The sequence below is a fragment of the Acidimicrobiales bacterium genome (assembly GCA_035630295.1).
Lineage (GTDB): Bacteria > Actinomycetota > Acidimicrobiia > Acidimicrobiales > Iamiaceae > Iamia.
In genome coordinates, this window is the sequence record DASQKY010000003.1 from 1 (window position 1) to 56,909 (window position 56,909).

Sequence of the window (56,909 nt, forward strand, 5' to 3'; positions counted from 1 at the left end):
GCCGTGCGCGTCACCCTGGGCCCGAAGGGCCGCAACGTCGTCCTGTCGAAGTCGTGGGGGGCGCCGACGATCACCAACGACGGCGTGTCCATCGCCAAGGAGATCGACCTCGAGGACCCCTACGAGAAGATCGGCGCCGAGCTCGTCAAGGAGGTCGCCAAGAAGACCGACGACGTCGCCGGTGACGGCACCACCACCGCGACCGTCCTCGCCTGGTCGATGGTCCGCCACGGCCTGCGCAACGTGGCCGCCGGCGCCAACCCGATGTCGCTCAAGAAGGGCATCGAGGCCGCCGTCGAGGCCGCCGTCGAGAGCCTGAAGGACATCGCCAAGGACACCGACTCCAAGGAGCAGATCGCCCAGGTCGCCGCCATCTCGGCCAACGACCAGGAGATCGGCGAGAAGATCGCCGAGGCCATCGACAAGGTGGGCAAGGACGGCGTCATCACCGTCGAGGAGTCCAACACCTTCGGCCTGGAGATGGACCTGGTCGAGGGCATGCGCTTCGACAAGGGCTACATCTCCCCCTACTTCGTCACCGACACCGACCGCATGGAGGCCGTCCTCGACGACGCCGTGGTCCTCCTGGTGTCGTCCAAGATCACCGCCGTGCGCGACCTGGTCCCCGTCCTCGAGAAGATCATGCAGGGCGGTCGCCCGCTGGTCATCGTGGCCGAGGACATCGAGGGCGAGGCCCTGGCCACGCTGGTGGTCAACAAGATCCGGGGCACGTTCAAGTCGGTGGCGGTCAAGGCCCCCGGCTTCGGCGAGCGCCGCAAGGCCATGCTGGCCGACATCGCCATCCTCACCGGCGGCCAGGTCATCTCCGAGGAGGTCGGCCTCAAGCTGGAGAACACCACCCTCGACCTGCTGGGCACGGCCAAGAAGGTCATCGTCAGCAAGGACGAGACCACCATCGTCGAGGGCGGCGGCGACGAGGGCGACATCAAGGGCCGCATCGCCCAGATCAAGGCCGAGATCGACAGCACCGACTCCGACTACGACCGGGAGAAGCTCCAGGAGCGCCTGGCCAAGCTGTCCGGGGGCGTGGCCGTGCTCAAGGTCGGCGCCGCCACCGAGACCGAGCTCAAGGAGAAGAAGCACCGCATCGAGGACGCGGTGTCCACGGCCAAGGCCGCGGTGGAGGAGGGCGTGGTGCCCGGCGGCGGCGTGGCCCTCATCCGCACCCAGTCCGCCATCCTCGACGTGGCCGAGAAGCTCTCGGGCGACGAGGCCACCGGGGCCCGCATCGTGGCCAAGGCCGTCGAGGAGCCGCTCAAGCAGATCGCCCTCAACGCCGGCCTCGAGGGCGGCGTCGTGGTCGAGAAGGTGAAGGGCCTCGAAGGTGGTCACGGCTACAACGCCGGCACCGGCGAGTACGAGGACCTCACCTCCAAGGTCCCCGACGCGGCCAAGGTCACCCGGTCGGCGCTTCAGAACGCGGCGTCCATCGCCGCCCTGTTCCTCACCACCGAGGCCGTCATCGTCGACAAGCCGGCCGAGAGCGGCGCCGGTGGCGGGATGCCCGGCGGCGGTGGCATGGACGACTTCTGATCGTCCCCGCCCGCTGACCGACCGGCCTCGGGCCGGCACCAGCACGACGAAGGGCCGCCCTCTCGGGGGCGGCCCTTCCGCGTCGACCGACCCGGGGGTGGCTCAGGCCGCGTTGCCGCCGGCCTGCATGATGGCGGCGCGGATGCGGGCCACCTCGCCGGCCAGGCGGAGGAGCTCGTCACGGGCGGTCTCCAACTGGCGGGCGGTGGTGGGCCACCCGTCGCGGAAGGCCCGGGCCAGTTGGCCATCCCACACGTCGGGGCGGGACAGGGTCTCGCCGTGGCGGACGATGGTGGCGATGTCGGTGGCCAGCTGGCCGTCGACGGTGGCCCGGAGGCCGTCGACGGCCACCCGGGCCGTCTCGGTGGCGAGGACGCGGTCGCTGCTCATGGGGTCTCTCCTGGGGTGACGGCGGACGACTAAGGCGGACCACGGGTACCCTCGATGTACCTCGACAAACGTCGTGTTCAGTCGGGCTGGGCCACCTGGACGAGCTCCACCTCCCCCCCGGTGCACAGGTAGCCCCGGCCCGGCCCCAGAGCGGTGGTGGCCCGCCGGGGCAGTCGCACGTCCAGCAGGTCGCCGTCGAGGTCCACGTCGGGCTGGAGCAGCAGGCCGACGCGGCTGGCCCGGACCAGCCGGGCCCAGTGCGACCACAGCCCCCGCAGCGCGTCGGCCCGCCCGGCTGCCACCACCACGACATCGGGCCGGGCCAGGACGTCGGGCAGGACCCCGCCCTCCGGGTCGACCCCCTCCATGTCGTCGACCAGCAGCAGCAGGGGCGGCCCGACCGGCTCCCGGTCGAGGAGGGCGGGCAGCGCGTCGGCCACGGCGCCGGGCGACAGGCGCGGGCCCAGGGCGCCGTCGTCCCCCAGCGTCGAACGCGGCCCGGCCACCACCGCCGTACGCCACCCGGCGGCCCGGGCCACGGTGCCGGCCACGGCCAGCACCGTGGTGCGGCCGGAGCGGGCCGGCCCGGCCACCAGGGCGTGCTCGCCCTCGTACAGGGTCAGGCCGGCCGGCCCGAGGGTGCGCTCACCGATCCCGACGGTCAGGAGCCGGGGAACGGTGGCGAGGCGGGTGGCGCCGGCCACCTCGGCCACCGCCACGGCGCGGGGGAGCGCACCGACCGGGACCGGAGGGTGGCACCGGGGTCCACCGGCGTGGCGGGCGGCCACCGCCGCCACCTCGGCCTCGACCCCGCCGGCCGGACGGGCCACCTGGACCTCGACGGCCCGGCCGGCGGCCACGGCCCGGCCGGGTACGAAGGCGGGCAGGTCGGCGCGGCGGAACCCGGCCTGGGCGTGGTCGAGGTCGTCGGCCAGGCGGAACAGCAGCTGCTGGCGCACCACCCCCCGGAGCGGCGCCGGTAGGTCACCGGGCCGGTCACCGGCCACCGCCAGGTGCAGGCCCAGCTCCGGACCCTCGGCGAAGGCGCGGGCGAAGCCGTCCACGACGACGCCGGAGGACTCCTCCCACTCGGCCAGTAGGGGGCCGATGCCGTCGACCAGCACCAGCACGCGAGGGGCGTCGGGACCGGTGGGGCCCCGCCGGCGGCGGTCCAGCTCGGCCCGGAGCCAGGCCACCAGGCGGGCCTGGCGCTCGCCGTCGCCCGGGCCGACCACGGCGCCGGTGTGGGGCAGGCCGTCCAGCGCCCCGAGGACCCCGGTCCCCATGTCCAGCGCGTACAGGTGCAGGTCGTCGGGCCCCGTGCCCCGGGCCGCGGCCAGGGCCAGGGACAACAGCGCGGTGGTGGTGCCGCTGCCCGGGAGCCCGGCCAGCAGGAGGTGGCCGTCGGCCGGGCGCCACCCGAAGGGCACCTGGGCCTGGTCGTCGGGCCGGTCGGCCAGGGCGAAGGCGACCTCGGCCCCGGCGGAGCCGAAGGGGGCGGCGGGCCCGGCCGCGGCCGCCACCTCGGCCAGGTCGACCTGGGCCGGCAGCGGGCCCAGGCACGGCCGCCGGGGGAGGGGGCGGCCCGAGGCGGCGTGGGCCCGGCGGCACGCCTCGACCAGGCGGGCCAGGTCCGACGGGCCGTCCGGTCGATCCTGGTGCTCTTCGCCGCCCGGGGCCGGCTCCGCACCCCGGAAGGGGCGCACCTCCACCGGGCCCCGCCGGCCGACCGGTGCCGGGCCGGTGCCGAGGGCGGCCTGGAAGGCCACCACCTCCCCGGGCCCGAAGCGCACCAGGGCCCGGCCCGGCCGGCCCCGGGGGAGACGGGCCGCGCCGGGGCCGTCGATGACGTCGTGGGAGTCGGCGGCGTCCTGGACCCGGAGGGCGATGCGCAGGGCGGTGTTGGCCCGGATGCTCTCGCTGACCGCCCCACTGGGCCGCTGGGTGGCCAGCACCAGGTGCACCCCCAGCGACCGGCCCCGCTGGGCCACCCCGACCAGTGACTCCACGAAGTCCGGCAGCTCGGCCCGCAGGGTGGCGAACTCGTCGACCACCACCACCAGCCGGGGGAGGGGCGGCCCGGTGGTGCCGGCCAGGCGCCGGTGGGCGGCCAGGTCGGCGGCCCCGGCGGCCCGGAGGACCCGCTCGCGATGGCGCAGCTCGGCCTCCAGCGAGCGCAGCGCCCGCTGGGCCAGGTGGGTGTCGAGGTCGGTGACCAGGCCGACGACGTGGGGGAGGTGGGCGCATTGGTCGAAGGCGCTGCCGCCCTTGAAGTCGACCAGCAGGAACGTGCAGCGCTCCGGTGGGGCGCCGGCGGCCAGGCCGGCCACCAGCGAGCGCAGGAGCTCGGACTTGCCGGCGCCGGTGGTCCCGGCCACCAGCGCGTGGGGCCCGTCACCCACCAGGTCGAGGGCCAGGGCCCCGTCGGCGGCCACCCCCACCGGGGCGACCAGCGCCGGGTCGGAGCCACCTTCCTCCCACCGCCGGGCCACCGCCGCCGGCTCCGGCGGGTCGAGGCCGAGGAGGGGCAGGAGGGCGACGGCGGGCGGGAGGTCGGCGCCGGCCCCGGCCTGTTCCGGGTCGTCGAACCGGGCCAGGCCCCGGGCCGCCCGCCGGGCCGTGGCCTCGGAGATCCCACCGGCCAGCGCGCCGGGCACCACGGTCCCGTCCCGGAGGCGGTGGACCCGGGCCGTGCCGTCGCCGTCCTGCACCTCGATCACCACGGTGCAGGCGGCCGGCAACCGGTCCTCGGTGCTCGCCACCACCACGCCGGCCACCGGCCCGGCCCCACCTCGCAGGACGGCTCGCACCGGCGCCCGGCGCCCTTCGGTGAGGGCCTCGTCGTCCACCACCACCAGCGTGGCGGACCCCGCTCCGTCCCGGTCGGGCGGCAGCCGATGGGCCGGTCCGTCGTCGACGGCCTCGGCCCGGGCCCGGCACCAGGCCTCGGCGCCGGCCGGGTCGGCGGCCAGGAGGCGGCGCCCCGACCCGGCCGGGTCCCGGGTGTGGGGCAGCCACTTGGCCCAGTCCCAGTCGCCGGCCGTCCCGGGGCCGGCCAGCACCAGCACCGGCAGGTCGGCCGGGCCGTGGAGGACGGCGGCCTGCACCACCAGAGCCCGGGCCACGGCCAGGGCCGCCGGCCGGGGGCCGACCACGCCGACCACGCCGTTGCCGTCCAGGTCGACCACGACGGGCGCCTCGACCAGCCGGCTGGCGGCCTCCAGGACGGCGCGCACCTCCTCGGTCCGGCCCCGCGGGTCACCGGCCACCGGCAGGACCCACCGGTCGGCGCCGATCCCGACCCGCAGGCGGAGCCAGTCGTGGTGACCGGGCCGGCGCTCCCACAACCGGGTGGACGGGCCCTCGACCCGGCGCAGGAGCTCGGCCGGGTCGGGCACCTCGTCAGCCCGCCGGCACCGTTCGGCCTCGGCCCGGACGGCGAGGGTTCGGGCCAGCCCGTCGAGGTCGCGCCGGTAGCGGGCCGCCTCCCGCCGGCGCCCTCGCCGCCCCCGCCGCCGGCCGTCGAGGGCGGAGGCCACCGCCGTCACCGGCCCCAGGAGGGCCAGGGCGGCGTAGAGGACCTGACCGGTGATGGCCACCATCGCTCCGGCGGCCACCATCGAGGCGACGATGGACAGGGCCCCGACCCCCGTGGGCCCGGCCTCCTCCCGGGGCGGGACGGGGAGCGCCACCGGCTCGGCCGGCGGGGGCGGGGCCGGCCGGGGTGGCCGGTTGAACGGCACCGTGGGCCCGCCCCGCAACCCACCGCTCCCGCTCCCGCTCCCGAGACCGCTGGCCCGGTCGTCGGTGATCGGCGGCCGCACCACCACCTGGACCGCGCCCAGGCGGACGACGGCCCCGGGCCGGATCGGGGTGGGAGTGGTGGCCGCCCGCCCGTCGACCCACGTGCCGTTGTGGGACCCGGCGTCGGTGACGGTGGCGGTGCCGTCGGGACCCACGTCCAGCCGGGCGTGGTGGCCCGACACGGTGTCGTGGCTGACGACCACGTCCTGGGAGGACCGGCCCACGCTCCACCAGCCCGGCCCCACCGCGGTGCGAGATCCCGTGTCGAGCCCGCCCACCACCGCCACCTCGGCCTGCGTCCCGAGGCTGACGGGCTCGAGGGGAGGCCCCAGCGCCATCCCGTGGGCGGCCGTGCCGCCTTCCCCCGAGCCGGCAGCCCCACCGTTGGCGGCAGGGGTCGGGCCCGGCGACGGCGCGGGGACCAGGCGGACGACGGCGCCGGAGCGGAGGCCGGACCGGTCCAGGCGGCGGTGCCGGGCCACCACCTCGCCGTCGACCTCCAGGTCGAGGCCCGGGCCCGGTGGCACCCTGGCCGCCGCAGCCAGGGCCGCCACCAGGTGGCCCACCGTGGCGTCGGGGTCGTGGACGGCCACGTCCAGCTCGAGGTGGTGCCCGCCGTGGGCCAGGACGATCTGCATGACCGGCCCTCCTACCCCTCGCCCCCGGGCGCCGACCCCGCGCCGGGCCGCCCGACGACGGGGGCCGGGCCGGGGCCTGCCGGTAGGGTCGGACCGTGACCGAGCCGCTCGTCCCCCAGGTCGGCCAGGGCGTCCTGCACCTGTTCTGGAAGCGGCCCGGCCCGGCCGACCCCCCGGTCGACGCGGCCGCGGTGGCCGCCGCGGTGAAGGCGGCCGAGTCCGACGGGGTCCAGGTGGTGCCGGTGGCGCTGCTGGGCCACAAGGCCGACCTGGCCACCATGGCGCTGGGGCCGGACCTGTGGCGCCTCCGGGCGGTGCAGACCGACCTGGCCGCCGCCGGCCTGGTGCTGGCCGACTCCTACGTGTCGCTCACCGAGCTGTCGGAGTACGCCCAGGGCGTGCCCGAGGAGCTGCGCCAGGCCCGGCTGTGGCCCCAGCTCCCGCCGGAGGGCAAGCGGGCCTGGTGCTTCTACCCCATGTCGAAGCGCCGGTGGGTCGGGGCCAACTGGTTCACCCTGCCCTATGACGAGCGCAAGGAGCTCATGTACGAGCACGGCGGCTCGGGCCGGAAGTTCGCGGGCCGGGTGCTCCAGGTGGTCACCGGCTCCACCGGGGTCGACGACTTCGAGTGGGGGGTCACGTTGTTCGCCGTGCACCCCGACGACCTGAAGGAGGTCGTCTACACCATGCGCTACGACACCGCCTCGGCCCTCTACGGCGAGTTCGGCACCTTCTACACCGGCATGGTCGGCTCCCTCGACGAGGTCCTCTCCCAGGTCGGCCTGGCCTGAGGGGTTGCGGACGGCGATGGCATAGGTCAGAATCTTGACCAATGAGCACGGTGCCGTTCTCCGAGGCCAAGAGCCACCTGTCGGAGCTGGCCGATCGTGTCGAGGGTGAGCGGGATCGCGTCGTGGTGACGCGGCACGGGCGGCCTTCGTTCGTCCTGGTCCACCCCGACTACCTCGACTCGCTCGAGGAGACGCTGGCCATCCTCGAGGACGCCGAGGTGGCGGCCAGCCTGGACGCTTCCCGCCAGGAGGCTGCGGCCGGCCTGGCCGCCCCCCTCGCCCTCCCCTGAGCGACGGGATCAGGTCGTGGCCGAAGAGGAGGCGTACCGCGTCCTCGCCACCCCCGAGGCCCGGCGGCACCTCGACCGGCTGCCGGAGAAGATCCACCATGCGGCCCTGGCCCTGATCCACGGTCCCCTGGCTCACGACCCCCGACGGGTCGGCAAGCCCCTCGTCGGGGAACTGGCCGGGCTGCGGTCGGCGCGCCGGGCCGACTACCGGGTGATCTACGAGATCGACGATGCGGCGCGGACGGTCACCGTCCACCGGGTCCAGCACCGCCGTCACGCCTACCGGTCGCGCTGATCCTGGCGGAGTGGGTGGGCCAGTGAGACGCACGACACGCCGGCGCCGCCGGTCCTAGGCTGCGGCGCCTGTGACCAGCCCGGGTCCCGTCGCCACCCCCGTCACCGAGCTCGGCCCGCCGGCCGGTCCGGGGGCGCGGCTCGGCCGGGGCGCCGCCCTGGCCCTGGCCGGCCTGGTCGCGGTGCTGGCCGTGCTGACCTCCGGAGCCGGCCCGGCGGGCGCCGGCGCCGAGGCCGCAGGCGGCGCCCCGCCCCGGCAGGCGGAGGAGGAGCGGCTGGGGACGATGGGAGGGCGGGTGTTCGTGGAGGAGGGGGCCGAGGATCGGCCGGTGGCCGGGGTGACCCTGGTCGTCCGCCGGGGGTCCACCGTCGTCACCGAGGAGACCACCGACGCCGAGGGGCAGTGGGAGGCCGAGGTCCCGGTGGGCACCTACACCGTCACCCTGGACCAGGAGACGCTGCCCGACGGTGTGGACCTGCGGGACGAGGACCGGGGCACCCTGGGGCCCGAGCGGGTGGGCCCCAACCTGCGCCGCACCTTCGCCTTCCCCCTCGGTGAGCGGGTGATCGGGCCGTCCTTCGCCGACCGCTTCGGTGATCGCCTGGGGGCGGGGGTGCGGGTCGGGCTCATCGTGGGCATGGCCGCCATCGGCCTTTCCCTGGTGTTCGGCGTGACCGGCCTGGTGAACTTCGCCCACGGCGAGCTGGTGACCTTCGGGGCCCTGGTCGTCTACTTCCTCAGCTCGGCCCGGGGCGGTGTGCCTCAGCTCTCGCTGGTGGTGGCCAGCGTGCTCACCGTGGCCTGCGGGCTGCTCCTGGGCGCGGCCCTGGAGGGCGGCGTGTTCGGGCCGTTGCGCCGCCGGGGCACCGGCAACGTGGCCCTCATCGTGTTCACCATCGGCATGTCGCTGCTGCTGCGGTACACGTACCTGGTCGTCTTCGACAACAACCCGCGGCCGCTGCGCCAGTACGCCACCCAGCGGGCCGTCTTCCTGGGCCTGGCCCCCAAGGACCTGGTGGTGTGCGCGGTGGCCGTCGTGGCCATGGTCGGGGTGGGCCTGTTGCTCCAGGGCACCCGCCTGGGCACGGCCATGCGGGCCGTGGCCGACGACCGGGACCTGGCCGAGTCCTCCGGCATCGACGTGCGCCGCATCATCCTGGCGGTGTGGGCGGTGGGGACCGGCCTGGCCGCCCTGGGCGGGGTGCTGTTCGCGGTGGCCGAGCAGGTGGACTGGGACCTGGGCTATCAGCAGCTCCTGCTGATGTTCGCGGCGGTGGTGCTCGGCGGCCTGGGCAGCGCCTACGGGGCCATGGTGGGCGGCATGATCGTGGGCCTGGCCTCCGAGGTCAGCACCCTGTGGATCCCCAACGACTTCAAGACCGCGGTGTCCCTCGGCGTGCTCGTGGTGGTGCTCCTGCTGCGGCCCCAGGGCGTCCTCGGCGTGCGGGAGCGGTTGGGGTGAGCAGCACGGCCGCCCTCGTGGTCGCCGGGGTGGGCGACATGGATTGGCCCAAGGTCGGCACCGACGCCGTCCGCTCCGCCTTCGGGGTGCCGGCCGCGGTCTACGCCCTGGCCGCGGTGGGCCTCAACGTGCAGTACGGCTACACCGGCCTGCTGAACTTCGGCCACGTCGGCTTCCTGCTGGTGGGGGCGTACGGCACGGCCATCTCCGTCGACCAGGGCGCGCCCCTGTGGCTCGGGGTCCTGGTCGGGATCCTGGCCAGCGTGGTGCTGGCCCTGGTGCTGGGCGTCCCCACCCTCCGCCTGCGGGCCGACTACCTGGCCGTGGTCACCATCGCCGCGGCCGAGATCCTCCGCTACACCGTGTTGTCGCGCTCGTTCCAGCCCACCACCGGCGGGACCCAGGGGCTGAAGGGCTTCGCCGAGCCGTTCTATCGGGTCAACCCCATCCCCAGCGGGCGCTACGGCCCGGGGTCGATCACCTTCAACCACCGCCAGCTGTGGCTGATGGTGGTGGCCTGGGGCCTGGTCGCCCTGTTCACCGTGCTGCTGTGGCTGGCGGCCCGGGCGCCGTGGGGCCGGGTCATGCGGTCCATCCGGGAGGACGAGGACGCGGCCCGCAGCCTGGGCAAGAGCGTCTTCTCCTACAAGCTCCAGAGCCTGGTGCTGGGCGGGGTCATCGGCGCCCTGGCCGGCATGGTCACCGCCTTCGACGGCTCCTACGTCAACCCCTCGTACTTCCTGGCCGTCACCACCTTCTACTGCTACACGGTGATCATCCTCGGGGGCCGGGGCCACGCCCTGGCGCCCGTCGTGGGGGCCGTCCTGTTCTGGTTCCTGTTCCAGGGCCTCGACACCACGCTGCGGGAGGCCATCTCCAGCGACGTCATCTCCTCGTCGACCATCGCCCCCACCGACATCGGCGCCGTCCAGAACGCGGTGGTGGGCCTGGCCCTGATGCTCCTGGTGGTGCTGGTGCCCCAGGGCATCTTCGGCAACAAGAAGGAGCTGATGGTCGATGAGCGCTGAGGCCGCGGCCACCGCTCTGGCCGGCGTGGCGGCCACCCCCGGCGTGGCCAAGCCCGACCCGATCCTGGTGGCCGACGGCGTGCAGCGCCGCTTCGGTGGCCTGGTGGCCGTGGACGTCGAGCACCTGGAGGTGCAGCGGGGCACCATCACCGCCCTCATCGGGCCCAACGGTGCCGGCAAGACCACGTTCTTCAACCTGCTCACCGGCTTCGACCGGGGTGGCGAGGGGCGGTGCACCTTCGACGGCCGGGACGTGACCCGCACCCCTCCCCATCGCCGGGCCCAGCAGGGCATGGTCCGCACCTTCCAGTTGACCAAGGCCCTGGCCCGCCTGACCGTGCTGGACAACGTGCGCCTGGCCGCCCCGGCCCAGCCCGGCGAGCGGCTGTGGTCGGCGGTGCTGCCCTTCACCTGGTCGGGCCGTGAGGTCGAGGTGACGGCCAAGGCCGAGAGCCTGCTGGAGCGGTTCAAGCTGGCCGCCCTGCGCGACGAGTACGCCGGCAACCTCTCCGGTGGGCAGCGCAAGCTGCTGGACATGGCCCGGGCCCTGATGGTCGACCCCCGGCTGGTGATGCTGGACGAGCCCATGGCCGGCGTGAACCCGGCCCTCACCCAGTCGCTGCTCGGCCACGTCACCGCCCTGCGGGACGAGGGCACCACCGTGGTCTTCGTGGAGCACGACATGGACGTGGTCATGTCCATCTCCGACTGGGTGGTGTGCCTGGCCGAGGGCCGGGTCATCGCCGAGGGGCCGCCCCGGGCCATCGCCTCGAACCCGGCGGTGATCGACGCCTACCTGGGCGGCCACCACGGTGAGGAGGCCGTCCCCGACCCGGCGCTGGCCACCGAGGTGCAGCCGGGATGAGCGACGACGCCCTGCTCGACGCCCGGGACCTGGTGGCCGGCTACGTCCCCGGGGTCGACATCCTGCGGGGTTGCTCCCTGCGGGCCGCCGACGGCGAGGTGGTGGGCATCATCGGCCCCAACGGGGCCGGCAAGTCCACCCTGGTCAAGGTGCTGTTCGGGCTGGTGCCGGTGCGCTCCGGGGCGGTGGTGCTGCGAGGGGCCGACATCACCCGCCTGCCGGCTCACGCCCTGGTCCAGCAGGGGGTGGGCTACGTGCCCCAGGTCCGCAACGTGTTCACCTCCCTCACCGTGGAGGAGAATCTGCGCATGGGCCTGTACCTGGCCCCCCGGCGCTTCGCCGAGCGCTTCGACGCGGTGGCCGCTCTGTTCCCCCGGCTGGGGGAGCGGCGGCGGCAGCGGGCCGGGGCCCTGTCGGGGGGCGAGCGCCAGATGCTGGCCATGGGCCGGGCCCTGATGATGGAGCCGTCGGTGTTGCTGCTGGACGAGCCGTCGGCCGGGCTGTCGCCGTCCAACCAGGACGAGGTGTTCGTGCGGGTGCGCCAGATCAACCGGACCGGCGTGACGGTGGTGATGGTGGAACAGAACGCCCGCCGCTGCCTTCAGGTGTGCGACCGGGCCTACGTGCTGGACCAGGGCACCAACGCCCACACCGGCTCGGGCGACGAGCTGCTCCACGACCCCAAGGTCATCGAGCTCTACCTCGGCTCCCTGGCCCAGGCCTAGGCCCTCCGGCGCGGCGCGGCGGGCGGGGCGCGGCGAGGGCCGCCCCCCGGTGGGGAGCGGCCCTCGGTCGAGGATCAGGTCGGCCGGGTCAGGTCAGAGGTCTTCCTCGCTGATGGCGATCTGGGTCTCGGCGTCCTCGGTGGCCACCCCGCCTTCGGCGTCGAAGGCCCACACGTCGTAGACGCCGGCCGTCGGCTCCAGCAGGCCGTTGAAGTCCAGGGCCCCGGAGGCACCGTCGTAGTCGAAGTCCTCCCCGGCGTCGAGCAGCTCCTTGCACGAGGCCCAGGAGTCGCACTTCTCGCCGCCGGCCACCACGTCGGCCACCTCGGCCACGATCTTGTCGCCCTCGTCGGTGCCGGCGGCCTCGGCCGCCAGGGCCAGGATCATGGTGCAGTCGTAGTAGTAGGACGAGAAGATCGGGTCGACCCCGGTCTCCTCGTAGGTGGCGATGAACGGGCTCTCGACCCCGCCGGGGGCCGAGGACGGGGCCGTGCCCCGGATGCCCTCGACCACCGAGGGGTCCTCGGCGTCGACCTTGGTGTAGAGCTCGCCCGACTGGAGCCCATCCGCGGTGTAGAGGGCCAGGTCGGCGGGGCCGGCGCCAGCGGTGATGAGGGCGCTCAGCACCTTGCCGCCGTCGTCGGGGAAGCCGATGAGGACCACGGCGTCGGAGCCGGCGTCGGCGATGGTCTGGGCCTCGGTGTCGAAGCTGCCGGCGTCGGGGTTGTAGGCCACGGTCTCGTCGACGTCCACGCCGTTGGAGGCGAAGCGGCTCTCCAGCGAGTCGGCGAAGCCGGTGCCGTAGGAGTCGTTGCGCACGATCAGGCTCACCGAGGTGTTGCCGTCGCTGGTGACCAGGTCGGCCAGGGCCGGACCCTGCAAGGTGTCGGGGGGAGCGGTCCGGAGGAAGTAGCCGCCGTCGTCGCCGTCCTGCTGGAGCTGCGTGAGCTCGTAGGAGGTGGCCGACCCGGAGCAGGTCGGGATGCCCGCCGCCGCGATCTTGTCGAACACGCCCACCACCACGCTGGAGCCAGCCGGTCCCAGGATCACGTCGACCTTGTCGCTCTCGGAGAGCCGGTCGAAGCCGTTGCTGGCCCGCTGCGGGTCGGTGCCATCGTCGGCGCTGGCGGTGACCACGTCCTGGCCGAACACGCCGCCGCCGGCGTTGATCTCCTCGATGGCCAGGTCGATGGGCGTGCGCAGCGACTCGACGATGGCGGCCAGGTCACCGGACTCGGGCAGCAGGGTGCCCAGCTTCAGCACGTTGTCGACGTTGCCCCGGTCCGAGGCCGGGGCGGTGGCGGCCGGCGGGGCCTCGGTGGTGGTCGATCCGTCGGCCGCCGTGGTCGTGCTCTCGCCCGACTGGCCCGCGTCGGTGCTGGGCTCGTCGTCGTCCCCGCAGCCGGCGGCCACGAAGGCGAAGACGGTGAGCAGCGACAGGAGCTTCATGAGGGTCGTGCGACGTCGCATGGGGGATGCGTCCTTCCGTCGGGGGTGTGACGTCCGTCATGGACGAGGCCGAGTGTAGGCAATCGCTGCCGGGCCCGCTCGGCGGCGGCCCGGGTCAGGCGGGGTGGCCGGGAACCGAGATGTCGACCGGCGTCCAGGTCGGGAAGGCCAGGTGGTCGACCCCGAGGTGGGCCACGATCCGGCCCCGGGCCGCCAACTGGTCGAGGCAGGGCCGGGCCACGTCGTGGCCCCCGGCCATCAGCACGTAGTCGGCCACGCTCAGCAGGATGGGCCCGTCGTCGGCGTCGCCGGCCCGCAGCACGGCCTCGACCTCCAGCGTGGGCCGGCACGGGTGCTGGGGGTCGACCAGGACGCAGTGGTAGACGACGCCCTCGAACACCGACAGGGCCCGGATCCTCACCGCCGGCCCCGCCGGCGGGTCGGGATGGGCGCGGGGTGCTCCACGGCGACCATCCTGGCAGGGTGGACCCCCGGCCGGCACCTGACGACCCCGGCGACGCCGCCGCCCTGCGGGCCCACGCCACCGCCCTGGCCGACGCGGTGGAGGCGGCCCTCCCGGGCTGGGTGGAGCGGGGCGTGACGGCGCGCCTGGCCGAGGCCGGCCGCCCCGTGCCCGAGGCGGTGGCCGAGGCCGCCCACCGGGCCGGCCAGGAGGCCAGGGCCGAGGCCGGCGCGGCGGTGCGGGCCCTGCTGGCCCGGGACGTCGACGACCAGCCCACCGGGCCCCTGGCCCTGCTGCGGGGGGCGGCCCGGTACCCGACCGCGGTGCTGGCCGCAGCGGGCGTCCCCCCCGTGGCCCGCGACGAGGTCGACCGGCGGCTCCACCCCGACGACGTCTACGCCCTGGGCCCGGCCTCGTTCCGCGACGTCCACCCCGACCTGCACGAGCCCGGCCTGGTGTGGGGGGCGGCCAAGGCCCACGTGGTGCTGGCCCGCCGCCGGCGGGAGGGCCGGCGATGACCGCGGCCCGCCACGTGGTGGCCGTCGTCCCCGACCTGATGGACCGCTCCCGCCTGCGGGCGGACGGCGTGGAGGTGACCGTGGTGCCTCCGGGGCGCCTGGCCGACGCGGTGGGCGGCGCCCGACCGGTCGACCTGGTCGTGGTGGACCTGTCGCGCCCCGGCGCTGTCGAGGCGGTGTCGGGCCTGGGGGTGCCGGTGGTCGGCTTCGCCCCCCACGTCGACGACACGCTGCTGGCCGCGGCGCGGGCGGCCGGGATCGAGGCGCTGCCCCGCTCGACCTTCTTCCGCCGCTGGCCGGCCGTCGGCCCCGCCGGGGACTGATCCGGGCGCGACGGAGGGCGGGCCCGTGCGGACCCGCCCTCCCGTCGTCGTCTCGGAGGGGGTCAGACGACCCGGACGTTCAGGGCCTCGTCGCCCTTGCGGCCGGGGCCGACCTCGAACTCGCAGGTCTGTCCCTGCTCCAGCGTGCGATAGCCATCGCCCTGGATGTTGGAGAAGTGGACGAAGACGTCGTCGCCGTCGGAGCGAGAGATGAACCCGAACCCCTTCTCGGCGTTGAAGAACTTGACGGTACCGGTGGGCACGGATGGACCTCTTTGCTTCTCTTCACGCCCACGCTCGTCGCGGGCGTCACACGAGATGCTAGGGGTTCGCGACGCTTCTGCGACCACGCCTGGGCGACCGCTCGGCGGCGGTCGTCGGGCCCCTCAGTGCGGGTCCCAGGCGTCGTCGTCGTCGGCCAGCGCGTCGACCTCGGGAGCCAGCTTCCCGGCCGCCAGGTCGGCCACGGTGGTGTGCTCCAGCACGGCCCGCAGGTTGGCCCGCACCGCGATCCACATGCGCTGCAGCGAGGCCAGGTCACCCGGGTAGGCGAGGGTCTCGGGGCGCTCGCCCCGCACGTCGGCCAGGGGGCCCTCGACGGCCCGGATCACGTCGGCCACGGTGACCTCGTCGGCCGGGCGGGCCAACCGGTAGCCCCCCACCGCCCCCCGCTGGCTGGCCACCACCTCGGCCCGCTTCAGGTCGGCCAGGATCGACTCCAGGAACTTGGGGGGGATGCTGCCCTGGGCGGCCAGGGCGTGGGCCTTGACCGGCTCCGGGCGGCCCCCCTCCGCGGTGGCCGCGGCCCGGGCCAGGGCGACGACGGCCCGCACCGCGTAGTCGACCTTGGCGGTGGTGCGCATGGCCGCCGATCTTGGCAGCCCCTCTGTAGCCTCGCCTCATGCCGGAGCGCCTCGTGGTCATCGGCGGGGACGCCGCGGGGATGGCGGCCGCGTCGCAGGCCCGACGCCTCCGGGCCGACCTCGACATCGTGGCCCTGGAGCGCGGCACCCGCACCAGCTACTCGGCCTGCGGCATCCCCTACCTGGTGGCCGGCGACGTCGACGGTCCCGACGCGCTGGTGGCCCGCACGCCCGAGGAGTTCCGCCACCAGCACCGCATCGACGTGCGCCTCCGCCACGAGGCCGTGGCCATCGACCTCGACACCCGCGCCGTCGAGGTGCGCGACCTCGAGCGCGACCGCACGTTCCGCCTCGGGTTCGACCAGCTGGTGCTGGGCACCGGGGCCCACCCCATCCGCCCCGACCTGCCCGGCATCGACCAGCCGTGGGTGAGGGGGGTGCAGACCGTGGACGACGGCGTCCACCTGTTGGCCCAGGCCCGGGAGCTGGGGTGCCGCGACGTGGTCGTGGTGGGCGCCGGCTACATCGGGCTGGAGATGGCCGAGGCCTTCGTCCGCTGGGGGGCCAAGGTCACCCTGGTCGAGGCCAACGAGGGCCCCATGGCCCGCACCCTGGACGCCGACATGGGCCAGCGGCTGGTGGGCCAGGTCCGGGCCCTGGGGATCGACTGCCGGTTCGGCCAGGCCGTCGAGGCCTTCGAGCCCGGCCGGGTGGTGACCTCCGAGGGGCCGGTGCGGGCCGACCTGGTGGTGCTGGGCCTGGGCGTCGCCCCCGCCAGCGAGCTGGCGACGCAGGCCGGCCTGATCCTCGGGTCGCGGGGGAGCGTGCGGGTCAGCCGCCGGCAGGGCACCAGCGCCGAGGGGGTGTGGGCCGCCGGTGACTGCGCCGAGACGTACCACCGGGTGTCGCAACGGCGCATCCACGTCGCCCTGGGCACGGTGGCCAACAAGACCGGCCGCGTCGCCGGGGTGAACATCGGGGGCGGCTACGCCACCTTCCCCGGCGTGGTGGGCACGGCCATCACCAAGGTGTGCGGGACCGAGGTGGCCCGCACCGGCCTGTCGACGGCCGAGGCCGAGCGGGCCGGGTTCGGCGTGGTCTCCACCCTGGTCGAGACCACCACCCGGGCCGGCTACCTGCCCGACGCCGAGCCCATGGCGGTCAAGGCCGTGGCCGAGCGGGGGACCGGCCGCCTCCTCGGCCTCCAGGTGGTCGGCGGGCGAGGGTCGGCCAAGCGCATCGACACCGCGGCCACGGCCATCACCGCCGGCATGACCGTCCACGACGTGGTGGAGCTCGACCTGGCCTACGCCCCGCCCTTCTCCTCCGTGTGGGACCCCGTCCAGGTCGCGGCCCGGGCCGTGGCCCGCCAGGTGTAGGGGTGCGCCGTCATCGGGCCGAAACGCGGGGGCGACGGCGTGGAAACATGCTGACGCCAACCTGTCGAACCTGATGGACGCCGCCCCCGCCCCGACCGACCCCACCGTGCTCGACGGCTCGGCGGTGCTGGGCTCCGGCCTGCGGGGCGCGGCCCTGGTCGAGGCGTGGACGGCCGCCGTCGACCGGTGGGTGGCTGCCCTCTTCGCCCGGGCTGTGGGCTCCCAGGACCCGGGCGGGACCCCGCCCTCCGGGGTCGCCCTGGTGGCCATCGGGGGCTACGGCCGGGGCCAGCTCTGCCCGGGCAGCGACCTCGACCTGCTCCTGCTCCACTCCCGGGCCGTCGACGTGGAGCCCATCGCCGATGCCCTCTGGTACCCCATCTGGGACGCCGGGGTGAAGCTGGGCCACTCCGTGCGCACCCCCCGCGAGGCGCTGGCCCTGGCCGCTGAGGACCTCGACACCGCCACCGCCCTGCTCGACGTGCGGGGCCTGGCCGGCGACCGGGCGCTGGCCGACGGGCTGGGCCGCGAGGCCGCGGCCCAGTGGGAGAAGCGGGGCAAGCGGTGGCTGGCCCGCCTGGCCGACTCGGTCGACCAGCGCCACAGCCGATCCGGCGAGGTGGCCTTCCTGCTGGAGCCGGACCTGAAGCTGGGCCGGGGCGGCCTGCGGGACGTGCACGCCGTGCGCTGGGCCGAGCGGGCCCGCCAGGTGCTCCTCGACGACGACCACGGCACCTTCGACGCCGCCGAGGCCGACCTCCTGGCCGTGCGGACCGAGCTCCACCGGGTCACCGGGCGGGCCTCGGACGTGCTCACCCTCGACCAGCAGGACGCGGTGGCCGACGCCCTGGCCGTGGACGGCGGAGCCGACGGGCTCATGGCCATGGTGGCGGCGCGGGGCCGCACCATCGCCTGGCGGTCGGACGAGACGTGGCACCGGGTGCGGGCCATGCTGGCCGGCCCCGGGTGGTCCATGGGGGGCCGGCCCCGGGCCATCGAGGACGGCCTGCTGCTGCGCGACCGCGAGGTCCACCTCACGGCCGAGGCCGACCCGGCCGCCGATCCGGCCGTCGCCCTGCGGGCCGCGGCCGCCGCCGCCCGCCTCGACACCCGCATCGACCGGGCATCGCTGGACCGGCTGGCGGCCGAGACCGCGCCCTTCGGCGACCCCTGGCCCGACGGCGCCCGTGACGCCCTGGTGGCCCTGCTCTCGGCCGGCCCGGCGGCGGTGCGCCAGGTCGAGGCCCTCGACCAGCTCGGCATCTGGCTGCGCCTCCTGCCCGAGTGGGCGCCGGTCCGCAACCGCCCGCAGCGCAACGCCTACCACACCTACACCGTCGACCGGCACCTGCTGGAGGCGGCGGCCGGGGCCGCGGCCCTGGCCGGGACGGTGGACCGCCCCGACCTGTTGGTGCTGGGGGCCCTGCTCCACGACATCGGCAAGGGCCGGCCCGGCGACCACACCGAGGTGGGCATGGAGCTGGTGGCCGGGCTGGGGCCCCGCATGGGCCTCGACACCGACGACACCGCCACCCTGGTGGCCATGGTCGAGCACCACCTGCTGCTGCCCGACGTGGCCACCCGGCGCGACCTCGACGACCCGGCCACGGCCGAGGCCATCGCGGCCAAGGTGGGCTCGCTGCGCACCCTGCGCCTGCTCCACGGCCTGACCGTGGCCGACTCGCAGGCCACCGGCCCGGCGGCGTGGGGCGGGTGGAAGGCGGGCCTGGTGGCCACGCTGGTCGAGCGGGCGGCCGTGGCCCTGGGAGCCGAGCCCTCCGGGCCCACCACCCTTCCGTTCCCCAGCGCCGAGCACCGGGCCCTGCTGGCCGGGGCCACCGAGGTGGTCCGGGGCGAGGGCGACGTCCTGACCGTCGTGGCCCGCGACCGGCCCGGCCTGTTGCGCCGGGTGGCCGGGGCGGTGGCCCTCCACGGCCTCGGGGTGCGCTCGGTGGAGGCGGTGTCCTCCGACGACGGCTGGGCCCTGGAGCGGATCTGCCTGGAGCCGCCGGGCGACGAGCCCGTCCCCTGGCCCCGGGTGGTGGCCGACGTGGAGGCCGCGGTGGCCGGCCGCCTGGCCCTGCGGGCCCGCCTGGCCGACCGCCAGCGCACCCACCGGCCCTTCGGCCGGCTGCGCAGCGCCCGGCCCCAGGCCCCCGAGGTCCGGGTCGACAACGCCGCCTCCCGCGACGCCACGGTGCTGGAGGTGCACGCCACCGACGCCCCCGGCGTGCTGGAGCGGATCTGCCGGGCCATGGCCGAGATGGACCTCGACGTGCGCTCGGCCAAGGTCCAGACCCTCGGCGACCGCGTGGTCGACGCCTTCTACGTGCGCGACGCCTCGGGGGGCAAGATCACCGACCCCTCCTACCTGGACGAGATCGAGCGGGCTCTCCTCCACGCCCTGGACGCCGGGTGACCGGGCCCGGCGCGGGCGGCGACCCGGAGCGACGGCGATAGGTTCCCGGGATGGACCGGCAGCCCCCGTCCGAGGTCGACCTGCTGCGCTGGAGCGAGGCCCTGGCCGGCATCGCCCGGACCGGCCTGGGCTTCACCGAGAGCACCTACGAGCGGGAGCGCTTCGAGGAGGTGCTGGCCGTGGCGGCCGACATCCACCACGCCGCCGGCCACCCGTTCGATCCCTCCCAGCTGGTGATGGAGTGGATGAAGCAGGTGGGCTCGGGCGTGCCCGGCTACGTCACCCCCAAGGTGGCGGTGGGGGCGGTGGTGGGCGACGACGAGGGCCGCATCCTCCTGGTCCAGCGAGCCGACTCCGGGGTGTGGCTGTACCCGACGGGGTGGGCCGACATCGGCTACTCGCCCTCCGAGGTGGCCCGCAAGGAGGTCCACGAGGAGACCGGCATCGAGTGCGAGGTCGAGCGCCTCATCGCCTGCTTCGACGGCATGCGCCAGGGCTTCAGCCGGGTGCCGCTGTACTCCCTGGTGTTCCACTGCCGGGCCACCGGCGGCACCCTGGAGGCCCACCCCCTGGAGTGCGCGGACGTGGGCTGGTTCGGGCGCCACGAGATGCCCGGCCCACTGGCCGGAGCCGACCGGTGGGCCGACATGGCCTTCGCCGCCATCGCCGGCCAGCCCCTGGAGACCTGGTTCGACAGTCCCCGCGACCCGCCCTGGCACCCGGGCCCCGAGGGCCCCTGAGGTCCGGGCTCAGGCCCGGCCGAGGATGTCGACCAGGGCCTCGACCACGTCCAGCCGGCCCCCGGAGCGCTCCCACGCTCGGCCCAGGTCGTCGCGGTCGATTTGGCCGGAGGCGTCGGGCGGCTGGCCCAGGCGCGCCGTGACCAGGCCCACCAGCACCTCCTCGTCGACCTCGTCGCCGTAGGCGGGGGCGGCCTCCAGGCCGGACCAGGCCTCGGCCGGGTCGACGGGCGGCGGGGTGCCGGCGGCCAGGGCGGCCACCACCCGGGGGAACAGCTCGTGGCTGATCACGGCGCTGGGCCGGGCGAAGTCGGGCCGGGGGTGGAGCCGCCACTCGATGGGCATGCCCCCGGGCCCGTCGCCCCGCAGCCACACCTGGCTGCCGTTGGCGTAGCTGTCATCGGGGATGCCGAGGTGCCCCTCGAGGGCCTGGACCAGCTCGGGTCGCAGGCGCCAGACGCAGGTGGCCACGGTCGCCATGGGCCGCACGCTACGCCGGACCCGGCCGTGGCCCGGGGACCGCGTCGGGTGGTGGCCGGGCCACGCCATGGGAGCCGGGACCGAGAGGCAGGCCCCCAGGGGGCTCCGGTAGGTTCCGGCCGATGCCCTACGACCGGTTGTCACCCCAGGACTCCGTGTTCCTCCACGTCGAGGACGACCACCAGCCGCTCCACGTCGGCGCCCTGGCCTACTTCGAGGCCGGGCCCCTCCTGGACGCCGAGGGACGCTTCGACCTGCCCCGGGTGCGGCGGCGCATCGAGTCCCGCCTGCACCTGGTGCCCCGGTTCCGCAAGCGGATCATGAAGGTGCCCTTCGACCAGGGCCGGCCCATCTGGGTCGACGACGAGAACTTCGACCTCGCCTACCACGTGCGGCTCACCGCCATCCCCGCCCCGGGGTCCGAGGCCCAGCTCAAGCTGCTGATGGACCGGATCCAGGCCCAGATGCTCGACCGCCGCCGGCCCCTGTGGGAGATCTGGTTCGTCGAGGGCGTCTCCGACGACCGGGTGGCGCTCATCCAGAAGACCCACCACGCCCTCATCGACGGCGTGTCCGGCATCGACGTGGCCACCGTGCTGCTCGACCTGGAGCCCGACACCTCCGACGTGGCCCCCGAGCCGTGGACGCCCGAGCCCGCCCCCGACCCGTCCGCCCTGCTGGTCGACAGCCTGGTCGAACGGGCCGTGGAGCCGGCCGAGCTGGTGCGCTCGGTGCGGGCCGCGGTGCGGGTGCCCCAGCAGGCGGTCGAGCGGGTGGGCCAGGTGGCCCGCACCGTCCTCGACCTGACCCGCACCACGCCCTCGGCCCCCTGGAACGTGCCGGTCACGCCCCACCGCCGCTTCGAGCCGGCCCGCGTCGACCTGGTGCGGGCCAAGGCGGTGCGGCGGGCGGCCGCGGCCCGGGGCGCGGACCTGGCCACCACCACCCTCAACGACGTCGTCCTGACCGCCTGCGCCGGGGCCATCCGGGCCTACCTCCAGGCGCGGGGCGACGCCGTCTCCCCCGAGCTGGTGTACCGGGCCATGGTGCCGGTCTCGGTCCGCGACGTGTCCGAGCAGATGGCCCTGGGCAACCGGGTGTCCATGATGACCGCCGACCTGCCGGTGGGCGAGCCCGACCCGCTGGAACGCCTCCGCTTCGTCCACGCCCACATGGCCAGCCGCAAGGACATGGGCACGGCGGTGGGGGCCGACACGCTGATGGAGCTCAGCGGCTACGCCCCGCCCACCCTGCTGGCCCTGGGCTCCCGCCTGGCCGTGCGGGCCATGCCCCTCAACACCGTGATCACCAACATCCCGGGCCCCCAGTTCCCGCTGTACTGCCTGGGGTCCCGGATGCTGGAGGCCTTCCCCTACGTCTGCGTGGTGGACGGCATGGCCATGATCATCGCCGTCATCTCCTACGACGGGACCCTGTCCTTCGGGCTCTCCGGCGACCGCAGCGCGGTGCCCGACCTGCACGCCCTGGCCGAGGGGGTCGAGATCGCCTTCTCCGACCTGGAGACGGCCCTGGGCCTGGCCCCGGCCCCGGCGCCGGCCGCACCCCGGAAGGGCACCCCGGCCGCCGGCCCCCCGACCGACCCCCGGAGAGCGGCGGCCAAGGCGAGCAAGGCCACCAAGGCCAGCAAGAGCACCAAGGCGACCAAGAGCACCGAGGCCACCAAGAGCGCCGAGGCCACCAAGAGCACCAAGGCGACCAAGGCCACCAAGGCGGGCAAGGCGTCCGGCCCGGCCAAGGCCCCCAGGGCGGCGAAGGGGGCGGCCCGATCGGGGGCGACGCGTCGCCCGGCGACCGGGGGCCGGCGGGCGACCGGCGGGGCCAGGAAGTCCTCGGGCCGGTGACGGCCTGGCCGCCGGCCCACGAGTTGGCCGACGCCGTCCGCTCCGGGGCCCGGTCGGCCCGCCAGGTCACCGAGGAGGCCCTGGCTGCCGTCGAGGCCGGCAACGGGGCCCTGGGGGCGTTCGTGGTCGTGGCCCCCGACCTGGCCCGGGCCGCGGCCGACGCCGTCGACGCCACCGTGGCCGCCGGGCAGGACCCGGGCCCCTTGGCCGGCGTGCCCATCGGGGTCAAGGACCTGGAGGACTGCGTCGGGCTGCCCACCTCCCACGGCTCCCGCCCCTTCCAGGGCCGGCCGCCGGTGGCCGTGGACTCCATCCACGTGGCCCGGTTGCGGGCCGCGGGGGCCGTCCCGCTGGGCAAGACCGCGGCCCCCGAGTTCGGCACCCTGAGCTGGACCCGGACCAAGGCCTGGGGCACGGCCCGCAACCCGTGGGACACCCGCCTCACCCCCGGGGGCTCGTCGGGCGGCTCGGCCGCGGCGGTGGCCGGCGGGCTGGTGCCCCTGGCCACGGCCAGCGACGGCGGGGGCTCGACCCGCAGCCCGGCCGGCTTCTGCGGCCTGGTGGGCCACAAGGCCAGCTTCGGCCGCATCCCCGACCACCGACCCACCGGCTCCATGACCTCGGTGGTCGGCGCCCTGGCCACCACCGTGCGCGACGCCGCCCGCCACCTCGACGTGGCCGCCGGGCCGGACCCCCGCGACCGCTCCTCGCTGCCCGCCCCGGGCCTCTCCTACGAGGAGGCCATCGACGCGCTCGACGTGGCCGGCCTGCGGGCCCGGTGGTCGACCGACCTGGGCTTCGCCGCCGTCGACCCCGAGGTGGCGACCGTGGCCCGGGCCGCGGCCGACGCGCTGGCCGAGGCCGGGGGGCTGGTCCTGGACGAGGAACCGGTCACCCTGACCGACCCGGTCCGCACCTGGCTCACCGGCGGGGCCCTGGACATGTGGCTGGCCCTGGAGGACGACATGTGGCCGGCGGTGGCCGACGACCTCACCCTCTACTCCCGCCGGGCCCTGGAGCAGACGGCCGAGCTCCCCATCCCCCGCCTGGTGGCGCCGGCCCGGCGCCGGGCGGTGCTGGAACGGGAGGTGGCGGCCCTCTTCACCGAGGTCGACGTGCTGCTCACCCCGACGACGGCCGTGCCCGCCTTCGTGGCCGAGGGCCCGCCACCGGCGGAGATCGCCGGCCGGGCCGTCCACCCGGCCATGGCCACCCCCTTCACCATGGTGGCCAACCTGTGCTGGAACCCGTCCACCTCGGTGCCGGCCGGGCGCACCGCGGCCGGTCTGCCCGTGGGGTTGATGGTCACCACCCGCCACCACCGTGACGACGTGGCCCTCCGCCTGACCCGGGTCCTGGAGCAGGCCCGCCCCTGGCCCCGCACCGCAGCCGACGCCTGACCCGGCCCGGGGGCGCGCCCTCGGTTCAGCGGCGGGGGCGCACGGGGGGAGGCCGGTGGGGGCGCGACGGCGGCGACCCGGCCCGGCTCCGGCGCGCCCGGACCGCCGGGTCCTGGCCGTAGTAGGCCCGGAGCAGGGCGTAGAGCTGCGGCCGGTCGGCCTGGAGCTCCACCGGCCGGCAGAAGAAGACCTCCGTGGCCACCGCGAACATCTCGCCCGGGTTGGTGGCCGCGTAGGCGCTCAGCAGGCGGCAGCCCACCCCGGCGCGCAGGGCCACCAGTTCCCGGGACCACACCTCGATCCAGCGGTCGCGGGGCACGTCCTCGGGCAGGGGCGGGGTGCCGTCGGCCACGTGGTCGATCAGGTCGAGGACGTGGGCGAACTCGTGGAGGACCACGTCGTGGCCCCACTCCGGCCGGCGGGCGTTGGCTCGGGCCGTGTCCCAGGCCAGCAGGATCGGGCCCCGGTGCTGGGTCTGGCCCAGGAGGGGGAGGGCCCCGTCGATCACCGTGCCCGCCGGCCCGGGGTAGCCCCGGGTGTGGCGGGTCATGGTGGTGGGGTGGACGATGATGGCCCCGATGTCGTCGTAGAGCCCCAGCCCCAGCTCCAGCACCAGCAGGGAGGCCTGGGCCGCCAGCACGGTGCGGATCTCGTCGGTCAGGGAGAAGCCGTGGGCCGCCTCCCAGCGCTTGGTGGTGAGCAGCTCCTCCATCAGGTCGGCCAGGCGGGCCCGTTCGTCGTCGTCGAGCAACTGCCAGTGCGCGACGGAGCGTTCCACGATGCCGGTCCACCCGTCGGGGAGGCCGGGGCGCGCCCGACGCCACCAGCTCACGGCCCGGTCGGCCCGGGGTGCGGGGGTGGTCGTGTCCGCTGCACCCCCCCAGTGTCGCAGCCCGGCGCGGTGGCCCGGCCTCGCCATCGTCCAGGGGGATGGCGACGGCGAGGCCGGGAGATCGGCGGCTGAGGGTCGGCGCCCGCCCGGGGACGGGCGCCGACCCGGGTCCGGCGAGTCAGGCCGCCCGGGGGGCGGCGGGGGCCGGGGCCTGGCGGGCCTCGACCCGGCGGATGAGGTCCTCGGCCACGTCGACGCGGCGCTCGGCCAGGTCGAGCTCGGTCCGGGCGTTGCGCACGGCGTCGTCGTGGCCGACCCGGTAGGAGAGGCTGGCCAGGATCTGGGGGAGGGGGAAGCGAGCCATGGACGGACCGTACGCTCGCTCTGTTGCCGGCGGCCGTCGCCCGCGTTGCCAGGGCGCGACCATCACCTGAAGCAAGTGTGTCGCCCGACCTCCGGCGGGGGCCCGGCGCGGCCAGGGTCCGCCGCCAGGGCAGGGCCGGTAACGTCGCCCCGTGTGACGCCGCCCGACGCCCCTGCCGACGCCGCCCCACCACCACCCGTCGAGGTGCGGGAGGTGACCGACGGGGCCGAGGTGCCGGGCCTGGTGCCTGCCTTCGCCCGCCTGGTGCCGCAGCTGTCGCGGTCGGCCCCGGCCCCCGACGAGGCGGTGCTGGGTGAGATCGTGGCCTCCCCGGCCACCCACCTCCTGGTGGCGACCGACGGCCACGACGGCACCGTCCTGGGCTCCCTGACCCTGGTGGTGTTCCGCATCCCCACCGGCCTGCGGGCCTGGATCGAGGACGTGGTGGTCGACGGCGAGGCCCGGGGTCGGGGGGTGGGCGAGGCCCTCAACCGGGCCGCCCTGGCCCGGGCCGCCGAGCGGGGCTGCCGCACCGTCGACCTCACCAGCCGCCCCACCCGCGAGGTGGCCAACCGCCTCTACCGGCGCCTCGGCTTCGAGCCCCGCGACACCAACGTGTACCGCTTCGACCTCTAACAGCGCTCGATGGAGCGTCTGACGCCAGGCGCGGGGCACCCGCCTTTGATGGCTTCCGCACGTGCCAGCACGATGGCTAGTACGCAGATATGCTTACGACGTGAAGATCGACCACCTGGTCCGCGGAGCCAAGGACGCCTCGGGGCTCCCCGTGCGGAGCTTGGCTGCCGCGGCTGGGGTCGCGGGGTCGACCATCACTCGCATTCAGGCCGGCGAGGTGGACCCATCCATCGGCACGCTGGCCCGGATCGTTGACGCGGCCGGCTACGAGCTGCGGATCGAGGCCATCCGTCGTGGTGCCGCGCCGCGCCCCTCCCTGGCCGACACGGCTGACGCCTGGGCGAACCGCAAGGGCCGGCTCCGGCTGGACTGGACCCGTTGGCGACTCCTGCTCGACCAGCTGGCGCTCCACCCGAAGCTGGTCCCCGAGGCGATCTATCGGACGCCTTGGCCAACCGGCGAACCGGTCGTCGACGCCCTCCTGGCCGCCGTGGCCGAGAAGCTGGCCGATGACGCCGGGCTGCCCCGTCCGGCGTGGACCGAGGCGGTCCCGAGCCTCGATGAGCCGTTCCGGCCCCCGACCGCTCGCGCCGCGCCCGGCCGTGGTGTTCCCGCACAGCTGGCGGCCAGGGGGTTGATGATCGACGTTGAGAGCCTGTGGCGAGATCGAGGGAGCATCGGTGTCTGACCAGCCGCTCGACGCCACGATGATCAGGGGGTACATCAGGGAGGTCGCCGACGAACTTCCAGGCGCCGGCCCACCGCGGACCCTGATCGTGGTCGGCGGCGCGCTGTTGGCGCTCATGGGGTTACGTGGTGCCACCCGGGACGTCGACAGCATCGAGCGACTCGATGATGACCTCGAGGCGGCGGTCGCTCGCGTCGGCCGCCGCCATGACCTGGCGCGCCGGTGGCTCAACGACGCGGCAGCTGGCTTCCGGCCGGCCACCTTCCAACCAGACGAGTGTGAGGTGCTGCTGGAGCACCCAGCCCTCCGGGTGCTCGGAGCGCCGCCGAACCAGATCTTCCTCATGAAGCCCAACGCCGCACGAGCAACGGACACCGACGATCTGGAAGCGATCTGGCCCCTGTGCTCGTACGCGTCGCCCGAGGCCGCGGTCGACTGGCCTGCGCCGGCAACGTGGACCCCGCCATCGCCAACACCTCGTGCAGCGGGGTGCCCCAGGAGCGCCTGGAGTTCTCCACCATCTTCGGGGCCGTCGACGGGCGGGCCACCGCCGCGGTGCCGGTGGAGGAGGAGGCCGGCTCCAGCGGCCGGACCCCCGTGGCCGACAGCGCCGGGACCGGGCCCTACGCCGACTGGCGCCCCCGCCGCGAGTACGAGATGGCGGCCAAGGTGGTCTGGCGGGGCCAGGTCTACGAGGCCAAGTGGTGGAACGTGGGCGCCCAGCCCGACGCGCCGGTGGAGGACGAGTGGGACGCGCCGTGGCGCATCGTCGGGCCCGTGCTCCCCACCGACCGCCCGGTGGAAGCCACCCTGGTGAAGCTGCCCGACGGGACCTTCCCCACGTGGACGTCGCGGGGCACCTACGAGGCCGGTGACCGGGTCCTGCACCGGGGCGTGGCCTACCGGGCCAAGTGGTGGACCCAGGGCGACGACCCCACTGCGGACGTGGACAACACGTGGCAGAGCTCGTGGGAGCCCCTGCCGGCCTCGGCCGTCCCCCCGCCCCGGGAGGGTGCCGTCGAGGAGCCCGACCGTGAGGGGTCCGAGGTGCCGGTGCCGGCCGACGAGGTGGCGGCCCCGGCGGGTGCCGGGCTGACACCGTCCCCGGCGCCCGCTCCGGCGGGCGCCGCGACGCGGTGCTCCGGGCCGTGGCGCGCAGATCCGGCAAGGTCTGGTGCGGTAGACGGGACGGGTCACAGAACGTTGGACCACAAACAAAAGCGGAACCCATCATGTGGATCAGGCGACGAGCTCACCGGGCCCCCGACCGGGGTGCGCGGCGTAGGCGGAGAGAGTCGAGCGGCATCGCCGCGGTGCTCATCGTGGGGGCGCAGATCGCCCGCGGCTTCGGTGGGCCACCCACCCCGGGCCCGGCCCCCGGCCGGTCCCGGCTCCTCGGCCGGTAGGGCCGACCTCCCGTCCCGGGCTCGGCCCCGGGAGCCCGCCGGCTTTCGAGCCCGGGCCGCGCACCGACCATGATGGGCGGCCGTGGGCGACGTGGAGACGACCGGGGCGGGCCAGGCCGAGCCGGCGGGACCGCCGGCCCGCCTGAGCGTCCTGCGGGAGCCCATGTGGGTGCTCGGCTTCGTGATGCTCATGGACGAGATCGACAAGAACATCATCCGGGGCCTCATCTACCCCCTGCAGCGCGAGTTCGGGGTCGGTGACTTCGGCATCGGCCTGCTGATCTCCCTGGGACTGCTGTTCAACGGCCTGGTCACCGTGCCCGCCGGCTACCTGGCCGACCGGTGGCACCGGACCCGCTCCATCGGCCAGACCGTGGTGGGCTGGTCGGTCCTCTCCGGGGCCGGCGCCCTCTCCCTCAACTTCGGGATGCTGGTGGCCCTGCGTTCGGCCCTGGGCTTCGGCCAGGCCGTCACCGAGCCCTCGGCGGCCAGCCTCATCGGCGACCACTACCCGGTCGAGAAGCGGGGCCGGGCCTTCTCCATCCAGCAGGTCATGCTGCTGCTGGGCACCGGGCTGGGCGTCCTGCTGGGCGGCATCCTGGGCGAGACGGTGGGGTGGCGCTGGGCCCTGGTGGTGGTGGCCCTGCCCGGCCTGCTGGTCGCCCTGCTGGTGTTCCGGATGCGGGAGCCCAAGCGGGGCACCGCCGACCGCCTGGGCCTGGGCGAGGGCGACCTGGCCATCGAGCACGCCGAGGAGCACGTCGACCTGTTCGAGAACGGCTTCTGGGCCTTCTGCAAGGACATGGTCTCGGGCCTGCGGGCCGACATGCGGACCATCATGGACATCCGCACCATGCGCTACTCCCTGGTCGGGGTGGCGGCCCTGCTGTTCACCGTCACCGCCATCGCCGTGTGGCTGCCGCAGTACTACATCCGCCACATGGGCGTGGCCCCGGGGGCCGGTGAGGTGTGGTTCGGGGCCCTGGCCATCGTGGGCGGCGTCCCCGGCGTGCTCCTGGGCGGCCGGGTGGCCGACCGCTACGCCACCAAGATCAAGGGCGGCCGCCTGGCCCTGCCGGCCATCTTCCTGTTCATCGGCACCGGCCTGTTCACCGCCTCCTACGCCCTGGAGACCACCCGGACCGAGATCGTGGCCCCGCCGGCGGTGTGCGCCGAGGTGGCCCAGGTGGCCAACGCCGGGGGCGACCCCGACCCCGAGGACGAGATGGACTGCCGCGACCACGAGGTCGAGCAGCCCGGCTCCGACCTGGTGGCCTACGGGTCGATCGAACGGCCCGAGTTCACGCCCGGGGTGTTCTTCCCGGCCTACGGCATGCAGCTCCTGGGGCTGTTCGTGGTGTGCATGGCCATCCCCGGCCTGCGGGCCGGGCTCACCGACGCCCTGCCGGCCCACCTGCGGGGGGCCGGGTTCGGGGCCTTCAACCTCATCGCCGTGGTCTTCGGCCAGGCCGCGGCGCCGTTCATCGTGTCGTGGCTGTCGGCCAGCTTCGACAGCAACCTGCGCACCGCCTTCCTGCTGGTGTCCCCGCTGTCGTTCATCGGGGCCGCGGTGCTGTTCCGGGCCCGGCGCTTCCTGGACGAGGACATGAACAAGATCATGATGGCGGTGCTGACCGCCATGCAGGAGGAGCGGGAGCGCCTCACCGCGTCCCACGAGCCCGACGCCGACCCCGCCCCCTGACCGTCCGGGCCCCGCCGACCACCCTCCGGGCCCCCGATCGGCGCCACCAGGCATCCACCGGGCTGTCACACCCCCTCCGTACTCTCGTTCGCCATGAGGGTCCTGCACACCTCCGACTGGCACCTGGGCCGGGTCTTCCACGGCGCGCCGCTGCTGGGCGACCAGCGCCGGGCCCTCACCCGGGTGGTCGACATCGCCCGGGCCGCCGCCGTCGACGTGGTGGTGGTGGCCGGCGACGTGTACGACCGGGCCATCCCCCCGGCCGACGCCGTCGACCTGTTGGGCGACGTGCTGGGCGAGCTGCGGGCCACCGGGGCCGTGGTGGTGGCCATCACCGGCAACCACGACTCGCCCAACCGGGTGGGGGCGCTCGATCCGCTGCTCCGGGCCGGGGGCGTGACCCTGCGCGGCCGGTTCGACCCGGCCGCCCCGGTGGTGGTCCCGGCCACCGACGGCGGTCCTGACCTGGTGGTGCACCCGGTGCCCTACCAGGAGCCCCTGGCCGCCGGGGCCGAGCAGGGGGCCGCCCCTCCGGGCCGCCGCACCACCCAGCACGACGTGATGGCCTGGGCCCTCGACGCGGTGCGGGCCGACCTGGCCGCCCGGGGCCCGGTGCGGTCGGTGGTGGTGGCCCACGCCTTCGTGGCCGGTGCCGCCCCGTCCGACAGCGAGCGGGAGCTGAGCGTGGGCGGGGTCGATCGGGTGCCGCTCGACGTGTTCGACGGCATCACCTACACCGCTCTCGGCCACCTGCACCGCCCCCAGGCCCCGGCCGAGGGCCTGGCCTACTCGGGCTCGCTGCTGCCCTACTCGTTCTCCGAGACCCAGCCCTCGTCGGTCCGCCTGGTCGACCTGGCCCCCGACGGCACCGTCGCGGGCGAGGTCGTGCCCCTGGGGGTGGAGCGGCCCGTCGTCACCCTGGAGGGCCGGTTGGAGGCCCTGCTGGCCGACCCGGCCCACCGGGCCGCCGAGGGGGCGTGGGTGCGGGCCCGCCTCACCGACGAGGTCCTGCCCCGCCACGCCATGGACCGCCTGCGCGACCGCTTCCCCCACGCCGTGGTGCTGGAGCACCGGGCCCCGGCCGCGGGGGCCGGGCCGGCCGACATCCGCCACCGGGCCGACGAGGTCACCGACCTCGACCTGGCCCTGGCCTTCCTGGGCCAGCAGCTGGGTCGGCCGGCGGCCGACGACGAGGCCGCCCTCCTGGCCGCCGCCTTCGCGGCGGTGGCCGCCGGCCGGCAGGAGCGCCCCCTGGTCCCCGTGGCCGCGGCCGGCGGCGGCCCGGGCGATGGTGTCGGGGCCGCCGGGGCGGTGGCGTGAGGCCGCTGCGCCTGGAGGTCGAGGCGTTCGGCCCCTTTGCCACGTCGCAGGTCGTCGACTTCGCCGCCCTGGGCGACGCCGGCCTGTTCCTCATCTGGGGCCCCACCGGGGCGGGCAAGAGCTTTCTGCTCGACGCCCTGTGCTTCGCCCTCTACGGCGAGACGGCGGGCGACCGCCCCGTGCCCCGGCTCCACTCCGACCACGCCCGGGGCGCCACCCCCCGGGTGGAGCTGCGGTTCCGGCTGGGGGCCGACGAGTGGTGCGTGCGCCGGGAGGCCCCCCGCTGGCGCACCCGGCGGGACGGCACCGCGGCCCAGGCCGCCACCAAGGCGGTGCTGGAGCGCCGGGCCGGGGGCGGGGTCGACGTGGTGGCCACCAAGGTCACCGACGTGAACCGCCTCCTGGCCGAGCGGATCGGCCTGTCGCTGGCCGAGTTCCGCCGGGTGGTGGTCCTGCCCCAGGGCCGCTTCGAGCAGGTGCTGCGGGCCACCTCGGCCGAGCGGGAGGACCTGCTCAAGTCCCTCTTCGGCACCACGCTGTTCGAGGACGTGGCCCGCCACCTCGACGACGCGGCCCGGGCCGAGGCCCGGGCCATCGGCCAGGCAGAGCACGAGCAGGACATGCGGCGCCGGACGGCCGTGGCCGAGATGCGGCGCCTGGCCGCCGACCTGGCCCCCTCCGCCGGCCGGCTCGACGGGCTGCTCGGCCCCGAGCTCACCGACCCGCCGGCCACCGACATCCCGGTCGACCAGCGCGCCCTCGACCGGTGGGCCGCGGCCCTCGACACGGCCTACCGGGCCGTTGCCGCCCAGGCCGAGGGGGCCGAGGCCGAGGTCGAGGGGGCCCGGGCCGAGGCCGGGCGGGACGCCGACGCCGCAGCGCGCTGGGACGAGCGCGCCGCCCTCAGCGCCCGGGCCGCCGAGCTGGCCACCCGGGCCCCGGCCCTGGCCGCCTCGCGCCAGCACCTGCGGCGGGCCGAGAGCGCGGCCCGGCTCCGGCCCGTGGTGGCCGCCGCGGCCCGCACCGCGGCCGAGCGCGACGAGACCGGGCGGGCCGTCGTGGCCGCCGCCGAGCGCCTGGCCGGGGCGTGGGCATCGGTGCCCGTGGCCCTTCCCGACCCCCTCGACGGCCACCCCCTCGACGGCCCGGAGCTGGCCACGGTGGACGACGCCTGGTTGCGAGCCGCGGCCGAGGCCGTCGTCCGGCGCACCGGCGAGGTGGGACGGGCCGCGGCCGCCGCGGCCCGGGCCCAGGAAGCCGGCCGGCGGGCCGAGCGGGCCGGGCACGACATGGAGAGCCGCACCGCCCGGGCTGCCGGGTTCACGGCCCGGGCCGCGGCCACCGAGGCCGAGATCGACCAGGCCCAGCGGGCCGTGGCCGCGGCCGAGGCCGCCTCGGCCCGGGCCGAGGGGCTGAAGGCCGATGTGTGGCGGCTGGCCCGCTGGTCGGCCGCGGCCCGCCGCCTGCCGGCGGCCGACGAGGCCGTGGCCGAGGTGAAGGACCGGGTCACGGCCCGGACCGCGGCCGAGGCCGAGGCCCGCCTGGCCTTCGCCACGGCCCGCCAGGCCCAGGTCGAGGGCATGGCCGCCGAGCTGGCCCAGGGGCTGCGCCCCGGCCAGGCGTGCCCCGTGTGCGGCAGCGCCGAGCATCCGGACCCGACCGCCCCCCGCCCGGGGGCGCCCACCCGGGCCGAGGTCGACCGGGCCGAGCAGGCCGCCGAGGAGGCCGGCCGCCTGCGGGTGCGGGCCCTCGACGCCCTGCGCCAGGCCGAGGCCGACCGGGCCGACATCCGGGTCGAGGCCGGCGAGGCCGCCATCGACCCCGCCGGGGTGGCCGACCGGCTCGACACGACCCGGGCCGAGCTCGACGCGACCCGGGCCGAGGCCGACCTGCTGCCCGAGCACCGGCAGCGGGTCGAGGACCTGAGGGCCGAGCGGGACGAGGCCCGCCGCCGGGCCGTGGCCGACACCGAGGCCGCGGCCCGGGCCGAGGCCGCGGCGGCCACGGCGGCCGAGGCGGTGGCCACCGCGGTGGCCGAGGTCGAGGACGTGATGGGGGAGGGGGTCGACGCCGCGGTGGCCGGCCCCGCCTCGGCGGCCCTGGGCGACGTGGGGACCGCCCTGGTGGCCCTGGGCGCGGCCCGGGCCGAGGCGGCGCGGGCCGAAGCGGCCGACACCGAGGCCCAGGCCGCTTGCACCGGGGCCCTGGCCGGTGAGGGGTTGCCCGACGTGGCCGCGGTGGAGGCCGCCGGCCTGTCCGACGACGACATCCGGACCCTGGCCTCGGCCCTGGCCCGGGCCGAGGCGGAGACGACCGAGGTGGCGGCGGCGCTGGCCCAGCCCCGCCTGGCCGGCCTGCCCGACGAGCGCCCCGACCCGGCCCCGGCGGCGACCGCCGCCGTCACCGCCGCCGAGCGGGCCCGGGCCCTGGTCGAGGCCCAGGTCCGCCTGGGGGCGACGGCCGGGCAGGTGGCCGAGGTGGCGGCCGAGCACGCCGAGCACGGCGCCGAGCTGGCCGTGGCCGTGGCCGAGCACGAGGTGCGGCGCCGGCTGGCCGAGGTGTGCTCGGGGCGCGGGGCCGACCGCGTCTCCCTGCAGCGGTGGGTCCTGGCCTCCCACTTCGAGACGGTGTGCGCCCGGGCCAACGAGCGCCTCGCCGTCATGACCGACCACCGTTACGCCCTGCGCGTCCACACCGGGTCGAGCCGGGGCGCCCGGGCCGGCCTCGACCTGCGGGTCCACGACGCCTACAACGGCCAGGAGCGGGAGGTCACGTCCCTGTCGGGGGGCGAGACCTTCCAGGCATCGCTGGCCCTGGCCCTGGGGCTGGCCGACGTGACCGCCGAGCGAGCCGGTGGCATCCGCCTCGACTCGCTGTTCATCGACGAGGGCTTCGGCACCCTCGACGCCGACGCCCTCCAGCTCGCCCTCGACGAGCTGGATCGGCTGCGGGCCGGCGGGCGCATGGTCGGCGTCATCAGCCACGTGCACGGCCTCCGTGAGCGCATCACCTCCGGCATCGAGGTCCGGCGGGGCCGCGCCGGCTCGCACGTGCAGGTGGGGGCGCCGCCCTCGGCCTAGGCCGGTCGTGCGGTCGGGTCGTGCCGCCGGGTCAGGTGGCGGCGGTGAGCCGGTAGATCGGCCCCTCCTGGCTGAGGACGTAGACCTCGCCGTCACCGTCGGTGTCGATCGAGGTGACCGAGGTGACGGTGTCGTCCAGGACCGTGGTCTCGGCCACCTGGCCGTCGGCCAGCCGGAGGGCGGCCAGGCCGGGCTTGCAGAAGTCCCCGAACAGGTAGGCGCCGTCCAGGCCGGGGACGGCCGTGCCCCGGTACACGGGCCCACCGGTGACCGAGCACCAGCCGTCGCCGTGGCGCATCTCGAAGACGGGGCCCACGGCCTCGCCCCCCCGGACCTCACGGCTCTCGTCGTAGACGGCCGACGCCTCGAACCGGCTCCAGCCCAGGTTGGCCCCCAGGACCTCGTCGGCCGGCAGGTGGTCGATCTCCTCCAGCGCGTCCTGGCCCACATCGGCCACCCACAGGTCGCCGGAGTCGGGGTCGAAGCGGAAGCGCCACGGGTTGCGCAGGCCGGTGACGGCGATCTCGGGCCGCCCGCCCCCCTCGGCGTAGGGGTTGCCCCGGGGGATGGAGTAGGGGAGGTCGCCGGACGGGGTGGTGGGGTCGATGCGCAGGATCTTGCCCAGCAGGTCGTCGGGGTCCTGGGCCCGGTCCTCCGGGTCGCCGCCGGCGCCCCCGTCGCCCAGGCCGATCCACAGGTGGCCCTCGTCGTCGACCACCAGCTCCCCGCCGTCGTGGTTGGCGTAGGGCTGGGCCACCTCCAGCAGGTCGGTGCGGCTGCCGGTGTCGGCCACCTCGCCGTCCATGGCGAAGGCGGCCACCCGGGTCTCGCCGTCCAGGCCGCTGTGGTGGACGTACAGGGTGTCGCCGTCGGGGGCGAAGGCCAGCCCCAGCAGGCCCCGCTCGCCGCCGCTGAGGGTGACGTCGGTGAGGTCGAGCGCCGTGGGCCCCTCGGTGAGGGTGTCGCCGTCGGGCACCAGGGTGGCCACCCGGCCCTCCTGCTCGGCCACGTACAGGGTCTCGCTCCCGGGCCGGGCCACCAGCTTGGTCGGGGCGTCCAGCTCGGCCACCGGGGCCAGGGTGACGGCCACCTCGGCCAGGGGCGGGGCCGGCTCGGCCGGTGCCGAGGTCGAGGTCGACCCGCTGTCACCGTCGGGGGGCGTCGCCGTGGTCGGGGCCCGGCCCTCGACGGTGCTGCCCGGTCCGGACGGCTCGTCGTCGCCGCAGGCCGCGGCGCCCACCACCAGCAGGGCGGTGGCGGCCACGACCCCGGCACGTCTCCACCGACGGCCGGGCCGACGCCGGGACCTGGTCACCACGCCCCCCGGGGGTGGGCCTCGGCGGCCAGGGGCGGGCGGGCCCCCCGGCGGCTGGCCACCGGTCGGGGACCGCCGTCGGGTTCTTCCCCCGGAAGGGTGTCGACCTCGGGCGCCTCGGGTGCGAGCTCCCGGATCAGCTCGTCGACGGCGCCCTGGTGCACGACATCCATCCTGGCACGGTGCCCGGGCCTACCATCGCCTGATGGCCGCAGTCCCGTCGTCCCGTCCCCGCCGGTTCCCTGACGGCTTCGTGTGGGGGACGGCCACCGCGGCGCACCAGATCGAGGGCGGGAACTGGAACAACGACTGGTGGCGCTTCGAGCACACGCCCGGCTCCGGGTGCCAGGAGCCCAGCGGCGACGCCTGCGACTCGTGGAACCGGTGGAGCGAGGACGTGGACCTGGTCCGCAACCTGGGCCTGGGCTCCTACCGCTTCTCGCTGGAGTGGAGCCGCATCGAGCCCGAGGAGGGCGACTGGTCCGTCGCCACCCTCGACCACTACGCCCGCTGGTGCGACCGCCTCCGCGAGCGGGACATCGAGCCGGTGGTGACCTTCCACCACTTCACCACCCCGCGCTGGGTGGCCGACCGGGGCGGCTGGGAGAGCGACGCCACCGTCGACCGCTTCGCCTCCTTCGTGGAGCGGGCCGCGGCCCACCTGGGCGCCGACCGCATCGCCCGGGCCTGCACCATCAACGAGCCCAACATCGTCTCCTTCTGCGGTTGGCTGCTGGCCGCCTTCCCGCCCGGCAAGAGCGACAAGGACCTGGCCCGGGAGGTGGGCGACCGGTTCGTCACCGCCCACCGCCGGGCCGTCGAGGCCTTCCGGGGGGCGGTCGCCGGCGTGCCCGTGGGCCTCACCCTGTCCATGGCCGAGTGGGTGGCGGTGGGGGAGACCGACGACGCGCGGGCCGCGGCCCAGGCCCGCATCGACCGCACCCGGGCCCTGATGGAGGACCGCTTCCTGGCCGCCACCGAGGGCGATGACTTCCTCGGCGTCCAGACCTACAGCCGTGAGCGCTGGGGCGCCGAGGGCCGCCTGGGACCGGAGCCCGGCGTCGAGCAGCTGGCCATGGGCTACGAGTACTGGCCCGACGCGCTGGAGGCCACGCTGCGCCGGGCCTGGGACTGCACCGGGGGCCGGGTGCCGCTGCTGGTCACCGAGAACGGCATCGGCACCACCGACGACGCGCAGCGCATCCGCTACCTGCACCACGCCCTGGGCGGCGTGCTGCGGTGCCTGGACGACGGCATCGACGTGCGGGGCTACACGTGCTGGAGCCTGCTCGACAACTTCGAGTGGGCCTTCGGCTACGGGCCCCGCTTCGGCCTGGTCGAGGTGGACCGCACCACCTACGCCCGCACCCCCAAGGCCAGCGCCCGTTGGCTGGGCTCGGTGGCCCGCAACAACGCCCTCCCGGCCTCCATCCCCTGATCCGGGCTACGTGGCCCGGGAGCGGCGCCACTAGGTTGCCCCCTCGTGATCCTCACGCCCAGGGGCTTGCTCGAGCACAGCCGCACCGAGTCGGGCCGCCGGATGATCCGGTACGCGTCCACGTCGATGTTGATGGTGGTCCTCACCCAGGTCGTCATCCTGATCTTCTACAAGGGCCTGGACTGGGACCCGGAGCCGTCGAACCTGGCCGCCACCATGGCCGTCTCCATCCCCGCCTTCGCCATGAACAAGTACTGGGTGTGGGGCAAGTCGGGCCGGGCCCGGGTCCGGCGGGAGGTCATCCCGTTCTGGGTGTTCACCGTGGCCGGCTGGGGCCTGTCCACGGGCATGGTGTACCTGGCCGACGAGATGACCGACGGTGACACCCTCCTGCACGTGGTCGCTGTGCTGGCCGCCAGCGTGGCCGGCTTCGGGATCCTGTGGGTGCTCAAGTACCTGTTCCTGGACAAGATCATGTTCGGCCCCACCCACCACACCCCCTACGACGAGGACTTCGAGCGCGAGGAGGCCGTGGTCGAGGCCCGGGCCGCCAGCGCCACCGAGATCTGACGCCGTGCCTGGCGCCGCCCCGTTCCCCCCGCTCGATCCCGCCCTGCGGGCCGCCGCCCTGGCCGCCCGCGGGTTCATGCCCCCCGAGGAGGGCGACGCCCTGTACGAGGCGGCGGGAGAGGCGACCGCCGCTGTGCCGGGGGCGCCGTTCCTGGAGGTGGGCTCGTACTGCGGGCGCTCGACGGTCTGGCTGGGGGCGGCGGCCCGGGCCGCCGGGACGGTGGTGGTGGCGGTCGACCACCACCGGGGCTCCGAGGAGAACCAGGCCGGGTGGGAGCACCACGAGCCCGACCTGGTCGACCCGGAGGTCGGGCGCATGGACACGCTGCCCACCTTCCGCCGCACCGTGCTCCGGGCCGGCCTGGAGGACGTGGTCATCGCGGCCGTGGGCCCCTCGCCGGCCGTGGCCCGGGTGTGGGGCACGCCGCTGGCTCTGTGCTTCATCGACGGGGGCCACGGGGTGGAGCCGGCCCGGGCCGACCACGACGGGTGGACGCCGCACGTGGCCCCCGGGGGCACGCTGGCCATCCACGACGTCTTCCCCGACCCGGCCGACGGTGGCCGGCCGCCGTACCAGGAGATCTACCTCCCGGCCCTGGCCTCCGGCCGCTTCGTGGAGCGCCGGGCCGTGGGCTCGCTCCGGGTCCTCACCCGCGTGGGGTGACCGCCGCCCCATCGGAGCCGCCCCGCGGCCCCGGTGAGGCTGAAGCCGTGACGCTGCTCGGCGCCGACGGGCTGGTGCACCACCGACCCGGCGAACAGGAGCAGCGTCACGGCCTCGCTCACCGGCGCCCACATTAGAACCCGTTCCTGTTCCTGTCGACGGGTTTTTGGCACAGTGGTTGCCACCAGCCTGCCGACACGGGCGCTCAGATGGAGCGGCCGGCCGCCTCCCAGTACTCGTCCTTGAGCAGGCGCTTGTAGAGCTTCCCGGTGGGGTGGCGGGGCAGCTCGGGCCGGAAGTCGACGCTGCGGGGGCACTTCACGTCGGCCAGCTGCTCCCGACAGTAGGCGATGAGCTCCCGCTCCAGGTCGGGGCCGGCGTCGTCCATGGCCATGGGCTGCACCACGGCCTTGACCTCCTCGCCGAAGTCCTCGTTGGGCACGCCGAAGACGGCCACGTCGGCCACCTGGGGGTGCATGGCCAGGACGTTCTCGGCCTCCTGGGGGTACACGTTCACCCCGCCGGTGATGATCATGTACGCCTTGCGGTCGGTCAGGTACAGGAAGCCGTCGGAGTCCAGGCGGCCCACGTCCCCCAGGGTCGACCAGCCCTCGGGGTGCCGGGACCCGGCCGTCTTCTCCGGGTCGTTGTGGTACTCGAAGGTGGCCCCGCCCTCGAACCAGACCGTGCCCGGCTCGCCGACGGGCAGCTCCGCTCCGTCGTCGTCGGTGATGTGCAGCGCGCCCAGCAGGTTGGTGCCCACCGTGCCCGGGTGGGCCAGCCACTGCTCGCTGTTGCAGTACACGAAGCCGTTGCCCTCGGTGCCGGCGTAGTACTCGTGCACCACGGGCCCGAACCACTCGATGATGCGGCGCTTGACCTCCACCGGGCAGGGGGCGGCGGCGTGGACCATCATCTCCATGGACGAGACGTCGTGGGCGGCGCGCTCCTCCTCCGGCAGCTTCAACATGCGGATGAACATGGTGGGGACCCACTGGCTGTGGGTGATGCGGTGGCGCTGGATGAGGGCCAGGGCCTCGGCCGGGTCGAAGTGCTCCATCACCACCGCGGTGCCACCCACCCGGTGCACGGCCATGGTGAAGCGCAGCGGGGCGGCGTGGTACAGCGGGGCCGGGTTCAGGTACACCATGGGCTCGGCGTAGGCCAGGAGCATCTCGGCCACCATGCTGAGGGCCGGCTTGGTGCCCAGGGGCTGACCGGGGAGGGGGACCTGGACGCCCTTGGGCCGGCCGGTGGTGCCGGAGCTGTAGAGCATGTCCACGCCCTCCTGCCGGTCGGGACCAGGCTCCGCCGAGGCCGAGGCCAGGGCGTCCTCGTAGGAGGCGAAGCCCTCGATGGTGCCGTCCAGCATGAGCCGGTCGGTGACCCCGGGGGTGTCGGCCACCGTGGCCGCGGCCAGCTCGGCCAGGGCGTGGGAGGCGATGAACGCCTTGGCCCCGCAGTCGTCGATGATGTAGCTCAGCTCGCCCGGCGTGAGCCGGGTGGAGGTGGCGGTGTAGTAGAGCCCGGCGTAGTGGCACCCCCAGGCCACCTCCAGGAACCGGACCTGGTTCTCGATGCAGAAGGCGACGTGGTCGCCGGGGACGAGGCCCAGCGAGCCCAGCAGGTTGGCCAGCCGGGTGGCCCGCTCGTCCAGCTCGGCGTAGGTGAGCACCTCGCCCGAGCCGGCCATGATCACGGCCGGCTTGTCGGGGGAGGAGGCGGCGAAGGTCCCGGGGAACGACATGGCCCGGCACCGTAGCCAAGCGGGGGCGGCCCTCAGGGGGGCGGGGCCAGGTGGGCCTCCAGCCAGGCGGCCACGCCGTCGTGGTCGGTGGAGTCGGTGACGTCGTCGGCCACCTCGATGACGGTGGGGTGGGCGTCGGCCATGGCCACCCCCCAGCCGGCCCAGGCCAGCATGGCCAGGTCGTTGCGGGCGTCGCCGAAGGCCACCACGTCGGCCGCGGCCACGTGCCGCTCCTGGCACACCATGGCCAGGGTCGTCGCCTTGGTCACCCCGGGGGCGGAGACCTCGACCAGCTGGAGCGCGCCGCTGGCCGTGACCTCGCCCAGGTCGCCCACGGCCTCGGCGGCGGCGTCGATGTAGGCGTCGCCCGAGGTGCCCGGCACCTTGAGCAGGATCTTGGCCGCCGGCCGGTCGGCCACCAGCTCCTCGGCCGGTCCCACGGTGGCGTCGAGGGCCCGGGGCACCTGCTCGTGCCAGGCCGACTCCATGCCCACCCCGTCGGCCCGCTCCACGGCCATCATCCCCTGGGGGTGCAGGCCCCGGAGCCGGGCCACGACCTCGGCCGCGGCCTCCGGGGTGAGGGCCCGCTCGGCCACCACGTCCCCGGACGGCAGGTCGATGACCAGGGCCCCGTTGGAGCACACGGCCACCCCGGGGCCCAGGTCCAGGCCGGTGACCCAACGGGGCGGCCGGCCGGTGACGGCCACCACGTCGACCCCGGTGCCCCGCACCCGGTCGAGGGCGGCCCGGGTGCGGACCGACAGGTCACCGGTGCGGTCGAGGAGGGTGCCGTCCAGGTCGGAGGCCACCAGCCTGACCCGCAGCGGGACCAGGTCCGGGGCCTCGTCGGGGGCCACGCCGGCTCAGGCCGGCACGGAGAGGGAGGGGAGCAGGGCGTCGTGGTCGACGAACAGGGCCGAGGCCGGGCTGCACCCGCCGAGGGCGTCGGCGGCGAGGACCACGGTGGCTGCCGTGTAGGTCGACTGCTCCCCGCCGGGGAAGTGGACCTCCTCCGGGTACACGGTGCCGGTCCAGTACCGGCCGCCCGGCTCCCGGAACTGCTGCGCCCAGCGGAACAGGGTGGTGGCCGTCTCCCGGTCGCCCACGGCCAGGTAGGCCATGGCGCACTCGCAGGTCTCGGCCACGGTGACCCACGGTCGGTCCGACACGCAGCGCACGCCCCGGCCGTCCATGACGAAGGCGGCCTGCCGGTGGGCCAGGCGCTCCCGGCCGGCGTCGCCCAGGACGGCCCCGCCCAGGACCGGGTAGTACCAGTCCATGGCCCACCGGTGCTTGGGGGCGAAGGCGTCGGGCTCGGTGCGGATGACCTGGGCCAGGCGCCGGGCGGCGGCCATCCAGGCCGGCCGCTCGTGGCCCAGCTCGGCGGCCAGGGCGGCGGCGCAGCGGAGGCTGTGGCAGATGCTGGAGGAGCCGGTGAGGAGGGCGAAGCTCCACGGGGTGCCATCGGCGTGGCGGGCCCAGAGGATCTCGCCCCGCTCGGTCTGCAGGTCGAGCACGAAGCCCATGGCCGCGTCGACCACCGGCCACAGGGCCTCGGCGAAGCCCCGGTCCCGGGTCAGCAGCCAGTGGTGCCAGGCCCCGGCGGCCACGTAGGCGATGACGTTGGCGTCCAGCTTGTCCTGCTCGACCGAGCCGTCCAGGTAGTACTGGTGCCACGAGCCGTCGGGGCGCTGCAGGTCGGCCAGCCACTGGTAGGCCCGCTCGGCCTCGGCCACCCGGCCGCCCAGGGCCAGGGCCATGGCCGCCTCGACGTGGTTCCACGGGTCGGCGTGGCCGCCGGGGAACCACGGGACCATCCCGCTGGGCAGCTGCCACTCGGCGATGGCGTCGACGGTCTCCTGCACCTGGGCCGCGCTGGCCAGGCCGGCCACGGCGGGCGTGCTCACGCTCCCACCTCGGTGCGGGCCACGTCGTCGGCCGCGGTGGGCCCGGGGCGCCGGGCGGTGGCCCGGGCGTAGACGACCAGGCTCTTGCCCAGCACGGGGTTGAGGGCTCTCTCGGTCCAGCGGGTCAGCTTGGGGGCCTTGGCGATGTCCCACACCAGGAGCCGGTGGTAGGCCCGGACCAGGGGGTGGTCGTCGTTGGTGGGGCCCACCGCGCACTTCAGCCACCAGTAGGGCGAGTGCAGGGCGTGGGCGTGGTGGCTGTCGCCGGGGTGGAAGCCGGTGGCCCGCATCTTCCGGCGCAGCTCGGGCTCGCCGAAGATGCGCACGTGGCCGCCGGGCACGAAGGGGGCGTGGTACTCCTCGGACAGCTTCCAGCACACCTGCTCGGGGAACCAGGTGGGCACGGTGGCGGCCAGCACCCCGTCGGGCTTGAGCACCCGGCGCAGCTCCCGCAGGGCGGCCACGTCGTCGGGGATGTGCTCCAGCACCTCGGAGCAGATGATGCGGTCGAAGGTGGCGTCCGGGAACGGCAACCGGGTCCCGTCCCCGTTGACCGCTGCGCCTAGGGCATCGGGCCGGGTACCGGCCTGGCCCGCCTCGGCCATGGCCGTGAACAGGGCCAGCACCTCGGGCAGCTCGCCGAAGCCGTAGTCCAGGGCCACCACCCGGGCCCCCCGCCGGAAGGCCTCGTAGGCGTGGCGCCCGGCGCCCGCCCCCATGTCCAGCACCAGGTGCCCGGGCCGGAGCTCCAGGCGGTCGTAGTCCACGGTCAGCACGGGTCGGCGGACCTCAGCCCTCGGCCAGGCGGGCGCGGTACTGCTCGACGGTGCGCTCGGCGGTGTGGCGCCAGCTCCACTGGGCCTTCACCCGCTCCCGGCCCGCGGCCCCCACCTTGCGGCGCACGCCGGGGTGGTCGAGGGCCCAGGCGATCTTGGCCGCCAGGGCCTCGGCGTCGCCCGGGGGGACCAGGAGGGCGGTCTCGCCGTCGGCCCCCACCACCTCGGGCAGGGCCCCGCCGGTGGTGGCCACCACGGGCACCCCGCAGGACATGGCCTCGATGGCGGGCAGGGAGAAGCCCTCGTAGAGGGAGGGGACGACGGCCAGCTCGGCCTCGCTGTACAGCTCGACGATGCGCTGGTCGGGCACCCCGGTGACGAACTCGACGTGGTCGGTGAGGCCCAGGCGGTCGATGGTCTCGGCCGACTTGCCCCCCTCCTTCTTGCGCCCGATGACGGTGAGGTGCAGCTCGGGCCGCTCCACCCGCAGCTTGGCCAGGGCCTCGAGCAGGTACGACAGGCCCTTCATGGCCACATCGGCGCTGGCCGTGGTGATGAGGTGGCCGGGCCGGCTGGCCACGCCGGGCACGGGCCGGAACAGCTCGGGGTCGACGCCCACCGGCACGACGTGCATGCGCTCCTTGGGCACCTTGTGGTCGCGGTGGATGTCCTCGAAGGAGCTCTCCGACACGGTGACCACCCGCTTCATGCGTCGGGCCACCTCGGTCTGCATGCGGGTGAAGCTGTACCAGCGGGCCAGGGTGAGCTTCTTGTAGAGGCCGCGGGCGTGCTCGATCTCCAGCCGGCGGTCCACGGTGATGGGGTGGTGGATGGTGGCCAGCACCGGGATGCGGGCGATGCGCTCCAGGGCCAGGATGCCGTAGCCCAGGCTCTGGTTGTCGTGGACCAGGTCGAACTCGTCGCGGCGGGCGCTGATGGCCTGGAAGGCCCGCACCGAGAAGGCCAGGGGCTCGGGAAAGGTGCCGAAGGAGAAGGCGGTCACCTCGACCAGGTCGGCCAGGCTCTTCAGCTCCCAGATCCCCGGCATCCGCATGGGGAAGTGGTCGTTGTAGATGTCCAGGCTCTCCAGCTGGTGGAGCGGGATGTGGGGCTCCACCTCGGGGTGGGGCTGGCCCGAGAACACCTCGACGTGGTGGCCCAGGTCGACCAGGGCCTTGGCCAGGTGGCGTACGTAGATCCCCTGGCCGCCGACGTGGGGCTTGCCCCGGTAGGTGAGCAGGGCGATCCGCAGGGATCGGTCGTCGGACGCCATGAGGGGGGAAGCCTTCCCTGCCATTGACCGCCCGGTCAAACGTCGGCCCGGGGCGCGCTCAGCCGATGAGGCGGCCCACGCAGTAGATGACCAGGCCGGCCAGCCCGCCGACCACGGTGCCGTTGATGCGGATGAACTGGAGGTCCCGTCCGACCTGCAGCTCGATGCGCCGGGTGGCCTCGGTGGAGTCCCACCGGGCCACGGTGCTGGCGATGACCTCGCCCACCTCGCCCTTGGACCGCTCGACCACCTCGACGGCGGTGGAGGCCACCCACGTGTCGAGCCGGGCCTGGAGGGTGGTGTCGTCCCGCAGGCGCTGCCCGAAGTCCTGCACGGCGCCGACCAGGCGCTGCCGCAGGTCGGAGTCGGGGTCGGCCGAGTGGGCCAGCAGGCCGGCCTTCACGTCGGCCCACACCGTGGACGACCACTCCCGGACCACCGGGTGGTCGATGAGCTCGTCCTTGAGGGCGTCGGCCCGGGCCCGCAGGGCCGGGGTCCGGGCCAGGTCGTCGGCCAGGGCCCGGACCTTCTGGTCGACCGTGGCCCGCATCTCGTGCTCGGGGTCGTCGGCCACCTCCCGGAGGAAGCGCTGGACGCCGGTGTGGACCCGGCCGAAGATGCGGTCGTCGACGCGGTCGGGCACCCACCACGGGGTCTCGCGCTCCAGCCGGGCCCGCAGCACGTCCTCGTTCTCGGCCACCGACTCGGCCACCTTGCGCAGGAGCACCGAGAGCAGCTCCTGGTGGCGCCCGTCGGCCACCACCAGCTCGATGGCCCGGGCCAGGACGGGGCCGGCCTTCACCGCCCGCAGCCGGGCGGCCACCGCCGCCTCCAGTGACTCCTGCACCTCCTCGTCCTTGAGCGTGTCGAGGGTGGAGCGCAGCACGCCGGCGGCCTGGTCGCCGACCCGGGCCGCGTTCTCGGGCTCGGCCAGCCAGGCGCCCAGCCGGGCCGAGAGGGAGAAGCCGGCCAGGCGCTCCTCGACCACGGCCCGGGTCAGGAAGTTCTGCTGGACGAACGTGCCCAGGCCCCGGCCGATGTCGTCCTTGCGGTTGGGGATGATGGCGGTGTGGGGGATGGGGATGCCCAGCGGGTGGCGGAACAGGGCCGTCACCGCGAACCAGTCGGCCACCGCCCCGACCATGGCCGCCTCGGCCGTGGCCCGCACGTAGCCCAGCCACGGCGCCGAGTCCTCCAGCACCCGGGTGGCCACGAAGACCGCGGTGGCCACCACCAGCAGGCCGGTGGCGGTGCGCTTCATGCGGGCCAGGTCGGCGGCCCGGCGGGCCTCGTCGTCGGCGGGGACGGCGGCCGTCATCGGGTGGCTCGGCCGCCGGGCGGGGTCGGGGGCATCGGCCCAGCATGCCCGGGCCGGCCGCGTCGTAGCCTCCCGCCCATGCGAGCACTGGTGCAGCGGGTGTCCCGAGCCCGGGTGACGGTCGACGGCCACGAGGTGGGAGCCATCGGCGACGGCCTCTGCGCCCTGGTGGGCGTGACCCACGACGACGACGGGGACCGGGCCGTGGCGCTGGCCGAGAAGGTGTGGCGCCTGCGGGTGTTCCCCGACGAGCGGGGCCGCATGGACCGGCCCGTGGCCTCGGTGGGCGGCGAGGTGCTGGTGGTCTCGCAGTTCACGCTGTACGGCGACACCCGGCGGGGACGGCGTCCCTCGTGGGTGGCGGCCGCGCCCCCGGAGCAGGCCGAGCCGCTGGTGGAGGCCGTGGTCGCCGCCCTGCGGGACCTGGGGGCCACGGTGGCCACCGGCCGCTTCCGGGCCGACATGGACCTCGAGCTGGTCAACGACGGGCCGGTCACGCTCCTGCTGGAGGCGTAGCGGGCTCGGTCGGGGCGGGCTCGGCCGGGGCCGACTCGACGACGGCCGGCCCGGTCCCGGCCCGGCGGGCCAGCGCCGCGGCCGCGGCCAGCAGGCCCAGGGCCAGCAGGAACGGTGGCCACGGGCCCCAGCGGAGGAACAGGGTGCGGCCGGTGCGCAGGGGCATGTCCCGGGTCAGGACCTTCCGCTCGCCCACCCCGGTGCGCTCCAGGACGTCACCGTCGGCCGAGACGAAGGCGGTGAAGCCGGTGGGGGCGATCTGGGCCTCGGCCCGGCCCGCCTCGATGGCCCGGAGCCGGCTGGCCGCCACCTGCTGGGACTGGACCAGCGTGCCCCGGTAGCTCGACCCGTTGGTGGGGTTGACCAGGATGTCGGCCACCCGACCTCGCCCGTTCGCGGCGTCGCGCCCCCGGTCGCCGAAGAACACCTCCCAGGAGATCACCACCCCGACCCGGGCCGGGCCCAGGTCCAAGGTGTTGGGGGCGGTGCCCACGATGGCGTCCTTGGCCGGGAGGGCGTCGCCGGCCAGGGGCTCCAGCACGTCCCGGTAGGGCACGAACTCCCCGAAGGGGACCCGCCGCACCTTGTCGTAGCGGGCCACGATGGTGCCGTCGGGGGCGAAGGCCACCGCGGCGTTGCGGAACCGGCCCGGCCCGGCGTCCTCCACCACCCCGACCAGCAGGGTGGTGCCCTTGCGCCGGGCCAGGGCGGCCAGCTCCTCCCCCTCGCGGGCCTCGGCGATGGGCTCGTCGATGTTGACCACGTTCTCGGGCCACAGCGTCAGATCCGTGCCGGCCGGCACCGCCTGCGAGGCGCGCAGGTGGGCCAGGAACACCTCCCGGTCGTCGGTCTCGGCGTCCAGGGTCCCCTGCTCCCCCCCGCCCTGCACCAGGGCCACCGACACCACCTCACCGATGGGGGCGCCGTCGGGGGCCAGCGTGGCCAGGCCGGTGGCCACCACCACAGCGGCCAGGGCCAGCCCGGCGGCCCGCCAGCACCGGTCCCAGGCCGCGGAGAGGGCCACGCCGCCGGCCACCGTGACCAGGGCGACCAGGAGCACACCGCCCACCCGGGCCAGGCCGGCCAGGGGCCCGGCCACCTGGCCCATGGCCAGCTCCGAGAGGGGCACGCCACCGAAGGGCCAGCGCCCCTTGACCGCCTCGAAGGCGGCCCACGCCCCGGGGAGGGCCAGCCACCGCCACCGCCCGGGGGGGCAGGCGGCCAGGGCCAGGCCCAGCACGGCTGAGAAGAGGGCGACCTCGACCACGTAGCCCGGGGGCGTGAAGGCCACCATCCACCACGTGGAGGGGGCCAGCAGCCCCATCCCGGCCAGGAACCCCCGGCGGAACCGGGACCCGGCCGGCGCTCCGGCCAGGGCCCGGTCCAGGGCGAACACCCCGACGAAGGCCAGGGGCCAGAACCCCCAGGGGGGCAGCGAGAGGGCGCACAGCACGCCCCCGGCCAGGGCAGCGAGCGGTCGGCGGCCCCGCGAGGGCACCCAGGCGGGGACGTCCATCGACGGGGAGTCTGGCCCAGCCGCTCCCTCCGGACCGACCGCGGTGCTGTGGGGGCGAGGCGTGACGGGCCGGGGACGTGCCGATGCCCGGCGCTCCAGGGAGGTTCCACCGCGCAGGGCGCGCAACCTCGTCATGGTTCACTCCGAGATGGTGCGAGAAAGGTGGTCTTGCACGTCCCACACGACGGTGTCCCTTCGACCAGAAGGGCCCGTCTCGAAAATGGAGGAATCACATGGATCGACCACGATGTGGCCGGGTCGTCGCTGCCCTTCTCGCCGCCGTCAGCAGCCTGCTGTTGACGGCCACGCCCGCGGCGGCAACGACAACAACACTCTACGTCCACGCAGGAACGCTCGACCTCGACATCGACGGGGATCCCGAGTACGAGTTCGTCTTCGAGCTCGGCGGTGAGGACCACACATGTGCCGACCCGGAGGTGCCACCGGCAGAGTTCATCATCGATGTCGACGGGACAGACACCCTCGTCGAAGAGATCAGCTTGGGTGAAGACAAGGGCGGCGGTGTTCACGCCATCTACTTCAATCTTGGAGGAAACGAATACCAACTCGACCGAACGCTCGGCGATCCCGCCGTCCTCGGGTTCGGCTCGAACGAAGGTATGATCGCAGGAACGCATCCCAACCAGACCTTGACGCAGAGCTTCGTCATCGAGGGCTGGATCAGCACGACCTCCGGCTGCGAGAAGGGCACGGAGATCTGCCACTACGCCGTCGAGCACACGGTAAGCGGTTCCTACGACGGAACAACGATGCACATGTCCTTGAACGGCTTAGGCTTTCCCGCTGTGGACTTCTGTGATTCCCCGTTCTCCAACATTGGTAACGGGGTCACGGCCCTGACAGGGCTCACACTTGATGACTCAGTTCCTGTTTGATCGTCGGGACTCGTGAATTCGGATTTCACTGACCAATAGGCCCCTTCAATGGTCATCTCTTCGTCTACGACGACCGTTGAACGGCCGAGCGAGCGCCCCTTCGCAGCTCCATGCCGGACAGGTCGAGGGTCCACCGGAAGGTGGGCCCTCGACGCGACGCCGACACGAAGACGAGTCGTGTCAGTAGCCCATGTGCTTGCGGAACTGCTGGCCGACGACCATGGCCTGGCCCATGCGGCGGGTCCATTCGGCGAAGGCGGCCTTGGCCTCGGCGGCGGGGATGCCGTGCTCGGACTCGGCCAGGGCGGCCATGCCGTCCTCGTCGGTGATACCCCGGGCCTGGGCCTCCTTGGCCAGGCTGCCGTAGATCTCCAGGCTGAGGTCGTTGACCGGCTGGAGCATCGGGTCGTCCTCCGACAGCGGCTTGGTCGACGGGCCGCCCAGCAGGGCGGGGTCGGCGGCGATGGGGCCCATGCCCTGCACGCCGATCACGCCGGGCTGGTCGGCCGCCGTCTGCTGCTGCTGGTAGGCGCTGGCGTGCTGGGCCGCCTGGGCGGCATCCTCCGCGCCCTTCTTGGCCTTCGAGAACAGTCCCATGGTCGATCTCCTGGTCGGGGGCGGCCGCGTCCTGCGGCCCGGGGCCCAGGGGACCACGGGTCCGGGTCCCACGCTTGAGCGGCCGGTACGCAGATCGCCGGGGGGCCGTCCCCGGTGGTGGGCAGGCGGCGGGTCAGCCTCCGGTCGCGGCCAGGACCCGAGCCGCCGCGGCCCGGCCGCTGGCCACCGAGGCCGGGATGCCCACGCCCCGGAGGTACATGCCGGCCAGGGCCACGGCGGGGGCGGCGGCGACCAGGGCGGCCTCCGCTCCGGCCACCCGGTCCAGGTGGCCGGGGGTCATCTGGGGGAAGGCCCGGTCCCAGCGATGCACTGACGTCGCCCTAGGCCCGCCCCGGAGGGCGAGGACGGCGGTGAGGTCGTCGACCACGGCGCCCACCAGGTCGCCGTCGTCGAGCAGGAGCGACCCCTGGTCGTCGTCGCGCCCGACCGCGGCCCGCAGCACCACGGTGCCATCCCCGGCCGCCGGGGCCAGGTGGGCCCACTTGGACGAGGCCCACGAGCAGGCGGTGACCACCCGGCCCGCGGCCCGGGGCACGAGCACCCCGCTGCCGTCCAGGGGCTGGCCGATGTCCGTGGGGTCCAGGGCGAGGCGCACGAAGGCCACCGAGGTGTGCTCGATGCCGGCCAGGACGGCGGCCGCCTCGGGGACCAGCCCGGCCAGGGCCGCCGCCGCGGCCGGGGCGGGAGCGGCCAGCACCACGGCGTCGGCCGCGACGGTGGTGCCGTCGGCCAGGACCACGGCGGGGCCGCGCTCCACCGCCACCACGCCGGCTCCGAGCCGCACCTCCAGGCGCCCGATGGCCGCCGCCACCTCGGCTGCCGCGGCCGGCAAGCGGGCCATCCCCCCGGACGGGGCGGCGAAGATCGGGGCCTCGGGGTCGACCCCCGCGGCGCGAGCCCGGGCCAGGTGGGCCCGGCACGCCTCGATGAGGCTGGCGTGGGCCGGGTCGCGCCGCGCCGCGTCGAGCTGGGGGGCCACCGCGGCCAGGCTCTGCCGCTCGACCGAGCCGGCGTTGATGCCCCCGACCAGCGGGTCGACCAGGTGGGCCAGGGCCTCGGGACCCAACCGGGACCCCACCGCCTCGGCGATGGTGACGTCGCCGGGGGGCAGGGGGGTGGCCGGGTCGGTGAGGTCGCGGCGCACCCGGGCCAGCCCGTCGGGGGAGAGGAGGCCGGAGGCGGCCAGGGCCTCCAGGTCGACCGGCACGCCCAGCACCTGGGGGGGCAGGGGGCGGAGGGCGCCGTCGTGCCACACGTGGGCCCGGCGGGAGGCCGGGTGGACCAGCCCGTCGCCCAGGCCCACCCGGCGGGCCAGGTCCACCGCCGCCGGGGTGCGGACCAGGAAGGCGTCGGCCCCCTCGTCCACCATGCGGCCGGCGAAGGGCGAGGTGCGGAGCATGCCGCCCAGCCGGTCGGTGGCCTCCAGCAGGGTGACCTCGGCCCCCGCCTCGACCAGGTCCAGGGCCGCGGCCAGCCCGGTGACGCCCCCTCCGGCCACCACCACGTGCGGGGTCACCACCTCACCCGCTCGTCCCGGCGGCCCGCCCCGCCGCCCCGCCCCCGTCCCCCGAACCGGGCACGGGAGAGCCGGGATATCGGGTACATCCGTGCCCGGATGAGGGCGCTCCCCCGAACCGGGCACGAAAGTGCCCGGATATCGGGTCCTTCCGTGCTCGGTTGGTGGGGTTTGGCCGGGCCGGTCACGTCAGAGCCCCGGCCGCGGCCACCACCCGGTCGGCCAGGGCGCCCATCACCGCCGGGTCGTCGTCCACGGTGCGGGTGCGGGCGAAGGCCAGGCCCACCTCGTCGGCCACGGCCCGGGCCTCGATGTCGAGGTCGTAGCCCACCTCCAGGTGGTCGGTGACGAAGCCCTGCGGGCACACCAGCACGCCGTCGGCCCGGCCGGTGGCGGCCAGGTCCCGCAGCACGTCGCGCACGTCGGGGCCCCGCCACGGCTCGGGGGTGGCCCCCGCGCTCTGCCAGGCCAGGCCCCAGCCGGCCCACGGGGCCAGGCCGGCCCGCCGGGCGATGGCCCGGGCGCTGGTGGCCAGCTCGGCCGGGTACGGGTCGGCGGCCAGCACCCGCTCGGGGAGGCTGTGGGCGGTGAAGAGCACCTTGGTCCGCTCGGGCAGAGGGGCGAGGCCGTCGACCACGGCCCGGGCCGTGAAGTCCAGCCAGGCCGGCTCGTCGCTCCACCGCTCGATGCCGACGTGGCGCCCCCCGGCGGCGGTGACGGCCTCCCCCAGGCGGCGCTGGTACTGGCCCACGCTGAACCCGGAGTAGTGGGGGGCCAGGACCAGGCCCACCACCTGCTCGACCCCGGTCCCGGCCAGGGTGGCGGCGGCGTCCTCGATGAAGGGGGCGGCGTGCTTCTGGCCCAGCTCGACCCGGAACCGGCCGGGGGCCCGGTCGTCCAGGGCGGCGGTGAGAGCCGCCACCTGCTCCGCGGTGCGCCGGGCCAGCGACGAGGTGCCGCCCAGGGCCTGGTAGCGCCGGGTCAGGTCGGCCAGCTGCTCGGGGGCCGGGGGCCGACCCCGCCGGATGTGGGTGTAGTAGGCCTCGACGTCGTCGGGGGTGGCCGGCGTGCCGTAGGCCATGACCACGAGACCGATCGGCGCCCCGGTGGTCACCCCTCGACCTCCAGCAGGGCCGGTTGGCCGTCGGCCCGGCCCTCGGTGTGGACCAGCTCGACCAGGCGCTCCAGCACCTCTGGGTCGGTCTCCGGCAGCACCCCGTGGCCCAGGTTGAACACGTGACCGGGGTGGCCGTCGTTGGCCCGCAGCACGGCCCGGGCCCCCTCGGCGGTGGCGTCCCACCCGGCCACCACCAGGGCGGGGTCGAGGTTGCCCTGGAGGGCGACGTCGGGGTCGAGGCGGCGGCGGGCCGCGTCCAGGGGCACCCGCCAGTCGACGCCCACCACGTCGGCCCCGGCCTGCCGCATGAGGGGCAGGAGCTCGCCGGTGGCCACCCCGAAGTGGATGCGGGGCACGCCCAGGTCGGCCACGCCGGCCAGCACCTTGGCGCTGGCCGGCAGGACGAAGCGCTGGTAGTCGGCCGGGGTCAGGGCCCCGGCCCACGAGTCGAAGAGCTGCACGGCGGAGGCGCCCGCCTCGACCTGGGCCCGCAGCGAGGTCACGGCCTGGTCGGCCAGGCGGTCCAGGAGCTGGGCCCACAGCCCGGGGTCGGTGTGCATGAGGGCCTTGGTGCGGGTCCAGGTCCGGGTGGGCCGCCCCTCGACCAGGTAGCTGGCCACGGTGAAGGGGGCGCCGGCGAAGCCGATGAGGGGCACGTCGCCCAGTTCCGCCACCACGGCCCGCACCGTCTCCAGCACGTAGGGCAGGTCGGCCTCGGGGTCGAGGGGCCGGAGCCGCTCCAGGTCGGCCGGGCCGGCGAAGGGACGCTCGACCTCGGGCCCCACCCCGGGGGTGATGTCGACGCCGAAGCCGATGGCCGCCACCGGGGTGACGATGTCGGAGTAGAGGATGGCGGCGTCGACCCCGTAGCGGCGGACGGGCTGCAGGGTGATCTCGGTGGCCAGGTCCGGCACCCGGATGGCGTCCAGGATGCTGCCCTCGCCCCGGATGGCCCGGTACTCGGGCAACGACCGGCCGGCCTGGCGCATGAACCACACCGGCACCGTGGGCCCGGGCTCGCCCCGGCAGGCGCGTAGGAACGGGGCATCAGCGGGAGGAGGCACGCACCGAGGGTACGGCTCAGGGAACGGAAGGACCGAGACCCGCCTAGACTGTCCGCCCTTGTCCGCACTGGTGGTGCGGGCCCGACGACCGCCCACCTCAGGGGACGATCCTGCACCCCGAGCTCGAGGCCGAGCAGGCCTACATCGACTTCGCCTACGAGTGCCTGGACGCCGCCCGTGAGCGCGCCAGCACCCTCCAGTCCATGGTGGAGGTGGGGCGGGGGGGCACCGAGCAGGCGCGCTTCGAGCGCGAGGTCATCTTCGACACCATCGCCCAGCGCCTGGTGCAGCTCCACCTGGGCGACGCCTCGCTGTGCTTCGGCCGCATCGACACCGAGCCCGGCGCCGAGGGCTCCCCGACGGCCAACGGGAGCACGGCCGAGGGCGCCCCCACCGGCGACACCTTCCACATCGGTCGGGTGGCGGTGGCTGACGCCAACCAGGAGGTGGTGGTCGTCGACTGGCGGGCCCCGGTGGCCGAGCCGTTCTACCGGGCCACCGGCCGCGCCCCCATGGGCCTGGCCCGGCGCCGGCACTTCGCCACCCGGGGCCGGCGCCTGCTCGACATCGAGGACGAGCTGTTCGGCGACCGGGCCCTGGGGCTGGGCCGCGACGACGGCATCTCGGGCCACGGGGCCCTCATCGCCGCCCTGGAGACGGCCCGCTCCGGCCGCCTGGGCGACATCGTGGCCACCATCCAGGGCGAGCAGGACGAGGTCATCCGGGCCCCCATGCCCGGTGTCCTGGTGGTGCAGGGCGGCCCCGGCACCGGCAAGACGGTCGTGGCCCTCCACCGGGCCGCCTACCTCCTCTACACGCACCGCTTCCCGCTGGAGGACCAGGGTGTCCTGGTGGTCGGGCCCAACCGCCTGTTCCTGGGCTACATCGAGCAGGTGCTGCCCTCCCTGGGCGAGGCCGGCGTGGAGCTGGCGGTGCTGGGCGACCTGATCGACCCGGTCCGGGTGCGGGGCCGCGACCGGACGTCCACGGCCCGGGTCAAGGGCGACGGGCGCATGGCCAAGGTGGTGGCCAAGGCCGTGCGCGACCGCAAGCGGCCCCTCCGCAGCGACCTGGTGGTGGGCTACGGCCTGGGCCGCCTGCGGGCCACGGTGGCCGACTCGGAGCGCATCGTGGCCGACGCCCGGCGCCGGGCCCGCCACCACAACGGGGGCCGCCGCTTCGTGGAGGCCGGCCTGTGGGAGGCCCTGGCGGCCAGCAGCCGCAGCCCCCTCGACCCGGGTGAGGTGCGCAGCCGGCTCCGCCACGAGCCGGGGGTGCGGGAGGCCCTGGAGCGCATGTGGCCGGTGCTCACGCCGGCCGAGCTCCTGCACGACCTGTACGGCTCCAAGGGCCTGCTGGACCTGGCCGGGCGCCGGGTGTTGTCGGCCGAGGAGGTGGAGGCGCTGCACCGACCCCGCTCCGAGGCGGTCGACGCCGTGGTGTGGACCGTCGACGACGTCCCCCTCCTGGACGAGGCCCGGGCCCTGCTGGGCGCGGCCCCCAGGGCCAAGCGCAACGGCGAGGGCGACGAGGCCCGCACCTACGGCCACATCGTGGTGGACGAGGCCCAGGACCTGTCGCCCATGCAGCTCCGCATGCTCACCCGCCGGTCGCTGAACGGCTCGATGACCGTGGTGGGCGACATCGCCCAGTCGACCGGGGCCTGGGCCCACGCCTCGTGGGGCGAGGTGCTGGCCCTGCTGCCCCAGCGCCGCGAGCCGCGCCGGGCCGAGCTCACGGTCGGCTACCGCATCCCCCAGCCCAACATGGAGATGGCGGCCCGGGTGCTGGCCGAGGCCGCGCCCGAGCTGGCACCGCCCCGCTCGGTGCGGGAGGACGGCCGCCCGCCCCGGATCGTGCGGGCCGGGGGCGACCTGGCCGCCACCGTGGCCCGGGTCACGGGCGAGGAGCGCGACGTGTCGGGGTTGGGCAACGTGGCCGTGGTGTGCCCGTCGTCCCTGGTCGCCGGGGTGGCCGCTGCCTTGGCCCGGGCCGGCATCGAGCACGGGGTGGCCACCGAGCACGGGCTCTCGCAGCAGGTGACGGTGGTGCCGGTGGGCATGGTGAAGGGCCTGGAACTGGACGCCACCGTGGTGGTCGAACCGGCGGCCGTCCTCGACGAGGAGCCCCAGCCCATGCGCTCGCTGTACGTGGCCCTGACCCGGGCCACCAAGCTGCTCACGGTGGTCCACGACCGGCCCCTCCCGTCGGTCATGGAGGCCGCCCGGGTGGCCGAGACGGCCTGAGGCGGTTCCGGGCCGGTGGACCGGGTGGAGGCTCCCCACCCCGAAGTGGTGCGCGTCCCACTCGGAATGGTGCATCCTGTCGGCGCCGAGGGCTCGTTCCTGTGATGCCGCCTGAGCGCACTCGACCTGACGAAGAGGACGACCGATGAGCTACCCCCCTCCACCCCCGGGCGCCAACGACCCGACGCAGGCCTTCCCGCCCCAGGGCGGCTACCCGCCCGGCCAGGCCCCGGGCCAGCCCCCGGCCTACACGCCCCCTCCGGGCCAGCCCGGCTACACGCCCCCGCCGGGGCAGCCGGGCTTCACGCCCCCGCCGGGGCAGCCGCCCTACGGCGGCCCGCCCCCCTACGGGGGCCCGCCCCCGGGCGGTAAGGGGGGCGGCATGTCGACCGGGACCATCATCGGCATCGCCGCCGTGGTGGTGCTGGCCCTGATCATCCTGGCCGGGGGCATATTCCTGGTGACCAACGGGGACGACGACGAGACCGCGGATGGCACCACGACCACCACCCAGGCCCAGACCAGCACCACCGAGGGGGGCACCACCACCACCGAGGGCACCACGACCACCGAGGGGACCACCACGACCGAGGAGCCCCCCGAGGATGAGGAGGCCACCATCGACGGTGAGACCGGGACCATCTCCGGTGAGCTGGACGGGACCAACTCCAACTTCCACGACATCGAGATCCCGGACGGGGTGACGGCCACCATCACGGTCACCCCCACCGACCCCGACGTGGACGTCGTGGTGACGAACATGGACGGCGACACCGTCGACGAGAACCTCCGGGGCGACCCGGAGCTCCTCTCCGGTGACGGTCCGGCGTCGGAGTCCATCGAGGTCTCGAGCTTCTTCGAGGACCCCGGCGGCTACACCATCACCATCGAATCGGAGTGATCGGGCCCGCCCGCCGCCGTCGCCTCGGGCCGTGTCCCGGGGCGGCGGCCGGGTCCGCTCGGTGGGGGAGCGCCGGTGCCGTGACCGACCGGAGGCCCCGTGGCTGACGACGACGGCCCCCTCGCCTCGACCCCGTGGGGCCGCCCCGGGGGGCGGGGCGCCACGCCGCCCCCCACCCCCGCCGCCACCCCACCTCCCGGCCCGGGCGCCGGATCGCCCCCGGGCACCCCGCCGCCGGCCGCCGCTCCGCCGGGTGTCGGCACCCCGCCTCCCGGTCCGCCCGGTGGGCCGCCGGCCGCTCCGACCCCCCCGCCGACCACGCCCGCGTCACCGGCCTGGCAGGTGCCGCCGCCGAGCGGCCCATCCCCGGGCGGGTTCCCCGGGCCGGGGACCCCGGGGGGTCCGCCGTACCCGGGCGGCCCCGCAGGGCCGCGAGCCGGTTCCGGCCGCCCGGGCCTGTCCGGCGGCGCGCTGGTGGCCCTGGCCGTCGTGGTGATCGTGGCCCTGGTGGCGGTGGGCATCGGGGTCTTCCTGGTGGCCATGGACGGCGACGACGACGGCACGGCGTCAGGCGCGACCCGGCCCGCGGCGGCCACCACCCCGCCGTCGACCGACGCCCGCCCCGACGAGGTGGCGCCGGGGTCGACCGAGCCGGTGGAGGGGCCGGGCACCAGCGAGCAGGTCGGGGACACCGAGGCGACCGATCCCGTCGTCCCGCCCGGCTCGGTGCCGGGCGTGCCACCCGGCACGACCGACTTCTCCCCGCCGGAGGGCTTCCCCCAGCCCGAGGGGGCGACGCCCGACACGATCACCGGCGGCCTGTCGGTGCCGGGCACCGCGGCCGATGCCGCCGCCTACTACGAGGGGGCCCTGCCCGGCGCCGGGTACGCGGTGGAGCGCCTGGAGGTGTCGGGCCTGCCGGCGGTCCTGACCGTGACCGGGAGCGGCGTCAACGGACAGCTGGTGTTCGTGGACCTCGGCTTCGGCACCACGTCGGTCCTCTGGACCGCGACCTGAGCCGGGAGCAGCCATGGACGATGCCGCTGGCGGTGACACCCTGTTCTCGACCCTGGCCGACGAGCACCTGGCCGATGCCGAGGTGACGTGGGGGAGGGTGCTGGGTCGCGACGCCCTGGCCGTCCGGGGCACGGCTTTCGCCTTCCTGGAGGGGGGCCGACTGGCGGTGAAGCTCTCGCCCTCCCGTGCCGTCGAGGTGGCGGCGTCGCCGGAGGCCGGACCGGTGGCCCTGGGCCCGGACCGCACCCTGCGCCACTGGGTGGCCGTGGCACCGCCGGCCGACGGTGAGGAGCCCTGGCGCGCCCTGCTGGCCGAGGCCCGTCGCCACGCCACCGCGGTGGCCGACCTGGGCCAGACGGGCCCCGGCCGCCGGGGCAAGCGCTCGTCGTCCTGACCTCGGCGCCCGATCGGGTTGGCGCGCCCGGAGCACTCCCGGTATGGTCAGAAGTCCGCCGCGGGGTGGAGCAGTCTGGTAGCTCGTCGGGCTCATAACCCGAAGGTCGTTGGTTCAAATCCAACCCCCGCCACCATCGTGACGAAGGCCCAGGTCCCTGACCTGGGCCTTCGCCGTACGTCCTAGCAAGCAAATATGGAACGACCCTTCCGTATTTGCACGCATTCTCGTCGTGCTGGGCGCCGACCTCTCGGGGCGTCGTGGGGTCGTGTTGCCGGGGCGTGGGCATCAGATGGAGGGCATGGCATGGGGTGTCTTCTTGATGATCGACTCA

At 75.4% G+C, this 56,909-nt stretch carries 52 protein-coding genes and 1 tRNA gene; 31 read left to right on the forward strand and 22 right to left on the reverse strand.

Translation table 11 applies throughout. The features are described from left to right. Positions 1-1,554, forward strand: a 1,554-nt coding sequence (gene groL / locus VEW93_00635) for a chaperonin GroEL (GenBank protein ID HYI60289.1), incomplete at its 5' end; no start/stop codon positions are given. A 102-nt stretch (positions 1,555-1,656) separates the two neighbouring features. On the opposite strand, the gene VEW93_00640 is transcribed toward groL, so the two are convergent. Further along, on the reverse strand, positions 1,657-1,944 hold the full coding sequence (locus VEW93_00640; protein HYI60290.1) for a hypothetical protein: 288 nt from the start codon (positions 1,942-1,944) through the stop codon (positions 1,657-1,659). Positions 1,945-2,021: 77 nt separating this feature from the next. After that, the gene (locus VEW93_00645; protein HYI60291.1) at positions 2,022-6,386 is read right to left on the reverse strand and encodes an FtsK/SpoIIIE domain-containing protein; all 4,365 of its coding nucleotides are present in this window, start codon (positions 6,384-6,386) and stop codon (positions 2,022-2,024) included. Between the two features lie 95 nt (positions 6,387-6,481). Between VEW93_00645 and VEW93_00650 the strand changes: the two genes are divergently transcribed. From VEW93_00650 to VEW93_00680, 7 genes are all read left to right on the forward strand, one after another. Then, complete coding sequence (locus VEW93_00650; GenBank protein ID HYI60292.1) at positions 6,482-7,177, forward strand: chlorite dismutase family protein; 696 nt, start codon at positions 6,482-6,484, stop codon at positions 7,175-7,177. A 41-nt stretch (positions 7,178-7,218) separates the two neighbouring features. After that, positions 7,219-7,467 carry a type II toxin-antitoxin system Phd/YefM family antitoxin gene (locus tag VEW93_00655; protein HYI60293.1) on the forward strand — a complete coding sequence of 83 codons (249 nt, stop codon included), beginning with the start codon at positions 7,219-7,221 and terminating at the stop codon, positions 7,465-7,467. Between the two features lie 16 nt (positions 7,468-7,483). After that, positions 7,484-7,762, forward strand: coding sequence for a type II toxin-antitoxin system RelE/ParE family toxin (locus tag VEW93_00660; GenBank protein HYI60294.1), 279 nt, complete (start codon positions 7,484-7,486; stop codon positions 7,760-7,762). A 70-nt stretch (positions 7,763-7,832) separates the two neighbouring features. Beyond that, entirely contained in the window at positions 7,833-9,224 is a 1,392-nt protein-coding gene (locus VEW93_00665; GenBank protein ID HYI60295.1) for a branched-chain amino acid ABC transporter permease, read from the forward strand. Next, positions 9,221-10,252 (forward strand): branched-chain amino acid ABC transporter permease, encoded by a 1,032-nt coding sequence (locus VEW93_00670; protein ID HYI60296.1) that lies wholly within the window; start codon positions 9,221-9,223, stop codon positions 10,250-10,252. The genes VEW93_00665 and VEW93_00670 overlap by 4 nt, the downstream gene beginning before the upstream one ends. Beyond that, a complete protein-coding gene (locus VEW93_00675; GenBank protein ID HYI60297.1) occupies positions 10,242-11,117 on the forward strand; it encodes an ABC transporter ATP-binding protein in 876 nt (291 codons plus the stop codon). The genes VEW93_00670 and VEW93_00675 overlap by 11 nt, the downstream gene beginning before the upstream one ends. Further along, positions 11,114-11,842: an ABC transporter ATP-binding protein gene (locus VEW93_00680; protein ID HYI60298.1), complete on the forward strand. Its 729-nt coding sequence runs from the start codon at positions 11,114-11,116 to the stop codon at positions 11,840-11,842. The genes VEW93_00675 and VEW93_00680 overlap by 4 nt, the downstream gene beginning before the upstream one ends. 93 nt (positions 11,843-11,935) lie before the next feature. Here VEW93_00680 and VEW93_00685 read toward each other — a convergent pair whose 3' ends face one another. Together VEW93_00685 and VEW93_00690 are read right to left on the reverse strand one after the other, a co-directional pair. Continuing rightward, positions 11,936-13,312 (reverse strand): ABC transporter substrate-binding protein, encoded by a 1,377-nt coding sequence (locus tag VEW93_00685; protein HYI60299.1) that lies wholly within the window; start codon positions 13,310-13,312, stop codon positions 11,936-11,938. Between the two features lie 94 nt (positions 13,313-13,406). Continuing rightward, the gene (locus VEW93_00690) at positions 13,407-13,712 is read right to left on the reverse strand and encodes a hypothetical protein (GenBank protein ID HYI60300.1); all 306 of its coding nucleotides are present in this window, start codon (positions 13,710-13,712) and stop codon (positions 13,407-13,409) included. Positions 13,713-13,774: 62 nt separating this feature from the next. Between VEW93_00690 and VEW93_00695 the strand changes: the two genes are divergently transcribed. Continuing rightward, positions 13,775-14,272 (forward strand): hypothetical protein, encoded by a 498-nt coding sequence (locus VEW93_00695; GenBank protein HYI60301.1) that lies wholly within the window; start codon positions 13,775-13,777, stop codon positions 14,270-14,272. Beyond that, entirely contained in the window at positions 14,269-14,595 is a 327-nt protein-coding gene (locus tag VEW93_00700) for a hypothetical protein (GenBank protein ID HYI60302.1), read from the forward strand. The genes VEW93_00695 and VEW93_00700 overlap by 4 nt, the downstream gene beginning before the upstream one ends. A 62-nt stretch (positions 14,596-14,657) precedes the next feature. On the opposite strand, the gene VEW93_00705 is transcribed toward VEW93_00700, so the two are convergent. After that, a complete protein-coding gene (locus VEW93_00705; GenBank protein ID HYI60303.1) occupies positions 14,658-14,858 on the reverse strand; it encodes a cold-shock protein in 201 nt (66 codons plus the stop codon). 123 nt (positions 14,859-14,981) lie between these two features. Beyond that, entirely contained in the window at positions 14,982-15,458 is a 477-nt protein-coding gene (locus VEW93_00710) for an Rrf2 family transcriptional regulator (GenBank protein HYI60304.1), read from the reverse strand. 38 nt (positions 15,459-15,496) lie between these two features. Between VEW93_00710 and VEW93_00715 the strand changes: the two genes are divergently transcribed. The 3 genes from VEW93_00715 (at position 15,497) to VEW93_00725 (ending at position 19,996) form a co-directional block, all read left to right on the forward strand. Further along, positions 15,497-16,837, forward strand: coding sequence for an FAD-dependent oxidoreductase (locus VEW93_00715; protein HYI60305.1), 1,341 nt, complete (start codon positions 15,497-15,499; stop codon positions 16,835-16,837). A gap of 73 nt (positions 16,838-16,910) precedes the next feature. Further along, entirely contained in the window at positions 16,911-19,256 is a 2,346-nt protein-coding gene (locus VEW93_00720) for a [protein-PII] uridylyltransferase (protein ID HYI60306.1), read from the forward strand. Positions 19,257-19,306: 50 nt separating this feature from the next. Continuing rightward, the gene (locus VEW93_00725) at positions 19,307-19,996 is read left to right on the forward strand and encodes an NUDIX hydrolase N-terminal domain-containing protein (GenBank protein ID HYI60307.1); all 690 of its coding nucleotides are present in this window, start codon (positions 19,307-19,309) and stop codon (positions 19,994-19,996) included. Between the two features lie 9 nt (positions 19,997-20,005). Here the strand turns inward: VEW93_00725 and VEW93_00730 are convergent, their stop codons facing one another. Continuing rightward, positions 20,006-20,476, reverse strand: coding sequence for a hypothetical protein (locus VEW93_00730; protein HYI60308.1), 471 nt, complete (start codon positions 20,474-20,476; stop codon positions 20,006-20,008). Between the two features lie 122 nt (positions 20,477-20,598). Between VEW93_00730 and VEW93_00735 the strand changes: the two genes are divergently transcribed. Then, a complete protein-coding gene (locus VEW93_00735) occupies positions 20,599-22,338 on the forward strand; it encodes a wax ester/triacylglycerol synthase family O-acyltransferase (protein ID HYI60309.1) in 1,740 nt (579 codons plus the stop codon). Then, positions 22,335-23,738, forward strand: a complete 1,404-nt coding sequence (locus VEW93_00740; protein ID HYI60310.1) for an amidase family protein — start codon at positions 22,335-22,337, stop codon at positions 23,736-23,738. Before VEW93_00735 ends, VEW93_00740 begins: the two co-directional genes overlap by 4 nt. Positions 23,739-23,763: 25 nt before the next feature. On the opposite strand, the gene VEW93_00745 is transcribed toward VEW93_00740, so the two are convergent. After that, positions 23,764-24,657: a M90 family metallopeptidase gene (locus VEW93_00745; GenBank protein ID HYI60311.1), complete on the reverse strand. Its 894-nt coding sequence runs from the start codon at positions 24,655-24,657 to the stop codon at positions 23,764-23,766. Positions 24,658-24,748: 91 nt separating this feature from the next. Continuing rightward, a complete protein-coding gene (locus tag VEW93_00750; protein ID HYI60312.1) occupies positions 24,749-24,934 on the reverse strand; it encodes a hypothetical protein in 186 nt (61 codons plus the stop codon). A 153-nt stretch (positions 24,935-25,087) separates the two neighbouring features. Here VEW93_00750 and VEW93_00755 point away from each other — a divergent pair, with 153 nt between their 5' ends. The 6 genes from VEW93_00755 (at position 25,088) to VEW93_00780 (ending at position 33,766) form a co-directional block, all read left to right on the forward strand. Further along, complete coding sequence (locus VEW93_00755; protein HYI60313.1) at positions 25,088-25,570, forward strand: GNAT family N-acetyltransferase; 483 nt, start codon at positions 25,088-25,090, stop codon at positions 25,568-25,570. Positions 25,571-25,670: 100 nt separating this feature from the next. After that, positions 25,671-26,258, forward strand: a complete 588-nt coding sequence (locus VEW93_00760) for a hypothetical protein (protein ID HYI60314.1) — start codon at positions 25,671-25,673, stop codon at positions 26,256-26,258. A 453-nt stretch (positions 26,259-26,711) separates the two neighbouring features. After that, entirely contained in the window at positions 26,712-27,737 is a 1,026-nt protein-coding gene (locus VEW93_00765) for a carbohydrate-binding protein (GenBank protein HYI60315.1), read from the forward strand. A 9-nt stretch (positions 27,738-27,746) separates the two neighbouring features. Next, positions 27,747-29,366 carry an MFS transporter gene (locus tag VEW93_00770; protein HYI60316.1) on the forward strand — a complete coding sequence of 540 codons (1,620 nt, stop codon included), beginning with the start codon at positions 27,747-27,749 and terminating at the stop codon, positions 29,364-29,366. A gap of 93 nt (positions 29,367-29,459) precedes the next feature. Beyond that, complete coding sequence (locus VEW93_00775) at positions 29,460-30,686, forward strand: exonuclease SbcCD subunit D (GenBank protein HYI60317.1); 1,227 nt, start codon at positions 29,460-29,462, stop codon at positions 30,684-30,686. Next, on the forward strand, positions 30,683-33,766 hold the full coding sequence (locus VEW93_00780) for an AAA family ATPase (protein ID HYI60318.1): 3,084 nt from the start codon (positions 30,683-30,685) through the stop codon (positions 33,764-33,766). The genes VEW93_00775 and VEW93_00780 overlap by 4 nt, the downstream gene beginning before the upstream one ends. Positions 33,767-33,797: 31 nt before the next feature. On the opposite strand, the gene VEW93_00785 is transcribed toward VEW93_00780, so the two are convergent. Both VEW93_00785 and VEW93_00790 read right to left on the reverse strand, forming a co-directional pair. Beyond that, the gene (locus VEW93_00785; protein HYI60319.1) at positions 33,798-35,030 is read right to left on the reverse strand and encodes a PQQ-dependent sugar dehydrogenase; all 1,233 of its coding nucleotides are present in this window, start codon (positions 35,028-35,030) and stop codon (positions 33,798-33,800) included. 47 nt (positions 35,031-35,077) lie between these two features. After that, positions 35,078-35,254, reverse strand: a complete 177-nt coding sequence (locus tag VEW93_00790) for a hypothetical protein (GenBank protein HYI60320.1) — start codon at positions 35,252-35,254, stop codon at positions 35,078-35,080. A 32-nt stretch (positions 35,255-35,286) separates the two neighbouring features. Between VEW93_00790 and VEW93_00795 the strand changes: the two genes are divergently transcribed. Genes VEW93_00795 through VEW93_00805 form a run of 3 tightly spaced genes read left to right on the forward strand, consistent with a single transcriptional unit; the run spans position 35,287 to position 37,753 of the window. Then, complete coding sequence (locus tag VEW93_00795) at positions 35,287-36,519, forward strand: family 1 glycosylhydrolase (protein HYI60321.1); 1,233 nt, start codon at positions 35,287-35,289, stop codon at positions 36,517-36,519. 45 nt (positions 36,520-36,564) lie between these two features. Beyond that, on the forward strand, positions 36,565-37,089 hold the full coding sequence (locus tag VEW93_00800) for a GtrA family protein (protein ID HYI60322.1): 525 nt from the start codon (positions 36,565-36,567) through the stop codon (positions 37,087-37,089). Between the two features lie 4 nt (positions 37,090-37,093). Continuing rightward, a complete protein-coding gene (locus VEW93_00805) occupies positions 37,094-37,753 on the forward strand; it encodes a class I SAM-dependent methyltransferase (protein HYI60323.1) in 660 nt (219 codons plus the stop codon). 205 nt (positions 37,754-37,958) lie between these two features. On the opposite strand, the gene VEW93_00810 is transcribed toward VEW93_00805, so the two are convergent. Genes VEW93_00810 through VEW93_00835 form a run of 6 tightly spaced genes read right to left on the reverse strand, consistent with a single transcriptional unit; the run spans position 37,959 to position 44,774 of the window. Continuing rightward, the gene (locus VEW93_00810; GenBank protein HYI60324.1) at positions 37,959-39,500 is read right to left on the reverse strand and encodes an AMP-binding protein; all 1,542 of its coding nucleotides are present in this window, start codon (positions 39,498-39,500) and stop codon (positions 37,959-37,961) included. 32 nt (positions 39,501-39,532) lie between these two features. Then, the gene (locus VEW93_00815; GenBank protein ID HYI60325.1) at positions 39,533-40,357 is read right to left on the reverse strand and encodes an HAD family hydrolase; all 825 of its coding nucleotides are present in this window, start codon (positions 40,355-40,357) and stop codon (positions 39,533-39,535) included. A 6-nt stretch (positions 40,358-40,363) separates the two neighbouring features. Next, positions 40,364-41,407: a hypothetical protein gene (locus tag VEW93_00820; GenBank protein HYI60326.1), complete on the reverse strand. Its 1,044-nt coding sequence runs from the start codon at positions 41,405-41,407 to the stop codon at positions 40,364-40,366. After that, a complete protein-coding gene (locus VEW93_00825; protein HYI60327.1) occupies positions 41,404-42,183 on the reverse strand; it encodes a class I SAM-dependent methyltransferase in 780 nt (259 codons plus the stop codon). Before VEW93_00825 ends, VEW93_00820 begins: the two co-directional genes overlap by 4 nt. A gap of 13 nt (positions 42,184-42,196) precedes the next feature. After that, positions 42,197-43,456, reverse strand: a complete 1,260-nt coding sequence (locus VEW93_00830; protein HYI60328.1) for a glycosyltransferase family 4 protein — start codon at positions 43,454-43,456, stop codon at positions 42,197-42,199. A 58-nt stretch (positions 43,457-43,514) separates the two neighbouring features. Continuing rightward, positions 43,515-44,774 (reverse strand): DUF445 domain-containing protein, encoded by a 1,260-nt coding sequence (locus VEW93_00835; GenBank protein ID HYI60329.1) that lies wholly within the window; start codon positions 44,772-44,774, stop codon positions 43,515-43,517. Between the two features lie 78 nt (positions 44,775-44,852). Between VEW93_00835 and dtd the strand changes: the two genes are divergently transcribed. Continuing rightward, positions 44,853-45,290: a D-aminoacyl-tRNA deacylase gene (gene dtd, locus VEW93_00840; GenBank protein HYI60330.1), complete on the forward strand. Its 438-nt coding sequence runs from the start codon at positions 44,853-44,855 to the stop codon at positions 45,288-45,290. Here the strand turns inward: dtd and lnt are convergent. Next, a complete protein-coding gene (lnt, locus tag VEW93_00845; GenBank protein ID HYI60331.1) occupies positions 45,268-46,806 on the reverse strand; it encodes an apolipoprotein N-acyltransferase in 1,539 nt (512 codons plus the stop codon). The genes dtd and lnt overlap by 23 nt on opposite strands. 233 nt (positions 46,807-47,039) lie before the next feature. On the opposite strand from lnt, the gene VEW93_00850 reads away from it, so the two are divergent. Continuing rightward, on the forward strand, positions 47,040-47,702 hold the full coding sequence (locus VEW93_00850; protein HYI60332.1) for a hypothetical protein: 663 nt from the start codon (positions 47,040-47,042) through the stop codon (positions 47,700-47,702). Positions 47,703-47,882: 180 nt separating this feature from the next. Here VEW93_00850 and VEW93_00855 read toward each other — a convergent pair whose 3' ends face one another. From VEW93_00855 to hemE, 4 genes are all read right to left on the reverse strand, one after another. Further along, positions 47,883-48,299 carry a hypothetical protein gene (locus VEW93_00855; GenBank protein ID HYI60333.1) on the reverse strand — a complete coding sequence of 139 codons (417 nt, stop codon included), beginning with the start codon at positions 48,297-48,299 and terminating at the stop codon, positions 47,883-47,885. A gap of 133 nt (positions 48,300-48,432) precedes the next feature. Beyond that, positions 48,433-49,839, reverse strand: coding sequence for a protoporphyrinogen oxidase (gene hemG / locus VEW93_00860; protein ID HYI60334.1), 1,407 nt, complete (start codon positions 49,837-49,839; stop codon positions 48,433-48,435). A gap of 181 nt (positions 49,840-50,020) precedes the next feature. Beyond that, entirely contained in the window at positions 50,021-50,950 is a 930-nt protein-coding gene (hemH, locus tag VEW93_00865) for a ferrochelatase (GenBank protein ID HYI60335.1), read from the reverse strand. After that, positions 50,947-52,017, reverse strand: coding sequence for a uroporphyrinogen decarboxylase (hemE, locus tag VEW93_00870; protein ID HYI60336.1), 1,071 nt, complete (start codon positions 52,015-52,017; stop codon positions 50,947-50,949). Before hemE ends, hemH begins: the two co-directional genes overlap by 4 nt. 203 nt (positions 52,018-52,220) lie before the next feature. Between hemE and VEW93_00875 the strand changes: the two genes are divergently transcribed. From VEW93_00875 to VEW93_00895, 5 genes are all read left to right on the forward strand, one after another. Next, complete coding sequence (locus VEW93_00875; GenBank protein ID HYI60337.1) at positions 52,221-54,263, forward strand: UvrD-helicase domain-containing protein; 2,043 nt, start codon at positions 52,221-52,223, stop codon at positions 54,261-54,263. A 145-nt stretch (positions 54,264-54,408) separates the two neighbouring features. Beyond that, positions 54,409-55,164 carry a hypothetical protein gene (locus VEW93_00880; GenBank protein ID HYI60338.1) on the forward strand — a complete coding sequence of 252 codons (756 nt, stop codon included), beginning with the start codon at positions 54,409-54,411 and terminating at the stop codon, positions 55,162-55,164. Positions 55,165-55,638: 474 nt separating this feature from the next. Next, on the forward strand, positions 55,639-56,181 hold the full coding sequence (locus tag VEW93_00885) for a hypothetical protein (protein ID HYI60339.1): 543 nt from the start codon (positions 55,639-55,641) through the stop codon (positions 56,179-56,181). A 13-nt stretch (positions 56,182-56,194) separates the two neighbouring features. Continuing rightward, entirely contained in the window at positions 56,195-56,575 is a 381-nt protein-coding gene (locus VEW93_00890; GenBank protein ID HYI60340.1) for a hypothetical protein, read from the forward strand. Positions 56,576-56,634: 59 nt separating this feature from the next. Continuing rightward, a tRNA-Met gene (locus VEW93_00895) sits at positions 56,635-56,711 on the forward strand. The last annotated feature ends 198 nt before the right edge of the window (positions 56,712-56,909 follow it).

What these genes read in the sequence shown, in the direction of transcription:
- VEW93_00640 (HYI60290.1), bottom strand. Translation starts at nt 1,944, where the DNA reads ATGAGCAGCGACCGCGTCCTCGCCACCGAGACGGCCCGGGTGGCCGTC.
- VEW93_00645 (HYI60291.1), bottom strand. Translation starts at nt 6,386, where the DNA reads ATGCAGATCGTCCTGGCCCACGGCGGGCACCACCTCGAGCTGGACGTG.
- VEW93_00655 (HYI60293.1), top strand. Translation starts at nt 7,219, where the DNA reads ATGAGCACGGTGCCGTTCTCCGAGGCCAAGAGCCACCTGTCGGAGCTG.
- VEW93_00675 (HYI60297.1), top strand. Translation starts at nt 10,242, where the DNA reads ATGAGCGCTGAGGCCGCGGCCACCGCTCTGGCCGGCGTGGCGGCCACC.
- VEW93_00680 (HYI60298.1), top strand. Translation starts at nt 11,114, where the DNA reads ATGAGCGACGACGCCCTGCTCGACGCCCGGGACCTGGTGGCCGGCTAC.
- VEW93_00685 (HYI60299.1), bottom strand. Translation starts at nt 13,312, where the DNA reads ATGCGACGTCGCACGACCCTCATGAAGCTCCTGTCGCTGCTCACCGTC.
- VEW93_00700 (HYI60302.1), top strand. Translation starts at nt 14,269, where the DNA reads ATGACCGCGGCCCGCCACGTGGTGGCCGTCGTCCCCGACCTGATGGAC.
- VEW93_00710 (HYI60304.1), bottom strand. Translation starts at nt 15,458, where the DNA reads ATGCGCACCACCGCCAAGGTCGACTACGCGGTGCGGGCCGTCGTCGCC.
- VEW93_00715 (HYI60305.1), top strand. Translation starts at nt 15,497, where the DNA reads ATGCCGGAGCGCCTCGTGGTCATCGGCGGGGACGCCGCGGGGATGGCG.
- VEW93_00720 (HYI60306.1), top strand. Translation starts at nt 16,911, where the DNA reads ATGGACGCCGCCCCCGCCCCGACCGACCCCACCGTGCTCGACGGCTCG.
- VEW93_00725 (HYI60307.1), top strand. Translation starts at nt 19,307, where the DNA reads ATGGACCGGCAGCCCCCGTCCGAGGTCGACCTGCTGCGCTGGAGCGAG.
- VEW93_00730 (HYI60308.1), bottom strand. Translation starts at nt 20,476, where the DNA reads ATGGCGACCGTGGCCACCTGCGTCTGGCGCCTGCGACCCGAGCTGGTC.
- VEW93_00735 (HYI60309.1), top strand. Translation starts at nt 20,599, where the DNA reads ATGCCCTACGACCGGTTGTCACCCCAGGACTCCGTGTTCCTCCACGTC.
- VEW93_00745 (HYI60311.1), bottom strand. Translation starts at nt 24,657, where the DNA reads ATGGCGAGGCCGGGCCACCGCGCCGGGCTGCGACACTGGGGGGGTGCA.
- VEW93_00750 (HYI60312.1), bottom strand. Translation starts at nt 24,934, where the DNA reads ATGGCTCGCTTCCCCCTCCCCCAGATCCTGGCCAGCCTCTCCTACCGG.
- VEW93_00775 (HYI60317.1), top strand. Translation starts at nt 29,460, where the DNA reads ATGAGGGTCCTGCACACCTCCGACTGGCACCTGGGCCGGGTCTTCCAC.
- VEW93_00790 (HYI60320.1), bottom strand. Translation starts at nt 35,254, where the DNA reads ATGGATGTCGTGCACCAGGGCGCCGTCGACGAGCTGATCCGGGAGCTC.
- VEW93_00795 (HYI60321.1), top strand. Translation starts at nt 35,287, where the DNA reads ATGGCCGCAGTCCCGTCGTCCCGTCCCCGCCGGTTCCCTGACGGCTTC.
- VEW93_00810 (HYI60324.1), bottom strand. Translation starts at nt 39,500, where the DNA reads ATGTCGTTCCCCGGGACCTTCGCCGCCTCCTCCCCCGACAAGCCGGCC.
- VEW93_00830 (HYI60328.1), bottom strand. Translation starts at nt 43,456, where the DNA reads ATGGCGTCCGACGACCGATCCCTGCGGATCGCCCTGCTCACCTACCGG.
- VEW93_00835 (HYI60329.1), bottom strand. Translation starts at nt 44,774, where the DNA reads ATGACGGCCGCCGTCCCCGCCGACGACGAGGCCCGCCGGGCCGCCGAC.
- dtd (HYI60330.1), top strand. Translation starts at nt 44,853, where the DNA reads ATGCGAGCACTGGTGCAGCGGGTGTCCCGAGCCCGGGTGACGGTCGAC.
- lnt (HYI60331.1), bottom strand. Translation starts at nt 46,806, where the DNA reads ATGGACGTCCCCGCCTGGGTGCCCTCGCGGGGCCGCCGACCGCTCGCT.
- VEW93_00850 (HYI60332.1), top strand. Translation starts at nt 47,040, where the DNA reads ATGGATCGACCACGATGTGGCCGGGTCGTCGCTGCCCTTCTCGCCGCC.
- VEW93_00855 (HYI60333.1), bottom strand. Translation starts at nt 48,299, where the DNA reads ATGGGACTGTTCTCGAAGGCCAAGAAGGGCGCGGAGGATGCCGCCCAG.
- VEW93_00875 (HYI60337.1), top strand. Translation starts at nt 52,221, where the DNA reads ATGGTGGAGGTGGGGCGGGGGGGCACCGAGCAGGCGCGCTTCGAGCGC.
- VEW93_00880 (HYI60338.1), top strand. Translation starts at nt 54,409, where the DNA reads ATGAGCTACCCCCCTCCACCCCCGGGCGCCAACGACCCGACGCAGGCC.
- VEW93_00890 (HYI60340.1), top strand. Translation starts at nt 56,195, where the DNA reads ATGGACGATGCCGCTGGCGGTGACACCCTGTTCTCGACCCTGGCCGAC.